This window comes from Allosphingosinicella sp. (assembly GCF_036387615.1).
Classification (GTDB): domain Bacteria; phylum Pseudomonadota; class Alphaproteobacteria; order Sphingomonadales; family Sphingomonadaceae; genus Allosphingosinicella.
In genome coordinates, this window is sequence record NZ_DASVTH010000028.1 from 1 (window position 1) to 53,814 (window position 53,814).

At 66.3% G+C, this 53,814-nt stretch carries 62 protein-coding genes and 1 tRNA gene (1 of these 63 only partly in view); 35 read left to right on the top strand and 28 right to left on the bottom strand.

Translation table 11 applies throughout. The annotated features are described in order from the left end of the window. Positions 1 to 153: 153 nt before the first annotated feature. From VF631_RS04380 to VF631_RS04395, 4 genes are all read left to right on the top strand, one after another. Positions 154 to 1,302, top strand: coding sequence for a zinc-dependent alcohol dehydrogenase (locus VF631_RS04380; protein WP_431849057.1), 1,149 nt, complete (start codon positions 154 to 156; stop codon positions 1,300 to 1,302). Between the two features lie 15 nt (positions 1,303 to 1,317). Next, on the top strand, positions 1,318 to 1,893 hold the full coding sequence (locus tag VF631_RS04385; RefSeq protein WP_431849058.1) for a hypothetical protein: 576 nt from the start codon (positions 1,318 to 1,320) through the stop codon (positions 1,891 to 1,893). A 32-nt stretch (positions 1,894 to 1,925) separates the two neighbouring features. Next, positions 1,926 to 2,678: a protein-L-isoaspartate(D-aspartate) O-methyltransferase gene (locus tag VF631_RS04390; protein WP_431849059.1), complete on the top strand. Its 753-nt coding sequence runs from the start codon at positions 1,926 to 1,928 to the stop codon at positions 2,676 to 2,678. Positions 2,679 to 2,793: 115 nt separating this feature from the next. Next, entirely contained in the window at positions 2,794 to 3,150 is a 357-nt protein-coding gene (locus VF631_RS04395) for a GreA/GreB family elongation factor (protein ID WP_431849060.1), read from the top strand. Positions 3,151 to 3,214: 64 nt separating this feature from the next. On the opposite strand, the gene VF631_RS04400 is transcribed toward VF631_RS04395, so the two are convergent. Then, positions 3,215 to 3,628 carry a holin family protein gene (locus VF631_RS04400; protein WP_431849061.1) on the bottom strand — a complete coding sequence of 138 codons (414 nt, stop codon included), beginning with the start codon at positions 3,626 to 3,628 and terminating at the stop codon, positions 3,215 to 3,217. 2 nt (positions 3,629 to 3,630) lie between these two features. Beyond that, complete coding sequence (locus tag VF631_RS04405; protein WP_431849062.1) at positions 3,631 to 4,215, bottom strand: glycoside hydrolase family 108 protein; 585 nt, start codon at positions 4,213 to 4,215, stop codon at positions 3,631 to 3,633. A gap of 118 nt (positions 4,216 to 4,333) precedes the next feature. Between VF631_RS04405 and VF631_RS04410 the strand changes: the two genes are divergently transcribed. Next, the gene (locus VF631_RS04410) at positions 4,334 to 6,013 is read left to right on the top strand and encodes a DUF2339 domain-containing protein (protein WP_431849063.1); all 1,680 of its coding nucleotides are present in this window, start codon (positions 4,334 to 4,336) and stop codon (positions 6,011 to 6,013) included. A 37-nt stretch (positions 6,014 to 6,050) separates the two neighbouring features. Here VF631_RS04410 and VF631_RS04415 read toward each other — a convergent pair. After that, positions 6,051 to 6,127: transfer RNA gene (locus VF631_RS04415), tRNA-Pro, on the bottom strand. Positions 6,128 to 6,257: 130 nt separating this feature from the next. Between VF631_RS04415 and VF631_RS04420 the strand changes: the two genes are divergently transcribed. The 5 genes from VF631_RS04420 (at position 6,258) to VF631_RS04440 (ending at position 10,115) form a co-directional block, all read left to right on the top strand. Continuing rightward, entirely contained in the window at positions 6,258 to 6,725 is a 468-nt protein-coding gene (locus tag VF631_RS04420) for a PaaI family thioesterase (protein ID WP_431849064.1), read from the top strand. A 96-nt stretch (positions 6,726 to 6,821) separates the two neighbouring features. Further along, complete coding sequence (yajC, locus tag VF631_RS04425; RefSeq protein ID WP_431849065.1) at positions 6,822 to 7,160, top strand: preprotein translocase subunit YajC; 339 nt, start codon at positions 6,822 to 6,824, stop codon at positions 7,158 to 7,160. Between the two features lie 4 nt (positions 7,161 to 7,164). After that, positions 7,165 to 8,760 (top strand): protein translocase subunit SecD, encoded by a 1,596-nt coding sequence (gene secD / locus VF631_RS04430; RefSeq protein WP_431849066.1) that lies wholly within the window; start codon positions 7,165 to 7,167, stop codon positions 8,758 to 8,760. Positions 8,761 to 8,772: 12 nt separating this feature from the next. Beyond that, a complete protein-coding gene (gene secF / locus VF631_RS04435; protein WP_431849067.1) occupies positions 8,773 to 9,738 on the top strand; it encodes a protein translocase subunit SecF in 966 nt (321 codons plus the stop codon). Next, on the top strand, positions 9,738 to 10,115 hold the full coding sequence (locus tag VF631_RS04440) for an Mth938-like domain-containing protein (protein ID WP_431849068.1): 378 nt from the start codon (positions 9,738 to 9,740) through the stop codon (positions 10,113 to 10,115). The genes secF and VF631_RS04440 overlap by 1 nt, the downstream gene beginning before the upstream one ends. On the opposite strand, the gene VF631_RS04445 is transcribed toward VF631_RS04440, so the two are convergent. Beyond that, positions 10,112 to 11,278 (bottom strand): glycosyltransferase, encoded by a 1,167-nt coding sequence (locus VF631_RS04445; RefSeq protein WP_431849069.1) that lies wholly within the window; start codon positions 11,276 to 11,278, stop codon positions 10,112 to 10,114. The genes VF631_RS04440 and VF631_RS04445 overlap by 4 nt on opposite strands. Positions 11,279 to 11,402: 124 nt before the next feature. Here VF631_RS04445 and VF631_RS04450 point away from each other — a divergent pair, with 124 nt between their 5' ends. The 7 genes from VF631_RS04450 to VF631_RS04480 all read left to right on the top strand — a co-directional run bounded on the left by VF631_RS04450 (position 11,403) and on the right by VF631_RS04480 (position 18,302). Continuing rightward, positions 11,403 to 12,227, top strand: a complete 825-nt coding sequence (locus VF631_RS04450; RefSeq protein WP_431849070.1) for an outer membrane protein assembly factor BamD — start codon at positions 11,403 to 11,405, stop codon at positions 12,225 to 12,227. 109 nt (positions 12,228 to 12,336) lie between these two features. Next, entirely contained in the window at positions 12,337 to 13,998 is a 1,662-nt protein-coding gene (recN, locus tag VF631_RS04455; protein ID WP_431849071.1) for a DNA repair protein RecN, read from the top strand. Positions 13,999 to 14,183: 185 nt separating this feature from the next. Beyond that, a complete protein-coding gene (locus tag VF631_RS04460) occupies positions 14,184 to 14,531 on the top strand; it encodes an endonuclease domain-containing protein (RefSeq protein ID WP_431849072.1) in 348 nt (115 codons plus the stop codon). Further along, positions 14,528 to 16,585: an NAD-dependent DNA ligase LigA gene (ligA, locus tag VF631_RS04465; protein ID WP_431849073.1), complete on the top strand. Its 2,058-nt coding sequence runs from the start codon at positions 14,528 to 14,530 to the stop codon at positions 16,583 to 16,585. The genes VF631_RS04460 and ligA overlap by 4 nt, the downstream gene beginning before the upstream one ends. A 205-nt stretch (positions 16,586 to 16,790) precedes the next feature. Beyond that, on the top strand, positions 16,791 to 17,387 hold the full coding sequence (locus VF631_RS04470; protein ID WP_431849074.1) for a phosphatase PAP2 family protein: 597 nt from the start codon (positions 16,791 to 16,793) through the stop codon (positions 17,385 to 17,387). Positions 17,388 to 17,426: 39 nt separating this feature from the next. Then, complete coding sequence (locus tag VF631_RS04475) at positions 17,427 to 17,954, top strand: DUF3833 family protein (protein ID WP_431849075.1); 528 nt, start codon at positions 17,427 to 17,429, stop codon at positions 17,952 to 17,954. A gap of 57 nt (positions 17,955 to 18,011) precedes the next feature. Further along, complete coding sequence (locus VF631_RS04480; RefSeq protein ID WP_431849076.1) at positions 18,012 to 18,302, top strand: hypothetical protein; 291 nt, start codon at positions 18,012 to 18,014, stop codon at positions 18,300 to 18,302. On the opposite strand, the gene VF631_RS04485 is transcribed toward VF631_RS04480, so the two are convergent. Then, entirely contained in the window at positions 18,299 to 18,703 is a 405-nt protein-coding gene (locus VF631_RS04485) for a hypothetical protein (protein ID WP_431849077.1), read from the bottom strand. The two genes, VF631_RS04480 and VF631_RS04485, sit on opposite strands and share 4 nt — an antisense overlap. A gap of 120 nt (positions 18,704 to 18,823) precedes the next feature. Here VF631_RS04485 and VF631_RS04490 point away from each other — a divergent pair, with 120 nt between their 5' ends. Then, entirely contained in the window at positions 18,824 to 19,297 is a 474-nt protein-coding gene (locus VF631_RS04490) for a hypothetical protein (RefSeq protein WP_431849078.1), read from the top strand. Positions 19,298 to 19,303: 6 nt separating this feature from the next. Here VF631_RS04490 and VF631_RS04495 read toward each other — a convergent pair whose 3' ends face one another. Continuing rightward, entirely contained in the window at positions 19,304 to 19,738 is a 435-nt protein-coding gene (locus tag VF631_RS04495) for an ExbD/TolR family protein (RefSeq protein ID WP_431849079.1), read from the bottom strand. A 144-nt stretch (positions 19,739 to 19,882) separates the two neighbouring features. Between VF631_RS04495 and VF631_RS04500 the strand changes: the two genes are divergently transcribed. Beyond that, on the top strand, positions 19,883 to 20,098 hold the full coding sequence (locus VF631_RS04500; protein WP_431849080.1) for a hypothetical protein: 216 nt from the start codon (positions 19,883 to 19,885) through the stop codon (positions 20,096 to 20,098). Positions 20,099 to 20,132: 34 nt separating this feature from the next. Here the strand turns inward: VF631_RS04500 and hslU are convergent, their stop codons facing one another. The 3 genes from hslU to hslV form a co-directional block, all read right to left on the bottom strand. Then, positions 20,133 to 21,434: an ATP-dependent protease ATPase subunit HslU gene (hslU, locus tag VF631_RS04505; protein WP_431849081.1), complete on the bottom strand. Its 1,302-nt coding sequence runs from the start codon at positions 21,432 to 21,434 to the stop codon at positions 20,133 to 20,135. A 62-nt stretch (positions 21,435 to 21,496) separates the two neighbouring features. Continuing rightward, complete coding sequence (locus VF631_RS04510) at positions 21,497 to 22,618, bottom strand: FAD-dependent oxidoreductase (RefSeq protein ID WP_431849082.1); 1,122 nt, start codon at positions 22,616 to 22,618, stop codon at positions 21,497 to 21,499. Positions 22,619 to 22,650: 32 nt separating this feature from the next. Continuing rightward, on the bottom strand, positions 22,651 to 23,193 hold the full coding sequence (gene hslV, locus VF631_RS04515; protein ID WP_431849083.1) for an ATP-dependent protease subunit HslV: 543 nt from the start codon (positions 23,191 to 23,193) through the stop codon (positions 22,651 to 22,653). 138 nt (positions 23,194 to 23,331) lie between these two features. Here hslV and VF631_RS04520 point away from each other — a divergent pair, with 138 nt between their 5' ends. The 3 genes from VF631_RS04520 (at position 23,332) to VF631_RS04530 (ending at position 24,937) form a co-directional block, all read left to right on the top strand. Beyond that, positions 23,332 to 24,186, top strand: coding sequence for an MlaA family lipoprotein (locus VF631_RS04520; protein ID WP_431849084.1), 855 nt, complete (start codon positions 23,332 to 23,334; stop codon positions 24,184 to 24,186). A 138-nt stretch (positions 24,187 to 24,324) separates the two neighbouring features. Next, a complete protein-coding gene (locus VF631_RS04525) occupies positions 24,325 to 24,630 on the top strand; it encodes a circumsporozoite protein (protein WP_431849085.1) in 306 nt (101 codons plus the stop codon). A 100-nt stretch (positions 24,631 to 24,730) separates the two neighbouring features. Next, positions 24,731 to 24,937, top strand: coding sequence for a hypothetical protein (locus tag VF631_RS04530; RefSeq protein WP_431849086.1), 207 nt, complete (start codon positions 24,731 to 24,733; stop codon positions 24,935 to 24,937). On the opposite strand, the gene VF631_RS04535 is transcribed toward VF631_RS04530, so the two are convergent. The 3 genes from VF631_RS04535 to groES all read right to left on the bottom strand — a co-directional run bounded on the left by VF631_RS04535 (position 24,938) and on the right by groES (position 28,864). Beyond that, a complete protein-coding gene (locus tag VF631_RS04535) occupies positions 24,938 to 26,641 on the bottom strand; it encodes a DUF1963 domain-containing protein (RefSeq protein ID WP_431849087.1) in 1,704 nt (567 codons plus the stop codon). It lies immediately after the preceding gene. A gap of 247 nt (positions 26,642 to 26,888) precedes the next feature. Beyond that, entirely contained in the window at positions 26,889 to 28,541 is a 1,653-nt protein-coding gene (gene groL, locus VF631_RS04540) for a chaperonin GroEL (RefSeq protein ID WP_431849088.1), read from the bottom strand. 35 nt (positions 28,542 to 28,576) lie between these two features. After that, positions 28,577 to 28,864: a co-chaperone GroES gene (gene groES, locus VF631_RS04545; protein WP_431849089.1), complete on the bottom strand. Its 288-nt coding sequence runs from the start codon at positions 28,862 to 28,864 to the stop codon at positions 28,577 to 28,579. A gap of 228 nt (positions 28,865 to 29,092) precedes the next feature. On the opposite strand from groES, the gene sppA reads away from it, so the two are divergent. Then, positions 29,093 to 30,967, top strand: a complete 1,875-nt coding sequence (gene sppA, locus VF631_RS04550; protein ID WP_431849090.1) for a signal peptide peptidase SppA — start codon at positions 29,093 to 29,095, stop codon at positions 30,965 to 30,967. A gap of 34 nt (positions 30,968 to 31,001) precedes the next feature. Here sppA and VF631_RS04555 read toward each other — a convergent pair whose 3' ends face one another. The 4 genes from VF631_RS04555 to VF631_RS04570 form a co-directional block, all read right to left on the bottom strand. After that, complete coding sequence (locus VF631_RS04555) at positions 31,002 to 31,787, bottom strand: TonB family protein (RefSeq protein ID WP_431849091.1); 786 nt, start codon at positions 31,785 to 31,787, stop codon at positions 31,002 to 31,004. Between the two features lie 47 nt (positions 31,788 to 31,834). After that, positions 31,835 to 31,987 (bottom strand): hypothetical protein, encoded by a 153-nt coding sequence (locus tag VF631_RS04560; protein WP_431849092.1) that lies wholly within the window; start codon positions 31,985 to 31,987, stop codon positions 31,835 to 31,837. An 84-nt stretch (positions 31,988 to 32,071) separates the two neighbouring features. Then, a complete protein-coding gene (locus tag VF631_RS04565) occupies positions 32,072 to 32,701 on the bottom strand; it encodes a trimeric intracellular cation channel family protein (protein ID WP_431849093.1) in 630 nt (209 codons plus the stop codon). A 64-nt stretch (positions 32,702 to 32,765) separates the two neighbouring features. Continuing rightward, positions 32,766 to 34,586: an ABCB family ABC transporter ATP-binding protein/permease gene (locus VF631_RS04570; protein WP_431849094.1), complete on the bottom strand. Its 1,821-nt coding sequence runs from the start codon at positions 34,584 to 34,586 to the stop codon at positions 32,766 to 32,768. A 112-nt stretch (positions 34,587 to 34,698) separates the two neighbouring features. Here VF631_RS04570 and VF631_RS04575 point away from each other — a divergent pair, with 112 nt between their 5' ends. Continuing rightward, positions 34,699 to 35,004 (top strand): hypothetical protein, encoded by a 306-nt coding sequence (locus VF631_RS04575; protein ID WP_431849095.1) that lies wholly within the window; start codon positions 34,699 to 34,701, stop codon positions 35,002 to 35,004. Positions 35,005 to 35,094: 90 nt separating this feature from the next. Here VF631_RS04575 and VF631_RS04580 read toward each other — a convergent pair whose 3' ends face one another. Beyond that, positions 35,095 to 37,155 (bottom strand): TonB-dependent receptor plug domain-containing protein, encoded by a 2,061-nt coding sequence (locus tag VF631_RS04580; protein WP_431849096.1) that lies wholly within the window; start codon positions 37,153 to 37,155, stop codon positions 35,095 to 35,097. A gap of 249 nt (positions 37,156 to 37,404) precedes the next feature. Here VF631_RS04580 and VF631_RS04585 point away from each other — a divergent pair, with 249 nt between their 5' ends. Both VF631_RS04585 and VF631_RS04590 read left to right on the top strand, forming a co-directional pair. Continuing rightward, positions 37,405 to 37,593: a hypothetical protein gene (locus VF631_RS04585; RefSeq protein WP_431849097.1), complete on the top strand. Its 189-nt coding sequence runs from the start codon at positions 37,405 to 37,407 to the stop codon at positions 37,591 to 37,593. A 119-nt stretch (positions 37,594 to 37,712) separates the two neighbouring features. Further along, positions 37,713 to 38,063 (top strand): Mpo1-like protein, encoded by a 351-nt coding sequence (locus tag VF631_RS04590; RefSeq protein ID WP_431849098.1) that lies wholly within the window; start codon positions 37,713 to 37,715, stop codon positions 38,061 to 38,063. Between the two features lie 98 nt (positions 38,064 to 38,161). Here VF631_RS04590 and VF631_RS04595 read toward each other — a convergent pair whose 3' ends face one another. The 3 genes from VF631_RS04595 to VF631_RS04605 all read right to left on the bottom strand — a co-directional run bounded on the left by VF631_RS04595 (position 38,162) and on the right by VF631_RS04605 (position 39,215). Further along, complete coding sequence (locus tag VF631_RS04595) at positions 38,162 to 38,599, bottom strand: DUF488 family protein (protein WP_431849099.1); 438 nt, start codon at positions 38,597 to 38,599, stop codon at positions 38,162 to 38,164. Then, positions 38,568 to 38,813, bottom strand: coding sequence for a hypothetical protein (locus tag VF631_RS04600; protein ID WP_431849100.1), 246 nt, complete (start codon positions 38,811 to 38,813; stop codon positions 38,568 to 38,570). Before VF631_RS04600 ends, VF631_RS04595 begins: the two co-directional genes overlap by 32 nt. Before the next feature lie 123 nt (positions 38,814 to 38,936). Continuing rightward, positions 38,937 to 39,215 carry a zf-TFIIB domain-containing protein gene (locus tag VF631_RS04605; RefSeq protein WP_431849139.1) on the bottom strand — a complete coding sequence of 93 codons (279 nt, stop codon included), beginning with the start codon at positions 39,213 to 39,215 and terminating at the stop codon, positions 38,937 to 38,939. Positions 39,216 to 39,360: 145 nt separating this feature from the next. On the opposite strand from VF631_RS04605, the gene VF631_RS04610 reads away from it, so the two are divergent. Further along, positions 39,361 to 39,747, top strand: a complete 387-nt coding sequence (locus VF631_RS04610) for a VOC family protein (RefSeq protein ID WP_431849101.1) — start codon at positions 39,361 to 39,363, stop codon at positions 39,745 to 39,747. Positions 39,748 to 40,128: 381 nt separating this feature from the next. Then, positions 40,129 to 40,329 carry a PspC domain-containing protein gene (locus tag VF631_RS04615; protein WP_431849102.1) on the top strand — a complete coding sequence of 67 codons (201 nt, stop codon included), beginning with the start codon at positions 40,129 to 40,131 and terminating at the stop codon, positions 40,327 to 40,329. Positions 40,330 to 40,402: 73 nt separating this feature from the next. Here the strand turns inward: VF631_RS04615 and VF631_RS04620 are convergent, their stop codons facing one another. Both VF631_RS04620 and VF631_RS04625 read right to left on the bottom strand, forming a co-directional pair. Further along, positions 40,403 to 40,873 (bottom strand): cytidine deaminase, encoded by a 471-nt coding sequence (locus VF631_RS04620; RefSeq protein WP_431849103.1) that lies wholly within the window; start codon positions 40,871 to 40,873, stop codon positions 40,403 to 40,405. A 32-nt stretch (positions 40,874 to 40,905) separates the two neighbouring features. Further along, a complete protein-coding gene (locus tag VF631_RS04625; RefSeq protein WP_431849104.1) occupies positions 40,906 to 41,034 on the bottom strand; it encodes a hypothetical protein in 129 nt (42 codons plus the stop codon). A 194-nt stretch (positions 41,035 to 41,228) separates the two neighbouring features. Here VF631_RS04625 and rpmI point away from each other — a divergent pair, with 194 nt between their 5' ends. The 3 genes from rpmI to VF631_RS04640 all read left to right on the top strand — a co-directional run bounded on the left by rpmI (position 41,229) and on the right by VF631_RS04640 (position 43,829). Beyond that, positions 41,229 to 41,432: a 50S ribosomal protein L35 gene (gene rpmI, locus VF631_RS04630; protein ID WP_431849105.1), complete on the top strand. Its 204-nt coding sequence runs from the start codon at positions 41,229 to 41,231 to the stop codon at positions 41,430 to 41,432. Positions 41,433 to 41,444: 12 nt separating this feature from the next. Further along, complete coding sequence (gene rplT / locus VF631_RS04635) at positions 41,445 to 41,825, top strand: 50S ribosomal protein L20 (RefSeq protein ID WP_431849106.1); 381 nt, start codon at positions 41,445 to 41,447, stop codon at positions 41,823 to 41,825. 189 nt (positions 41,826 to 42,014) lie between these two features. Then, complete coding sequence (locus VF631_RS04640; RefSeq protein ID WP_431849107.1) at positions 42,015 to 43,829, top strand: autotransporter domain-containing protein; 1,815 nt, start codon at positions 42,015 to 42,017, stop codon at positions 43,827 to 43,829. 48 nt (positions 43,830 to 43,877) lie between these two features. On the opposite strand, the gene VF631_RS04645 is transcribed toward VF631_RS04640, so the two are convergent. After that, on the bottom strand, positions 43,878 to 44,075 hold the full coding sequence (locus VF631_RS04645) for a DUF4170 domain-containing protein (protein WP_431849108.1): 198 nt from the start codon (positions 44,073 to 44,075) through the stop codon (positions 43,878 to 43,880). Between the two features lie 11 nt (positions 44,076 to 44,086). Beyond that, entirely contained in the window at positions 44,087 to 45,373 is a 1,287-nt protein-coding gene (aceA, locus tag VF631_RS04650; RefSeq protein ID WP_431849109.1) for an isocitrate lyase, read from the bottom strand. Positions 45,374 to 45,501: 128 nt separating this feature from the next. Here aceA and VF631_RS04655 point away from each other — a divergent pair, with 128 nt between their 5' ends. The 4 genes from VF631_RS04655 to pheT are packed head-to-tail and all read left to right on the top strand — an operon-like array spanning position 45,502 to position 51,015. Next, a complete protein-coding gene (locus VF631_RS04655) occupies positions 45,502 to 46,905 on the top strand; it encodes a helix-turn-helix domain-containing protein (protein WP_431849110.1) in 1,404 nt (467 codons plus the stop codon). 35 nt (positions 46,906 to 46,940) lie between these two features. After that, on the top strand, positions 46,941 to 47,534 hold the full coding sequence (locus VF631_RS04660) for a PilZ domain-containing protein (protein ID WP_431849111.1): 594 nt from the start codon (positions 46,941 to 46,943) through the stop codon (positions 47,532 to 47,534). Between the two features lie 38 nt (positions 47,535 to 47,572). Continuing rightward, a complete protein-coding gene (gene pheS, locus VF631_RS04665; protein WP_431849112.1) occupies positions 47,573 to 48,643 on the top strand; it encodes a phenylalanine--tRNA ligase subunit alpha in 1,071 nt (356 codons plus the stop codon). Continuing rightward, positions 48,640 to 51,015: a phenylalanine--tRNA ligase subunit beta gene (gene pheT / locus VF631_RS04670; RefSeq protein WP_431849113.1), complete on the top strand. Its 2,376-nt coding sequence runs from the start codon at positions 48,640 to 48,642 to the stop codon at positions 51,013 to 51,015. The genes pheS and pheT overlap by 4 nt, the downstream gene beginning before the upstream one ends. A gap of 4 nt (positions 51,016 to 51,019) precedes the next feature. On the opposite strand, the gene VF631_RS04675 is transcribed toward pheT, so the two are convergent. The 4 genes in view from VF631_RS04675 to VF631_RS04690 are tightly spaced (each overlapping or abutting the next) and all read right to left on the bottom strand, a layout consistent with a single transcriptional unit that may run on beyond the window. After that, complete coding sequence (locus VF631_RS04675) at positions 51,020 to 52,087, bottom strand: beta-N-acetylglucosaminidase domain-containing protein (RefSeq protein ID WP_431849114.1); 1,068 nt, start codon at positions 52,085 to 52,087, stop codon at positions 51,020 to 51,022. Further along, entirely contained in the window at positions 52,084 to 52,776 is a 693-nt protein-coding gene (locus VF631_RS04680; protein WP_431849115.1) for a lysophospholipid acyltransferase family protein, read from the bottom strand. Before VF631_RS04680 ends, VF631_RS04675 begins: the two co-directional genes overlap by 4 nt. Beyond that, positions 52,776 to 53,303 (bottom strand): YdcF family protein, encoded by a 528-nt coding sequence (locus tag VF631_RS04685; RefSeq protein WP_431849116.1) that lies wholly within the window; start codon positions 53,301 to 53,303, stop codon positions 52,776 to 52,778. Before VF631_RS04685 ends, VF631_RS04680 begins: the two co-directional genes overlap by 1 nt. Continuing rightward, on the bottom strand, positions 53,300 to 53,814 hold the 3' portion of the coding sequence (locus tag VF631_RS04690) for a cell division protein FtsX (RefSeq protein ID WP_431849140.1). The gene runs 304 nt beyond the window's last position; the window shows 515 of its 819 coding nt (coding positions 305-819); the start codon falls outside the window, past its right edge; its stop codon occupies positions 53,300 to 53,302. The genes VF631_RS04685 and VF631_RS04690 overlap by 4 nt, the downstream gene beginning before the upstream one ends.

Consider the following 53,814-nt stretch of genomic DNA (forward strand, 5'->3'; position numbering starts at 1 on the left):
AGGTTTCTCCCTCCCCCCCCCCCCGAACCTATGTTAGGCGAATTCCATTCCCCATACTGGTGGGCAACGCTCGTCAGGCACGCCCCGGCGGGCTCTGGAACCAAAGGCGGCTGCACCGGCTTCTAGCGGCACTGGACAAGCCGAGGGACGCCCATGCTCGCAATGAATTACCGCGGTCCGTACCGCGTCCGCGCCGAAGAAAAGCCGATGCCGGTGATCGAGCATCCACGCGATGCCGTGGTGCGGGTCACCCGCTCGTGCATCTGCGGCTCGGACCTCCACCTCTATCACGGGCTGGTGCCCGACACGCGGGTCGGAATGACCTTCGGCCACGAATTCTGCGGCACCGTCGAGGAAGTCGGCTCCGCGGTCGAGAACCTCAAGGCCGGCGATCATGTCCTGGTCCCGTTCAACATCGCCTGCGGCCAATGCCATTTCTGCAAGCAGGGCATGTTCGGCAATTGCCACGAGTCGAACCCGCAAGCGACCGCGGTCGGCGCGATCTACGGCTATTCGCACACCGCGGGCGGCTATGACGGCGGGCAGGCGCAATATGTGCGCGTCCCCTACGCCGATTTCGGCCCGACCATGATCCCCGACTGGATGGACCCGGACGATGCGGTGCTGCTGACCGACGTCGTGCCGACCGGCTACCAGGCCGCGGAGATGGGCGGCATCAAGCAAGGCGACACGGTAGTTGTGTTCGGCGCAGGCCCCGTCGGTATCATGGCCGCGCGCTGCTCATGGCTGTTCGGCGCCGGCCGGGTAATTGTCATCGACCATGTCGACTACCGGCTCGATTTCGTTCGCGATTACGGCCCGGCGGAAGTCTACAACTTCCGCGAAATCGACGACATGGCCGTGTTCATCAAGAAGCAGACCGACGGCCTTGGCGCCGACGTCTGCATCGACGCGGTCGGCGGCGACGCCGCGGGCAGCAAGCTCCACACCCTGTTCGGCGTCAAGTTGAAGCTGGAGGCAGGCTCGGCGATCCCGCTCCACTGGGCGATCAACTCCGTCAAGAAGGGCGGAATCGTCTCGATCGTCGGCGTCTACGGCCCCACCGGCAACATGGTGCCGATGGGCAATGTCCTGAACAAGGGCCTCACCATCCGCGCCAACCAGGCCTCGGTGAAGCGCCTGCTCCCGCGCCTGATCGAGCACGTCAAGGAAGGCCGCATCAATCCCAAGGCCTTGATCACCCACCGCGCGGGGATCGAGGACATCGCCGACGCCTATCACATCTTCTCGGCCAAGCTCGACGGCTGCATCAAGCCCGTGCTCGTCCCCAATGCAGCCTGAGCCGGAGAGTCGCTCATGAACCAGATCACCAAGCCCGCCGTCGACACCTCCAAAATCCTCGGCTGGGGCGTCGATGCCGATCCCGAGAACGATCCCACCTTCCCGATGCGCGACCGCTCGGAGGAGGATCGCACCGGCCCCGGCTGGCAAAGCCCGCCGCCGCAGCAGGTCGACGTCGAGATCCTGCAATCGGTCGAGTATGAGCGCCGCCCGGCCGTGGTCGGCACTTCGACGCCGCCGAGCGGCCTCAGCGGCGTGATCCGCCGCACCGCCTTCCGCTTCAGCGAGTCCGACTGGACGCACTGGCTGATGCTGATGGGCGCCGACCGCATCAACGTCGTCGAAGGAGTCCTCCAGGATCTCGGCCGCTTCAAGGTGCCCAATATCCCGGCGGAAATGGGCGTCCGCTCCGAACTCCGGCACAACAAGGAGGGCTTCGCCAAGAAGGTGGCCGTGGCGGCGGTGGCCGGCGCCTTGATCTATGGCCTCGTTCGCGCCCGCAAGCGCCCGAGCGGCGATCAAGCGGGCTCGGCCGATCAGGGCCGGGCGACGGAGCTGCCGGAACAGCCGAGCCTGCCCGACGCACCCTAGAGCTGATCGGATAGCCGAGGGGAAGATGAATCGTGAAACCGGTCCATGCTCTTCGTCTCCTGATCGCGCTGACGGCGACAGCGCTCGTGCCGCAGGCGCATGCCCAGCGCGCGGATGCGCCGGACGAGGAGCGGCGCTTCGCCAGGGCCCGCGCGCTCCTGGCCGAGTCCATCACCGACTATGCGCGGCCGATCGACGAACGAGCCGATCGCAAGGTGCTGGCGGCGATCCGCTCGGTGCCGCGGCATCTGTTCGTGCCGCCCGCCCAGCAGGCGGAAAGCTACGCCGATTATCCGCTCCCGATCGGCGAGGATCAGACCATCTCGCAGCCGAGCCTGGTCGCGCTCATGACCCATCTCCTGCGTCCCCGCCCGGGCGATGTCATTCTCGAGGTCGGCACCGGCTCGGGCTATCAGGCGGCCGTACTCTCGCCGCTGGTCGCCCGCGTCTATTCGATCGAGATCGTGGAGCCGCTCGCGCGACAGGCGGCGGAGCGCCTGCAGCGCCTCGGCTATGCCAATGTCGAGGTCCGGCATGGCGACGGCTATGCCGGCTGGCCCGAACAGGCCCCGTTCGACGGCATCATCGTCACCGCGGGAGCGCCGCATGTCCCGCGGCCCTTGCTCGACCAGCTCAAGCCCGGCGGGCGCATGGTCATCCCGGTCGGCCCCGCCGATGGCGGCCAGCGCCTGAAGCTCATCACCAAGAACGCAAAGGGCAGGACCAGCGAGCGCATGATCGTCCCGGTCCGCTTCGTCCCCTTGACGCGGAAGGTGAGGGGCTGATCGCGGACCGTTCTTTGCCGACGCGTTGCCAAGAGCAAGCTGCTATCCCAGGGCCCAGGAGCCATGCCGCCGAGGTAGAGGCATTTCACCGCCCCGGAGCGGCCAAGGAGAAGCAGTGAGCGTAGCGTTTCGGCGGGAGAGCGACGAGGAGCACAAGGAGCCCCGGTTCGAGATCCCGATCCCGGTCGGCCCCAATCTGGTGACGCCGGCCGGGCTCAAGCAGATCGAGGCGCGGGTGGCGGAACTTGAGGCGCTGGTGGCGGCCGAGGGCGAGGAGACGCGGCTGGCCGAGGCGAAGCGCGACCTTCGCTACTGGCGGACACGGCTCGCGACGGCGCAGCTCGCTTCGCCTCCGGCAGAGGGGCAGGCCGGGATCGGATCGCAGGTGCGTTTCCGCCGCAAGGGCAAGCTGAAGGAGATGCGGATCGTCGGCGACGACGAGGCCGATCCGGCGAACGGGAGCGTGTCCTAAGCTCGCCGAAGAGGCTCGCTAAGGCTGCGCAACCCTCTCCCGTCAAAGGGAGAGGGGAAGCAAGCTACCGCTCCACCCCCTTCGACTTACCCCAGGCCCGGGCCGCCGTGTAGCCGAGATACCCCGTCCCGAAGAGCGCATACAGTTCCTCCGGAATCCCGCTCAGATATGAGGTCATGCCCTTCGCGATCCCCTGCGCGATGCCCGGATTGACCGCCGCAATCAGGCCCATCGGGATCGACCACAGCAGCAAGGTATACATCACGTATAGGAAGCTCGGCCGCGCCCGGCTCGTCCACGGATCGGCGCTCCCTGCTTCCGCGACGATCGCCTTCATCTGCGTTTCGAGTGCCAGCATCTCCTGGCTGCCCTGCACCTTGATCAGCTCGAGCTTGGCCCGGTCGCGCGCTTCCGGGTCCGGGATGATCTTGTCGAGCAGTTTGGCGATCGGCCCGATCACCGCTTCAATCAGCGCCATGTTTACCTCCGAAGTTCATGAAGTCCACGGTGTCCGCGCAAGGCGCGATCAGCCGAGCCGGTTGGCCAGCCAGCCGTAAAGGAAGGCCTCGTTGCCGGGCCGCTGCTCGGCCAGGCGCATGTAGCGTTCGCCTGAAGCGCTTCGATCGCCTTCAGCAGCACCGTTTCGCCACGCTCGCCGCGGCGGGCGAGGAAGCCGCGCAGCGCCTCCAGCGTCCGCGGCCCGATCTTCCGGTCGACGGCGATATCTGGGTAATCCGTCGCGCCGCGATTAAGCGCATTCAGCGCGCGCTGCACAAAGCCGGCGGCAGTGTCAGGTCCCATGTTGACTCCGGTGTCGATTAATTCGGCTGCGATGCGGGGCGCATGCTCGGCCACGCGGTCTAACCCGGGCCGAATCCAGTAGATGCGCCGGTAGATCGCGACCGCCTCGTCGCGCGGGAACGATCGCATGTCGCCACGATAGCCGTGCGCCCGCGCGACCCTCTCCGTCACGCCCCAGCGGGTCGCCCCGCCGCGGTCTGCCGGGTGGTTGGAATAGCCGCCCTCGCGGCCGATTACTTCGTCGATGAGGTCGTCCACGTTCACGGCGCGCTCCTTCCAGGCTTCCCGAGTCGCCTCTGGATAACCATATCGGTTCGGTGTAGGACAGCGCCGATTGCGAGCGCGGGTGACATGACGAGCCTCCGCAGCTAGCCTTGCGGGCGTGGAATTCCTCGCATCCGTTCTGCTCCTCGGCCTGATCGGCCTGTTCGTCCTGGAACGGCGGCAGGCCGGCCGGTTGAACAGGCTGGAGCGAGAGCTGGCTTCGCTCCGGGCGTCTCTTTCCAGAGCTACCCCGCTCGATCCGGGAAGCTCCGCGTCCGAACCAGCTCAGCAACCCAGCTCGACGCTGCCGCAGGGCGGCCAGCCCATCCTGTCCACCTGGTTCGAACGCGTCGTCGCCGGACGCCTGCTGATCTGGACGGGCGGGGTCGCGCTTGCCGCCGGCGGCGTCTTCCTCATCCGCCACTCGATCGAGCTGGTCACGCCCGGCGCACGGATGATCGCGGCGGCTTTGCTCGGATTTCTGCTGATCGGCGCGGGCGAGGGCGCCCGGCGCGGCCGGCTCCTGTCCGGCGATCCGCGCACGGCCCAGGCGCTGGTCGGCGCCGGCATCGCCGTTCTTTACGCCACCGCCTACGGCAGCCACGCCCTGTTCGCGCTGATCGGAAGCGGCACGGCCGCGATGCTGATCGTGCTGGTCACCGCCGCCGCCCTGCTGCTGTCGCTCCGCCACGGCGCGCCGACCGCGGCTTTGGGCATCGTCGGCGGCTTCTCGGCGCCGTTGCTGGTCGGCGAACCGGAAGCCGGAGCCTTGCCGGTCCTGTTCTATGTGACCCTGCTCGACGCCGCGATCTTCTTCATCGCGTCCCGGCGGCGCTGGGGCTGGCTGGTCGCGGCGGCCGTGGCGGCGAGCTTCGCCTGGACCGGTTATTACATCCTGCTCGGACCGGAAGACGCATTGGCGGCCGGCTTCTTCGCGGCCCTGTTCGGAATCGCCGCGTCGCTGCCGCGCTCCGGGCCGAAGCCGCGACCCTGGTTGCTGGCGCCCGCCATCGTCGCCCTCGTCCAATTGGCGGTGCTGGTCGGCCGCGGCGATGCCGGCACCCCCGCCTGGCTGCTGTTCGCCGCGCTTGCAGCCGTTAGTCTGCCGCTGGCCGCCCTTCGGACCGAGCATCGCGCCCTGCCGGGGGCAGCCCTGCTGATCGCGCTGGCTCTGCTCGCCGTGAAGGCGGCGCTGAGGAACGACCCGCTGGTGCCCTGGGCAGCGGCGATCACGACCTTGCTGTTCTCGCTCGGCTCCGTGCCCGCAATTGCGAGCGGCCGGACCGCGGCGGCACTGACCGCCTGCGGCGCGCTTGCCGGACCGCTGCTGATCCTGCGACTGCTCCGCCCGGACTTGCTGACCCGTCCGGGGTACGGCCTCCTCGCGCTTTCACTCGCGATCGCCGCGCTGGCTCTGCTGTGGGCGATGCGGCCCCGCCCGCAGAATCCGGCGAGGTCCGGCGCCGGCGCATTCGAACTGGCCGGCACGGCCGCTTTGCTGGCGGCGATCGGCGCCTACGACATCGTCCCGCCGGATTTCGTCTCCGCCGCCTGGCTGCTTCTCTCGATCGCCCTGCTGCTCGCCGGAGTCCGTCTCGCTGAAAAGGCGCTGCGGGTGGCGGGGCTGGCGTTGCTCACGCTCACCGTTTTCAAAGCGTTCCTGATCGACGCCGCCGCGCTGCAAGGTGTGCTGCGGATCCTGTCATTCCTCGGGCTCGGCGTGGCCCTGATCGGAATCGGTGTGTTGTACGGAAAGCTGCTGGCCCCGGCGAACAAGAAGGAAACCGCCACCACCTGACAAGGGCCCCACGAAGTGCCGCTTCGTGGGGTTTGAGTGGTCGGGGCGACAGGATTCGAACCTGCGACCCCCACACCCCCAGTGTGATGCGCTACCAGGCTGCGCTACGCCCCGACCGATCGGCGCCGCCGGGCGGCTCCGAAGCCGCGCCGTTTAGGCCCGCACGCCCGCGAAGGCAAGGCTTGCCGCCTTGACATGGATGCACGCCACTTGTCTGGTTGCAGAACGAAACTGGAGGCCCCTGATGGAATACGGCGTCTGCACGGCTGAGGAGATCGCCGGGCTTTCCGGGCGCGACTTCCTCGACAAGATGATCGCGGGCGAGCTTCCCGCGCCTCCGATCGCCCGGACGCTCGGCTTCCGCCTGATTGAGGCCGGCGACGGCGTCGCCGTCTTTGAAGGGCGGCCGGGGCCGGACCTTCTCAACCCACTCGGCAGCGTACACGGCGGCTGGGCGCTGACCCTGATCGACAGCGCCGCGGGATGCGCGCTTCACACCCGGCTTCCGCCGGGCGCGGGTTACACCACGGTCGAGACCAAGGCCAACATGACCCGCGCGATCGGAGCCGAGGACGGCGCCGTCCGCTGCGAAGGCAGGGTCCTCTCGCACGGCAGGCAAATCGCGACCGCCGAGGCCCGGCTGACCAGCGCGGAAGGCAAGCTTCTCGCCCACGGCACGTCAACGCTGATCATCCTGCACCCGCGAGCCTGACCGCCCTTAACTTGCTTGGGGCGCGGCACCATGTTAGTCGCGCCCGCTTCTCGGGCAGGCTCACGCGCCGCCTATCTGCCAGGTCCATAGTCAAGCATGTTCGCATCACCCGCTTACGCTCAAGCAGCAGGCGCCGCGGCTCCGTCCGGGACTGCGAGCTTTCTCGTTTCGACTTTCCCGCTCGTCCTCATATTCGTCATCTTCTACTTCCTGCTCATCCGTCCGCAGCAGCGGCGCGCGAAGCAGCACCAGGCGATGATCGGCGCGGTCAAGAAGAACGATGTGGTAGTGACCGGCGGCGGGCTGGTCGGCAAGGTGACTCGCGTCGACGAAGCCGAGGTGGAAGTGGAGCTCGCTCCCAATGTGCGCGTGAAAGCCTTGAAGGGTACGCTGACCGACGTGCGTCCGCACGGCCAGAAGCCGGCGAACGACTGACATCATGCTCGATTTTCCGCGTTGGAAAGTGTGGGGCGTCACCCTGCTGTGCGTGCTCGGCATCTTGTTTGCCGTGCCGAGCTTCTTCCCGGCTTCGCAGGTGGCGAAATGGCCGGGCTTTCTTCCCTCAGCACGGATCGCGCTCGGCCTCGACCTCGCCGGCGGCAGCTACCTGCTGCTGGAAGGCGACACCCGCGACGTCGCGAACAAGCAGCTCGCGAGGATGGAAGAGATCATGGAAGCGGAGCTGCGCCGGGCCAGCCCCCGCATCGAACATGGCGAGATTTCGACCGCGGGCGGCCGCCTCAGCATCCCGATCGCCAACCCGGCGCAGGTCGAAGCGGCGAGGGCGATCGCTTCGCGCCAGAGCCAGCCAGTCGGCCTGGCCGGCAGCGGGAACTGGAACATCCAGATCGCCGACGGCAACCGAATCGTCATGCAGCCGACCGCCGCCGGGCTCGAGACGGAACTCGACAGCGCGATGGATACCGCCCGCGAGGTGATCTACAACCGCGTCGATCCGAGCGGCACCAAGGAAGTCACGGTGATCCGCCAGGGCGAGCGCCGTATCCTGGTCGAAGTGCCGGGCCTTGAGGATCCGGAAGGACTGAAAGCGCTGCTCGGCAAGACTGCGCGGCTGGAGTTCAAGCTGGTCGACGTCACCGCCGACCCGCAGGCGCAGCGCGCGCCGGCCGGGAGCCAGTTCCTTCCCTATCCGGACAATCCCGGTGGCATCCCCCGGATTGCGGTCAAGCGCCGCGCGATGGTCAACGGCGATCAGTTGGTTGACGCGCAGCAGACTTTCGATCCGACCACGAACGAGCCGGCCGTCAGCATCCGCTTCGACAGCGAGGGCAGCCGCCGGTTTGGACGCACAACGCGCGAGAACGTCAACAAGCCGTTCGCGATCATCCTCGACGATGTCGTTATCTCCGCGCCGAACATCAACGAGCCGATCCTCGGCGGTCAGGCGCAGATCGCCGGCAGCTTCACCGTTGAGACCGCGAACGACCTCGCCGTGCAATTGCGCTCCGGCGACCTTCCGGTCGAGATCCGCGTCATCGAGGAACGCACCGTCGGGCCGGGTCTCGGCGCGGATTCGATCCGGCTCGGCGCGATCGCCAGCATCGTCGCTGTCACGGCGGTGATCGTGTTCATGCTCCTCACCTATGGCCGCTTCGGCGTCTACGCGACGGTTGCGCTCGCCCTGAACGCGATCATGATCCTGGGCCTGCTGGCGGTGTTCGGTGCCGCGCTGACGCTGCCGGGAATTGCAGGCTTCGTGCTCACGATCGGCGCGGCCGTGGACGCGAACGTGCTGATCAACGAACGAATCCGGGAAGAGCAGCGACGAGGCCGCAAGGTGCTGGACGCGATCGAAACCGGATACCGCGAAGCGTCGACAGCGATCTTCGATGCCAACATCACAAACGTGATCGCGGCAGCCCTGATGCTCTATTTCGGCTCCGGCCCGATCCGCGGATTCGGCCAGGTGCTGCTGATCGGAATCATCACATCGGTGTTCACGGCCGTGAACGTCACCCGCATGCTGGTGGCATTGTGGGTCCGCAAGGCGCGGCCGCGCGAGCTGCACATCTAAGGAATCGCGACGATGCGCCTGCTGAAGCTCATTCCTGACGACACCAACATCGATTGGATGCGCTGGCGCAACCTCGCGGGGCTGATCTCCTTGTTGCTGGTGCTCGCCTCGACCGCGCTGGTGGCGACGCGCGGGCTGAATCTCGGCGTCGATTTCGTAGGGGGCCAGCAGATTCGCGCCAGCTTCGACCGTCCCGCCCCGATCGAGGACGTCCGCGCCCGCATCGCCGCGCTGAACCTCGGCGACGCCTCGATCAGCGAATTCGGAAACCCAAACACGCTGTCGATCCGGATGGCGGCTCCCGAGGGGGGCGCCGACGCGGCAAGCCTGGTGGTCAACCGCGTACGAACGACGATCAACCAAGCCTATCCGGGAACCGAGTTCGCGGTCGACAACGTCACCGGCAAAGTTTCCCAGGAACTGGCCTGGGATGGCGGCTTGGCGATCCTGCTGGCGATCCTTGGTATCGCCATCTACATCTGGTTTCGCTTCGAATGGCAGTTCGGCGTCGGCGCCCTCACGACACTGTTCCACGACGTCGTGATCGTGATGGGCTTCTTCTCGCTCACCCAGCTCGAGTTCAACCTGAACGTCGTCGCCGCGATCCTCACCATCGTTGGCTATTCGCTCAACGACACTGTGGTCATCTACGATCGCATTCGCGAGAACCTGCGCAAGTTCCGCAAGATGGAGATCGTGTCCCTGCTCAATGTCTCGCTCAACGAGACGTTGTCGCGCACCATCGTCACCAGCCTGTCGATCATGCTGGCGCTGTTGATGTTGCTGATCTTCGGGCCGCCCGTGATCTTCGGGCTCACCGCCGCCATTCTGTTCGGTACGGTGATCGGCACCTATTCGTCGATCTACGTCTCGGCGCCGATGCTGGTCTGGCTCAAGGTCGATTCAAACAGCTTCCTGCCCAAGAATGCGGGCCCGGGCTCGGCCGAACGGGTCGCGCCCAAGGAAGGCTATAGCTGATGCCGCGCTGGGACCGCGACGCACCCGCGTCCGGCCCGGTCGTGCAGGGCGTCGGCCCGCGCGGTTTCTCGGTCGATGGCGGCATCTACCCCGGCCTTCTGCTCAGCCCTGAACGGGCCGACGCCTGGGCCCCGCCCGCGCTGGCGGAACTCACCATTGCGGATGTCGAGCCGCTGCTGAGGCTACAACCCCAGCCCGAATTCCTGCTGCTGGGCACCGGCGCCAAGCTCTCCTTCCCCCCTCGGACTCTGGTGCGAGCTCTGGAGGAGCGCGGCATCGGCATCGAGCCGATGGACAGTCGCGCCGCCGCCCGCACCTGGGGCGTGCTCCGCGCCGAGGAGCGCTGGATCGTCGCGGCGCTGATGCCGCTCGGCTAGGCGGGGCCGGCAATTGCGCGCAGGTGCTCCCGCAGTTCGGCGGCGTTGCGTTCCCAGGTGAAGCGCTCGGCCGAGCGGCGCACTGCCCGCGGATCGGGCACCGCCGCCAGCAGATCGCGCACCGCCGCCGCAATCGCGTCCGGTTCACCCGCGACGATGCGCCCGGCGCTTTCATCACTCAGCACCTCCCCCGCGCCGCCAACGTCGCTGATCACGATCGGCGTCCCGCAGGCCAGCGCCTCGATCCAGACATTGGCAAGCCCTTCCGAACTCGACGGAAGCACCATTACATCCGCGGCTCCGAGCAGCTCCGGGAGTTCCGAATGCGGCCGGCTGCCGAGCAGGCGTACGCGGGTCTCCAGCCCCGCTGCTCGGATCTGCCGCTCCAACGCCGGCCGATCCGCGCCCTCCCCCACCAGGATCAACGTTGCCCCGGGCAACCGCTCGAGCGCGCGGATGGTGATCGCCTGGCCCTTGCGCGGGATAAGGGCGCCTGCACTTACCAGGAGCGGCCCCGCGACGCCGAGGCGTGACTTCGCCGCGGCCCGGTCGATCGGCCGGAAGCGGTCCAGTTCGACCCCGGTATGGTGGACGCGGATCGTGTCCGGCATGCCGAGCCCGATCATCACGCCTTTAAGAGCCTTGCTGACGGCGAGCAAGCCCGCGGCAGCCTCTCCGGCTGCCTGTATCTGAGCGGCTATGCCCCGGCGGTATCCCCAGTATTGAATATCGGCGCCCCGCGCCTTGACCGAGAAGGGCACGCCCAGCGCCCGCGACAGGTGCATCGCCGCGGGCCCGTCCGGCCAGAAGAACTCGGCGTCGATCACGTCGAACGGGAAGCTCTTGCGTAAATCGCGCAGCGCCGGCAGCAACGCACGGGCCATCAACCGGGCCGTTGCACCTTCCCCGATCCGGGGCAGCACGCGAAAGCGGGGGCGGTGGACGGTAACGCCTTTCCAAGGCTCTTTATTCGCCAGCCGGGCACGACCCGAATAATGTGGGTGCAGCGAAAGCGGCCACGGTGGCAGCCCGACCGGCGAGACCACCTGCACCTCCACATCCGGAAACGCCGCCAGCCCCAAGGTCTGCCGCTCCACGAACACACCCAGGGTCGGCTGCGCCGCGTTCGGGAACAAGGTCGACAAGGTCAGCACGCGCAGCATTCGCTTCGCCTAGCAGGCGCCGCTTGCCGGGCCATTAAAGCCCGGTTCAGGCGGGCTGCGATTGACAGGTGGCCTATCACCGTCGCGCTTGGCCTCAGCCCGCGCCTCAGCTAAGAAGCCCGCCATGTTCCAGAAATCGTCACGCTCCCTTTCCACGATCCTGATCCTGGCCGCCTGCACGGCGCTTGCCGGCTGCGGCACGCTCGGGATCGGCGGCCGCAACAAAACCGGCGCCGACACCTCCTATGTGGCGCGTGACGTAAACACGCTCTACGCTGCAGCCAAGGGGCGGCTGGACCAAGGCCAATATACCACGGCCGCGGCCCTGTTCGACGAGGTCGAGCGCCAGCACCCTTATTCGGTCTGGGCGCGCCGCGCGCAGCTGATGAGCGCGTTCAGCTACTATCTCGCCAAGGACCACACCAAGTCGGTCGATTCCGCGCGCCGCTTTCTCGCCATTCACCCCGGCAACAAGGATGCGCCCTACGCGCTCTATCTGGTGGCGCTGAACTATTACGAGCAGATCGAGGACGTGAACCGCGACCAATCGATTACTAAGCAGGCGCTGGATTCCCTCGGCGAAGTGGTGCGCCGCTATCCGGAGACGCGCTACGCGGCGGATTCGCGGCTCAAGGTCGATCTTGTCCGCGATCACCTCGCCGGCAAGGAGATGGAGATCGGCCGCTTCTACCAGCGCCGTAACCAGTGGCTCGCCTCGATCGTGCGCTTCCGCAACGTGATCGACGAATATCAGACCACCACGCACACGCCCGAAGCGCTGATGCGCCTCACCGAATCCTATCTCGCACTCGGCGTGCCCGAGGAGGCCCGCAAGTCGGCGGCGGTGCTCGGCGCCAATTATCCCGGCACCGAGTGGTACCAGCGCGCCTTCGAACTCGTGCAGCGCAACGCCCCCGCGCCCCAGCGGACGGCGGCCGTTTCAAGGTAAGGGCAGGCTTCGGCTCAGCCTGAACGGTGCTTGGCGGGAAGAATTTCACCCACTCCGTTCGGCCCGAGCTTGTCGAAGGCCGCTCCTTCTTCTCTATTGGTCGGCGAAGATGCTGACCGCCCTCTCAATCCGCGATGTCGTCCTGATCGAGACGCTGGATCTCGAATTCGGTCCGGGCCTTGGCGTGCTGACCGGCGAGACCGGCGCGGGCAAATCGATCCTCCTCGATGCACTTGGCCTTGCGCTCGGCGCGCGGGCGGACAGCGGCTTGGTGCGAGAGGGGCAGGCGCAGGCGGTGGTCAGCGTCAGCTTCGATCTTCCCGCCGTCCATCCCGCGCTGGCCCTGCTGCGCGAGAACGGCCTCGACAGCGAGCCCGGCGAGCCGCTGGTCATCCGCCGCATCGTCAAGGCGGACGGCGGCAGCCGCGCCCTGGTCAACGACCAGTCCGCCTCCGTGGCCCTGCTCCGCGAACTTGGCGCGTCGCTGGTGGAAATCCACGGCCAGCATGACGATCGCGGCCTGCTCAACCCGCGCGGCCACCGCGCATTGCTCGACGCCTATGGCCGGATCGACAGCGCGCCCGCAGCAACTGCGTGGCGCCGCCTCCGGGAGTCCAGTTCCGAGCTCCTGGCCGCGAGGATCGACCAGGAGGCGGCGGAGCGCGATCGCGAATGGCTGGAGCATGCGGTCGCCGAGTTGACGGCGCTCGCGCCGGAGCCAGGCGAGGAAGAAGCGCTCGCACAGCTTCGCGCCTCGATGCAGACTGGCGAGCGGCTCGCCAGCGAACTTGCCACGATCGGCGATCAGCTGGAAGGCTCGGACGGTGCGCTCGCGCTGCTGCGTCAGGCCGCCCGGCGCCTCGACCGCATCGCCTCCGAGCATGAGCGGCTGGCTGAAGCTCTGGCGGCGATTGACCGTGCGGTGATCGAGGCTGCGGAAGCGGAGGACAAGCTCTCGCGCGCGATCGAGGAGCTCTCGTTCGATCCGCGCCGGCTGGAGGAGGCCGAAGCGCGGCTGTTCGAGATCCGCGCCGCGGCTCGCAAGCACAAAGTCGCGCCAGACGACTTGGCCGGGCTTGCGGAGGAGCTTGCCGGCCGGCTGCAGGCCTTGCAGGCCGGAGGCGGCCGGGTTGCCGAGCTGGAGAGGGCCGTCAGGGCCGCGCGCGGCGAATATGAAGCTGCGGCAAGGGCGCTGAGCAAGGCACGCGCTGCGGCCGCCAAGCGGCTCGACGCCGCGGTTGCGGCCGAACTCAAGCCCTTGAAGCTGGACGCTGCGCGGTTCCGGACGGTGGCGACGCCGCTGGCGGAACCGCAATGGAGCCAGGCCGGCTGGGACCGGGTGGAATTCGAGATCTCCACCAATCCGGGCACGCCCTATGCGCCGCTGATCCGGATCGCGAGCGGTGGCGAGCTGTCCCGCTTCATCCTGGCGCTGAAGGTCGCGCTGGCGGAAGCCGGCGGGGCGACGACGATGATCTTCGACGAGATCGATCGTGGCGTCGGCGGCGCCGTCGCCTCCGCGATCGGCGAACGCCTGCACCGGCTCGCCGAGCAGGCCCAATTGCTGGTCGTCACCCACAGCCCGCAGGTCGCCGCGCGCGGCGCCCGCCACCTGCTGATCGAAAAGAGCCACGAGGGCCTCGTGACCCGCACCAGCGTCCAGAGCCTCGACGAGACCCGCCGCCGCGAGGAAATCGCCCGCATGTTGTCGGGCGCGCAAGTCACCGACGAGGCGCGCGCACAAGCCACGAGACTGCTGGAGGCGGCCTAGAGAGAAGAAGAAGACCCTCATCCCAGCCTTCTCTCGCGGGCGGGAGAAGGGGCAGGCCGGCGCGTTGCTCAGCCCTCTCCCGCTCGCGGGAGAGGGTTGGGTGAGGGTCTTCTTCTTGTTATCGCGCCCGCATGGGTGTCGTCCGAAGAACAATCAGTCCTCATGCCGCTCAACTCAGACGGAACATGACTGACGCCGAGCGTGCGCTCTGGTCGGAACTAAGGAACCGGCGGCTGGGCGGCCATAAGTTCAGGAGCCAGCGGACGATCTGGCCTCACGTTGCGGACTTCTGCTGTGTGGAATCCAAGCTGATCGTCGAGGTGGATGGTGGACAGCATAGCCAAGCGGCCGATGAGGGCCGAACTGCCGCTCTGAAACGGAAAGGGTTTCGCGTCATCCGGTTCTGGAACAACGATGTTCTTCAGAACATGGATGGCGTTCTCCAGGTGCTGTTGGACGCTCTGGGAGGGGAGAAGAAGGAAGAAGAAGACCCTCACCCTAACCCTCTCCCGCGGGCGGGAGAGGGGATGTGACCGAAAGCGATGCCGCCGCCGAACTGGAATATCTCGCCCGAGAGATTGCGCGGCACAATCGGCTGTACCACGGCGAGGACGCGCCGGAGATTTCGGACGCGGACTATGACGCGTTGGTGCGGCGCAATGCCGAACTCGAGGCGGCTTTCCCGCATTTGATGCGCGAGGACAGTCCGTCGCGGGTGGTGGGAGCGGCGCCGGCCGCGCATCTCGGCAAGGTGCGGCACGCCCAGGCCATGCTCAGCCTGGAAAATGCCTTCGCCGAAAGCGATGTGACCGAATTCATCGCGCGTGTTCGGCGTTTCTTGAGTTTGCCGCCGGGGGACGAGCTGGCGCTTACCGCCGAGCCGAAGATCGACGGCCTGTCCTGCTCACTTCGCTACGAGCGCGGTTGGCTGGTCCAGGCCGCCACGCGGGGCGATGGTACAACGGGCGAGAATGTCACGGAGAATGTCCGCACGATCGCGGACGTGCCGCAGCAGCTTCGAGGCGATGCGCCGACGGTCTTCGAGGTGCGCGGCGAGGTCTATATGTCCAAGGCCGATTTTGCGGCTTTGAACGAACGCCAGGCGGCCAGCGGTGGCAAGGTGTTCGCCAACCCACGCAACGCGGCGGCCGGCTCGCTTCGCCAGCTCGACCCGTCGATCACCGCGGCGCGACCGCTCCGGTTCCTGGCGCATGGCTGGGGTGAGGCTTCGGAGGTGCCGGCCGAGACGCAATTGGAGCTGATGCACTGCATCTCGGACTGGGGCCTGCCCATCTCAGCGGATTTCAACCGCTTCGCCGACCTCGAGACTTTGCTCGCCCATTACCAGGCGATCGAATCCCGCCGCGCCGACTTGCCGTTCGACATCGACGGCGTGGTATACAAGGTCGATCGGCTCGATTGGCAGCGGCGGCTGGGCCAGGTCGCCAAGGCGCCGCGCTGGGCGCTCGCGCACAAATTCCCCGCCCAGCGCGCCGAAACCACCCTCAACGCGATCGACATCCAGGTCGGCCGCACCGGCAAGCTGACTCCGGTCGCACGGCTGGAGCCGGTTACGGTTGGCGGCGTCGTCGTGACCAACGCCACCTTGCACAATGCCGACGAGATCGCGCGGCTCGACGTCCGTGTCGGTGACCGGGTCACGCTTCAGCGCGCCGGCGACGTCATTCCCCAGATCGTCGGCGTGGTGACGCCGCCGGAGGCGCATGCTGCGCTGCAGCCCTATGTCTACCCGGCCGAATGCCCCGCCTGCGGATCGGCAGCGGTCGCCGAGGATGGCGAAGTCGACATTCGCTGCACGGGCGGCCTGGTCTGCCCCGCCCAGCGGGTCGAACGCCTGCGCCACTTCGTTTCCCGCGCCGCGCTCGATATCGAAGGGCTCGGCGCGAAGACGGTCGAAGACTTCTTCGCCGACGGCCTGGTCCACTCCCCGGCCGATATCTACCGCCTGCACGCCAAGGCGGACCTGATCCGCGTACGCGAGGGCTGGGGCGAGACCTCGATCCGCAACCTGCTCGCAGCGATCGAGGCGAAGCGGCGCCCGCCGCTGGACCGGCTGCTGTTTGCGCTCGGCATGCGCCATGTCGGCGGGGTCACCGCCCGCGACCTCGCCAGCCGCTTCGGCAGCCTGCCCAAACTCCGCGACACCGCCGTCCAGGCGGCGAGCGATCCGGAGGCGCTGGCCGAGCTCGTCACGGTCGAGGGGATCGGCCCGAAGGTGGCGCAAGCGGTGGTCGATTTCTTCGCCGAGCCTCACAATCTCGAGGTGGTCGACGATCTCCTCACCGAAGTCTCGCCACCGCCCTTCGCCGTGGAAACGGTGCAATCGCGTGTTTCGGGCAAGACATTGGTCTTCACCGGCAGCCTCGAGACCATCTCGCGGGACGAAGCCAAGGCGCAGGCCGAGGCCCTCGGCGCGAAGGTTGCAGGCTCCGTGTCGGCCAAGACCGATCTGGTGATCGCCGGGCCGGGCGCCGGCTCCAAGCTCAAGAAAGCGCAGGATCTCGGCGTCGAGATCATCGGTGAGGCGGATTGGGCGGAGATCGTTGCGGCAGCTTCGACTCGTTGATCGCTCAGTCGGCTCGGTTCGCCGCCTGACTGGAAACCGATGGCAGGTGGGCGTGTTTACCATCACGCAAAGAGCGAAAGCATAGTCCTCCCTTCCCCAAAGGGCGTCCCGGTTTCCAAGCGGCCGGGGCGCCCTTTTCCCGTTTTGGTGAATGCTCCCGCACTTGATGCAGGCACCGGGGCAAGAGTTTGGCGTTGGGACTGGCATGACGAATGCAACCGAGAAGTTGAAGGATGGCGCCGCGGCCTTGCAGGAGGCGGACGCCGCCGTCACGCAGACGGTGCTGCCGGTTCAGCACAGCCGCTTTGTGCGTATCGCCGGCACGATCTCCGAAATAGCCGACCAGCCGCAAATGCGCTCGCTTTCCGCCGCGCTGATCGCGGTCGGCTTGCTCGGCCGACACCGGCGGCTCGCCCGTGCCGGCATCCGCATGCTCATTGCGCACGAGCTTGCAACCGCGACCAAGAATTTCGTCAAGAACCGCGTCGACCGCACCCGGCCGCGCTCGCTCGATGATGGCGAAGAGCCGCGCCTGCGCCCCGGCGACAATCACGACAAGGAAGAAACCAGCTTTCCCTCAGGCCACAGCGCGGGCGCCGCAGCGACCGCACGAGCCTTCGCGCGGGAATTCCCCGAATACCGAATCCCGGCCTATGCCGGCGCGGGCCTGGTCTCGATCGCCCAGGTCCCGCGCTGCGCGCACTACCCTACCGATGTCGGCGCCGGCCTGGCGGTCGGACTCGCGTCAGAAGCAGTGGTGGCGTGGCTGTTCCCGGGTCCTAGGGGCGAGCGGGACCAGTAAGCGAGCGGCACAAGCAGCGGTCTGGCTGGTTGAAGCGGGATGATCCACGCCGCACGTGCGCTGCTGCCGGCATCCTTGCTGCTGCTCGCCGGCTGCATGGCGCCAATGAAGCTGGCCGATTTTGCAGCCTCGCGGCCGGAATTGCGGCCCGAGCGCTTCTTCGCGGGCGAAACGCGCGGAAGCGGTGTCATCCAGACAAGCGGTGGGCGGCCGAGCCGCACCTTTGAGGTGTTGTCGATTGGATCTGCGCAGGGCGATGCCATCCGCGTCGATCAGACGATCCGCTATGGCGACGGCAAGGTCGAGCGCAGGACGTGGCAACTCCGCCGGGTCGGCCCGAACCGCTACGAAGGCGCGCTGTCCGACGCCGCCGGTCCGGTCCGCGCCGAAGCCCGGGGCAATGCGCTGCGGCTCCGTTACCTGCTGAAACGACCGGCGATCACGATGGAACAGTGGCTTTATCTCCAGCCGGACGGCCGCACGATCCTCAACGAAGGGACGGTGCGCGCGTTTGGGATTGTCGCGGCGCGGATCTCGGAACAGATCGTGCGATCGGAGCCGCGCTGAGGCGGGGTGTGAAAACAAGCCTTTTCAGCCTATATGGGGGCTTGAGGAGTATGAGGCATGAGGACGATACATTGGGGCTTCGCCGTGACGGCTCTGGTCGCGGCCGGTCTGGCGTGGAGCTTCGGCGGCTTCTCCCCTGCGTTCGCGCAAGGCAATAGCGGCAAGTCCGAAGTCAAAACTCCCGCCAACTTCTCTTACGAGTTGGTCAACGGCCGCCGCGTTCCCCGTGGCAAGCGCGTTACCAACAGCGACGGCTCGTGGCGCGAAGAAATTCGCGACGGCGACTGCGTCACGCTAAAGGAGCAGAGCGCCGCGGGCGAGTATCGCGAAACCAGGAAGTGCGACTAGCCGGCCGTGATCCGCGGGACGGGGTCGAGCGGGTCCGTCTTGCACGCGGGTAAGCCCAAGGTCTGGGCGTCTTTGCACCTTCGCACCTGCGCATCGCCGTTCGGCCCGATAAAGATCGCGTAGTCGCCCTCGGGCTCGCAGCGCGCGATCCACAGTTGCTGTCCCTTGTACGGAACCTGATAGGCCGACGCCGTGATCCGCGTGCAGGCCTGAGCTGAATCCTGTACCGCGCGCCGCAGCCCGAGCGAGCGGTTGAGCACGCTCAGCCCCAGCAGCTTGTCGTGATAAGGGTTGGCGATCCGCATCTTGGTCGGCTGAGCTGCGCCAGCTCCGCCGCCGCTGTCGCAGGCCGTCGTGCACAGGATCAAAGCAGCTGCACCCAGGCGGCTCAGTAGCTTCATTCTCCTCTCCTTCTGCAATTCAGCCGCGCAGCAGCCCAGGAAACGCTTCTTCCACTAGCGGAGGTAGCATGCCAAGGCCCTGTCATGCCGTTTCGCCGCCGCCCCGCTTCGGCCCGGACAATGCTCCGCGTATTCCAGCTGGTTCGCGGCCAGGCGCCGGATGCCGCCTTTCTTGCCGATCTGCAATTCGCCCAGCAGAAGGATCTGGATCTCTCGATCCGCATCGGCGCGCTGCTGGCGTTCGACGCGCTTCTGATCACGGCCGGGATCAACCCGCTGACCGCCTCGCCCGGCGCCCCGCTCAGCCTCGACGCGCCGGGCCAGCCGTGGGAATCGATCATGGTCGCGATCGGGATGATCCTACTTGCCGCCTCCAGTTTCCTTTGCGTGCGCGCGATCATGATCGGCGAGGAATTCTCGGATGAAGGTCTGCCTGAAGATCGCGACGCCCACGAACGCAGGCTGCTGGCGGCCTATATTGCCTCGATCGATGCGCAGACCCGGCTTATCCACGTCGCCGCACGGATCACGGTGATCGGCGGCCTGGTGACCGGCCTTGCTTGCCTGTGGATCCTTGTGGCGAAGATCGCCTGACAAGGATCAGCGGTCGAAGTTGGCGAAGCGCGCGTTGTCCACAAGCCCCAGCTTGGTGATGCCAGCGCCCTTCACTGCCGCCAGAACCCGGTCGAAATCCTCGTAACGGGTGGTCGCATCCGTGCGGAAGTGCAGCTCGGCGGCGGGATCCGCCTTCAGAGCCGCGAGACGGGCGGGGAGCTCCGCCTCGCTGATCGACCGGCCGTCAAAGGCGAGCCGACCGGCAGCGTCCTGGTTGAGCCGGTGGATGACCGGGGGCTTGCTCGGGATGCCGTCCGGCGCGGGCAGGTCCAGCGCAACCTTGTGCGTTGCTATCGGGACGGTGATGATGAACATGATCAGCAACACCAGCATCACGTCGATCAACGGGGTCGTATTCAGATCGACGATCGGCGCGTCGTTGGGGACGGAATAGTGATTCGGAACGGCTAGTCGGCGCATCGCATCCTCCTCAGGTCATGTCACAACATAACATGCGTCGAGCGGCGGCTGCAAGCGGCCGCGCGCGACGCGCGGTTGCTCTGCCGCGACGTGCGGGCCGAACATTGCGACTCATGCTTCGTTGTCCGGCCGAAGGAGAATGCGATGAGCAACAAGCACTTCCGACCCGACGAAACCCCCGTCGACCTGCCTGACGACCTGGAGCGCAATCCCGGCATCGGCTCCTCGAAAGGGCTGTTCGCAATGACCCGCAGCGACGACGCCGAGTTGATCGAAGGCGACAACACCTTCGAAGGCGATACCGACAATGATGGCGGGAACGCCGGCGGCGTCAGCACCAAAATGGGCCGAGATCACTGAGGCACTCCTCCCTCTCCCCTCGGGGAGAGGGAGATCAGAGAATGTATTTCGAAAGATCGGTGTTGCGCGCGATGCTCGCGAGCTGCTGCTCGACATAGGGAGCGTCGACCACCAGCCGCTCGCCGCGGCGCTCTTCCGCCTCGAAGCTGATCTCCTCCAGCAGCTTCTCCATCACCGTCTGAAGCCGCCGCGCGCCGATATTCTCGAGCTGGCCGTTCACCTCGGCGGCAATGCGGGCGAGGGCGCGGATGCCGTCCTCGGTGAAGCTCACATCGACCCCTTCGGTCCCGATCAGCGCCCGATATTGCTCGGTGAGGCTCGCCTGGGTCTCGGACAGGATGCGGACGAAGTCCTCCTCGGTGAGCGCCTTCAGTTCGACCCGGATCGGCAGACGGCCCTGTAGCTCCGGCAGCAGGTCACTCGGCTTGGCGATGTGAAAGGCGCCGGACGCGATGAACAGGATGTGGTCGGTCTTCATCGGCCCGTATTTCGTCGCGACGGTGGTGCCTTCGATCAGCGGCAGCAGGTCGCGCTGCACGCCCTCGCGGCTGACCGACCCGCCACGCACGTCGGACACCGCGATCTTGTCGATTTCGTCCAGGAACACGATGCCGTTCGCCTCCGCATCTGCAAGCGCGGTGCGGTTGACGTCATCATTGTCGAGGCGCTTGTCGGCTTCCTCCTCGACCAGCTTGGTCCAGGCCTCGCGCACCTTGAGGCGGCGGCGTTTCTTGGGCGGGCCGCCCATCGCCTTCGCCATCATGTCGCTCAAATTGATCATGCCGACCTGGCCGCCCATTCCGGGGATCTCGAACGGCGCGGCCGGGGCGTCGCTGACGTCGATCTCGACCTCGCTCCCGTCAAGATGGCCGTCATGGAAGCGGCGCTTGAAGCTTTCGCGGGTCGCCTCGCTGGCGCCCTTGCCGGTCAGGGCGTCGAGCAGCCGGTCCATCGCCGCCTCCTCGGCCGCGTCCTTGACCGCGACGCGGCGACGCTCCTTTTCCAGGCGCACGGCTTCCTCGACCAGGTCGCGCGCGATCTGCTCGACGTCGCGGCCGACATAGCCGACCTCGGTGAACTTGGTCGCCTCGACCTTCACGAACGGCGCGTCGGCCAGCTTGGCGAGTCGGCGGCTGATCTCCGTCTTGCCGCACCCGGTCGGCCCGATCATAAGGATGTTCTTGGGCGTGACCTCGTCGCGAAGCTCGTCCGGCAACCGCTGCCGCCGCCACCGGTTGCGCAGCGCGACAGCGACGGCGCGCTTGGCGTCCTTTTGGCCGATAATGTGAGCGTCAAGGGCGGCGACGACCGCCTTGGGTGTGAGTGCGTCGTTCATTTGTGAGGTGCTGTGCCCGAAATCGTTACTTCACATCCTAGATGGATGCTGGCGGGCAGCGATCAAGCTGTGCAGCGGAAGCCGGAGAAGAGCTGCTTGTGCGAAGCGAGGATTCGCTGGATCGCGGCCGGCTCCGGCTCTGTAGACCATTGATCGAGCTCGAAGGTGCCGCCGAGGATGATCCCGTCCGGCCGCGGGAACATGTAGCCGGCCTCGCCCGTGAAGGCGTAGCGGATCTCCGGCTGGGGCAGCAGGATGGCGAGCTGGCCACGGGCCGGGCGAAGCTCCTGATCGCCGAACAGCTGGCGTGAGCCGAGGCCCGTGCAGTTGAAGGCGAGCCGCTCGGGCAAGGCGGCGACCTCGGCCGGCGTTCCAAAGGATCGGATCACGACCTTGCCGCCGGCAAGCTGCAGGTCCTCGAGCAGCTGGCTGAGAAAGCGACCGGTCTCGACGTACATGGTGTCGTAGCGTGATATCCCGCTCATCCCGAACGGGTGCTCGGCTTCGGTCAGGTTGCGGCCAGCGGGATGGTAGCGGTCGAGCGGATTGGACGGGTCCGGCCCGCCATTTCCCTGCGTGTAAGTGGGGAGCCAGCGAACGCCATAATCCTCGCCGACCATGATCTGGAAACGCCGCCAGCTATAATCGAGCGCTGCCGCAAACTGCCGGCGCCATTCGGGCGTGACCAGGCTGTCGCGGTAATGGCCGAACGGGCTCCACTGCCCACCAGCGATGTTGGAGGTCGTCTCCGGCGGGAGCGCGGCGGCATAGATGGTGACGGCGAAGCCGGCTTCCTGCACCAGCCTGGCGGTAGTCAGCCCCATGATCCCGGCCCCGATCACCGCCACCGGGCCCCGATGACCGGGCAGGCCGAGCTGCGTCGCCAGCCGCGACGTGCCCCAGCTCAGGGTGATCCCGGCGCCGCCATGGCCGTAATTGTGAACCAGCCTGGTCCCGCCGATCTGCTCGGCCCGCACCACGAATCCGGGCGCGCGGTAGGGGCGCAGCCCGGCGACGGTGCGGATGACGCGCCTCTCGTCGACCTGGACCGGGGCCAGGCATCCCGTCGCGCGCGGGCCCGTCGCCGCCTGGGTCGTCGTGCAGCCAGGAAGGGCGAGCCCACCGACGACGAGCGTCGCGGAGCCGATCAGTTGCCGGCGGCTAATCGTTGGAAGCGGCGTCACCCGCTCAGCTTAAGCGGCCCCAGCGTCAGCGGCTAGGCCGCCGCGTCCAGCTTCTCCAGCGTCAAATTCTCGTTGGTGTAGACGCAGACCTGAGCGGCGATGCGCATCGACTTTCGCGCCAGCGTCTCGGCATCCGGCTCGTATTCTTGGAGCGCGGTCGCCGCGGCGAGCGCGAAATTGCCGCCGGAGCCGATCGCGGCGACGCCGTCCGCCGGCTCAAGCACGTCGCCGTTTCCGGTCAGGATCAGGGTCACGTCCTTGTCGGCGACGATCATCATCGCTTCCAGGTTGCGCAGATATTTGTCGGTACGCCAATCCTTGGCGAGCTCGACGGCTGCGCGCATCAATGCTCCATGATGCTGCTCGAGCTTGCGCTCCAGCCGCTCGAACAGAGTGAAGGCATCGGCCGTCGCGCCCGCGAAACCGCCGATCACCGAGCCGTCGCCGAGTCGGCGCACCTTGCGCGCATTGGGCTTGATGATCGTCTGGCCGAGCGAAACCTGGCCGTCCCCCGCCACGACGACCTGCCCATTCTTCCGCACCGCCAGGATTGTCGTCCCGTGCCAGCTTTCCATATGCTCTCGATTGCTCCGCTCGATTGTCGTCCTGATGTGGGAAGGACGGGGAGCCCCTGCAACCGAGCTGTTCCCGCATGCTTGTGGCTGCCCCGGCCCTGTGGCACGGATCCCGCTTTCTCAGGCGGAGTCGGCCCATTGAAGAAGCTGCTCACCCTTCTCGTCGCGCTCCCGCTCGCCGGCTGCGCGACCACTCGGGCCGGCGGCGAGATGGCGCAACGTGACCCATATGAACGCTTCAATCGAGGTGTCTGGGCGCTCAACGACGCGGTCGACACCGCTGCCATCAAACCGGCGACGACGGTGTACCGCACCGTGACGCCGGTCCCGGCCCGGCGCGGGATCAGCCGGGTTTTCTCGAACCTCGGCGAGCCGTTCAACTTCGTGAACAACCTGCTGCAGGGCAAACCCAAGCGCGCCGTGAACTCGCTAGGCCGGTTCGTGGTGAATTCAACGATCGGCGTTGGCGGCCTTGCCGACCACGCGACCGACCTGGGCCTCAAGGCTACGCCCGAGGATTTCGGGCAGACCTTGGCCCGGCATGGCGCCAGGAACAGTCCTTATCTCGTTCTTCCGCTGCTCGGGCCCTCCACGGTGCGCGACGGGATCGGCACTGCCGTCCAGTTCGCGCTCGACCCCACTCAAGCCGGGCTCAAGCAAGCGGGCGTAAGCCAGACGGGTCGCTACGTCGTCACGGGCACGCGCATCATCGACACACGCTCGCAGCTGATCGAGGGCGGCGTGGATGCCCTGCTGGAAAGCTCGGCCGATCCTTATGCGACTGCGCGGTCTGCATACTTCCAGCGCCGCAGCGCCCAGATCGACGACCGGGAGAATCGAGGTGCGGAGCCCGGCTTCGATGAGCTTTCAGCGGCGCTTGACGAGGCCGCGGAGGTGAACGGCAGCGGCGCTGGCTCAGGCTACAAGCCGGGAAATGATGGTGGTGGCCTCGATGAAAAACCCCGACGCCGCGCGAAAAAAGCACGCCGTTAGAGAGCGATAAGATTCCCTACCAAAAGGGTAGACATACTGCTCGGGCGCGTGTAGATGCTCGTTCCGCTGGAAGCCCCCACCCGGATCGGGGAGGCGCCTCGCCCAGCGACAACGAACACCCTATGGAGGGAAGTGCCCGTGAAGAAGATTGCTCTCAGCCTGATTGCTGCCGCCTCGCTCGGCCTGACCGCTTGCGGCGGCGGTGGTGAAGCCAACAATGCGGCAACCGCCGACACCAACACCGAAATGACCGCCAATGAGGCGACCACCGACACCGGCGCCGCCGCCAACGAGACCGGCAACGCGCTCGACGCAGCCGGCAGCGCGCTGGAGAATGCTGGAAACGCGGTTGTGAACGGCGCGGAAGCGACCGGCAACGCGATCAGCAACGGCACCGACGCGGCTGGCAACAGCGTCACGAACAGCACGACCAACGCTCAGTAAGAGCGCGGACGCGTGAAGATCGGGGTCGCGGGCATCAGCTCGCGGCCCCTTTTCTTTGCGCGCGATCCGGCTAGGCTCGCGACAAACAACGGAGATTGAGATGAGGGCAGGTCTGGTTGGCTTGGCGGCGCTGGCGCTGCTCACGGCTTGCGGCGGAGGTGGCCAGGAGGGCGGCCTCACGGCCGATGAAAATGCCGAGTTGAACAATGCAGCGAACATGCTCGATTCGGCGCCCGAGGCGCTGAACGGGGCGGACGAGACCGGCCTCGACACGGGCCAGGCGAACGGAACGCCGGCGAAGCAGTGATCAGTGATTTTCAAAGCTTGCGTCTATTTTGCTGAAGTCGGCGCTCGCCAGCCGGTCCGTGCCGATGAACGCGTAATACGCGCCGGTGTCGCCCCAGACCCAGTGCATCGCGTCGTCCGTGGCGATCTGAAACAGGAGGACGTCACTCCTTGGGCCGGGTCTGGGGTCTGACTGGATGGCGTCGTGGATGCCTCCCATCCGGTGCGGCCGATTGTTGTAAAGCTGCCGCCATTGCGGCTCCAGCGAAACGATCAACGCTGGCGGGATCAGCGCGCGGAGCTCCGGCGACCGGGTGTGATAATCAGCGGCTATCTGTACCAAGGCGGCCTGCAGCCCGCTCTCCCCCAGTTGCAGCAGCGAGGTTGCGGTCGGTATCGGCGACATACTTTCGATGTCATGGTGATTGCCGAGAAACCAATATTCCTGCCGACCCGCGGTCAGGATATCGCGCAAGCGGGCCCAATCCGCTTCGGGTAGACGCGAGTCGAGATCGTGCGCGAGCACTTCTTGGCGCAGCGCCCAAACTCTTTCTATAGCGGCCGAGCGCCAAGCCAGATAGTCCTCGATCGAGCTCTCGAGAAACGACCAGAGCGCATCCGGCCGGTCGACCCGAACCAGCAACGCTCGGACTTTCGCGATCCGGTCCAGTCGCTTCTGGATAGCCGCACGGCGCTCGAGCCGCTTGGCCTCGGCCTCAACATCGTCCGGAACCGCCTCGTTCGCGATACGCCAGCCCGGGCTCTCCAGCCACTTGGCCGCTGCACCGTCCAGCGCGGCAATCGTAGTCTCGAACCAGCCGGCGGCCTCGATCTTCTCGCGGTCGCCGCTTCTCAGTGACAGCTTCGGCAGTGAGCGTGTGATCGACAGTGAGCGGATGATGCTGTCAATGACATAGAGCGCACCGCGCCAGCTAAAAGGCGGCTGCGGCGGCGCGCTGACCCGCTGATCGGGCGAAACCGGAGCGCCGTCGTAGAGCGTCGAGGCGAAATCATCGGGGATGACCGTCAAGCGGGCGTCGTCGTTCTCAATCGGCCGATTCGGGATGGTGATCAGATCGACGGGCCAATGTCGCCATTCGCCCGGCACGTCGTCTTGGCTCCGAACGAATTTGTAATCGGGGCCTGTGTAGAGCTCGTTGTGGACGGGTCCGATGTTCGGCGGCGGCTCCTGTTCCGGGCCGAGTTCCGCGATGTGTAGGACCTGCAACGCTTCCTTGTTGCTCATCACGTCCCAGTCTTCGCCGCTCAGGAACAGGAGCAACCACCCGGTGCGTGGCCCGAGCCCGCCCCAAAGCTCAGTCGGCAAGTCGGCGCAGGCGATCTGCGCGACGAAATGGAGGGGGCAGCGGCCGCGCTCCGGGTACTCGGAGTTGAGCGCGATCGGCCAGACGACATCGTCAGGCATCATCGGACGGCCGCCGATCCAGGAGCGTGGCGGCTCTTCGAAGCGAACCGGGACCTGCCGGCGCAGCACGACGGAGACTTTCTCCGCAACGGGCGGAGGCGACCCGGCCCGGCGGAAACCGCCCCCGGATCGTTGCGAGCCGAGATCGCGCCGACCAAAGCTGCGGGCATCTGATGTTTCAGCGCTCTGCCTGGCCTTGGCGTCGGCGGCAGCCCGAGTGAGTTCTTCCGCAGCGGCCTGGAGAAGCTTCTCTCCGGCGCCTTGTAGGATTTTTCCGAATAGGCTCGTCCGAAAGCTCATCAACCATTCCTCCCGCCCGAACAAATCCGGGCGCATTGAAGGGTTAGCAGGGTCGTCTTTCGGGAAGCTTACTCGGACGGAGGACATGAGAAAGGCCGGAGACGTAGATCTCCGGCCTTTCGTTTCTTTGCGCAGGCAGCAGGCGGGCGAAGCCCGCCTGTGACGTCGGACGGGTCGACCCGAAGGCCGACCCGCCGGCCGTTCTGATTTCGTGTCGGGAGCAGCTTTTCGCTGCTCCCGTCCGAAATCAGAAGTCCATGCCGCCCATGCCGCCCATGCCGCCGCCGGGCATGCCGCCGCCGCCGCCGGAGGACTTGTCCTCGGGAGCTTCGGAAACGGCCGCTTCGGTCGTGATCAGCAGGCCGGCAACCGACGCCGCGTCCTGAAGCGCGGTGCGGACGACCTTGGTCGGATCGATTACGCCGGCCTGGACCAGGTTCTCGTAGACCTCGGTTTGCGCGTTGAAGCCGATCGTCTGGTCTTCACCGTCGATCAGCTTGCCCGCGACGACAGCACCGTCATGACCGGCATTCTCGGCGATCTGGCGAATCGGCGACTGCAGCGCGCGGCGGACTATGTCGATGCCGCGGGTCTGGTCGTCATTGACGCCCTTCATGCCCTCAAGCGCCTTGGTGGCGTAGAGGAGAGCCGTACCGCCGCCGGGGACGATACCTTCTTCGACGGCGGCGCGGGTCGCATGAAGCGCGTCGTCGACGCGGTCCTTGCGCTCCTTGACCTCGATCTCGGACGAACCGCCGACCTTGATCACGGCAACGCCGCCGGCGAGCTTGGCGAGACGCTCCTGCAGCTTCTCACGGTCATAGTCGCTGGTGGTGTTCTCGATCTGCTGGCGGATCGCTTCGACGCGGCCCTTGATGTTCTCGCCCTGGCCTGCGCCGTCGACGATGGTCGTGTTGTCCTTGTCAATGGTGACGCGCTTGGCCTGGCCGAGCATGTTGACCGTGACGGTCTCCAGCTTGATGCCCAGATCTTCGCTGATCATCTCGCCGCCCGACAGGATCGCGATGTCCTCGAGCATCGCCTTGCGACGATCGCCGAAACCCGGAGCCTTGACCGCCGCGACCTTGAGGCCGCCGCGCAGCTTGTTGACGACGAGCGTGGCCAGAGCCTCGCCCTCGATGTCCTCGGCGATGATCAGGAGCGGACGGCCCGACTGGACAACCGCTTCCAGGATCGGGAGCATCGCCTGCAGGTTCGACAGCTTCTTCTCGTGGATCAGGATGTACGGATCGTTGAGCTCGACCTGCATCTTCTCCGGATTGGTGATGAAGTAAGGCGACAGATAGCCGCGGTCGAACTGCATGCCCTCGACGACGTCGAGCTCGAACTCGAGGCCCTTGGCTTCCTCGACGGTGATCACGCCTTCCTTGCCGACTTTGTCCATCGCCTCGGCAATCTTCTCGCCGACGACGGTGTCGCCGTTGGCCGAGATGATGCCGACCTGGGCGATCTCGTTCGAACCGCTGACCGGCTTGGAACGCGCCTTGAGGTCCTCGACGACCTTGACGACGGCGAGATCGATGCCGCGCTTCAGATCCATCGGGTTCATGCCGGCCGCGACCGACTTCATGCCTTCGCGAACGATCGACTGAGCCAGAACGGTGGCGGTGGTGGTGCCGTCCCCGGCGAGGTCGTTCGTCTTCGAAGCCACTTCGCGCAGCATCTGCGCGCCCATGTTCTCAAACTTGTCCTTGAGCTCGATCTCCTTGGCGACGGTGACGCCGTCCTTGGTGATGCGAGGGGAGCCGAAGCTTTTGTCGAGGACGACGTTGCGGCCCTTAGGGCCGAGGGTGACCTTCACCGCATCGGCGAGGATGTCGACGCCGCGCATGATGCGCTCACGAGCGTCGCGCGAGAAACGTACGTCTTTCGCTGCCATGTTTTGAATTCCCTATATTGAGTTGCAGTTAAGGTTCAGCCGACGATCCCGAGGATGTCGCTTTCCTTCATGATGAGCAGGTCTTCGCCGTCGAGCTTGACCTCGGTGCCGGACCACTTTCCGAACAGGATCTTGTCCCCGGCCTTGACGTCGAGCGGCGTCACGTTGCCGTCTTCGCCGCGCGTGCCGGTGCCGACCGAGACGACTTCGCCTTCCTGCGGCTTTTCCTTGGCCGTGTCGGGAATGATGATCCCGCCGGCGGTCTTTTCCTCGGCTTCGACACGGCGCACAAGCACCCGGTCATGGAGCGGACGAAAGTTCATGCTTTCACTTCCTCTTACTTACGGGCAGCCGCCTCGCCCCGTTTTGGCGCGTGATCAGTTGCCTGGTTGAACCCCGATTAGCACTCATCCTTGGAGAGTGCTAACGACCTTGCATGTAGGCGCTGTTCATGTTCCGTCAAGCCCGTTGCGCTCGGCTTCCGATCGGCACTCACACTCCAAAGCGGAAGCGCCTAGATAGGCCCGCAAAGGCGAGAAGGGCGGTAGCGGATGCGATTCGTGGGTAAAGTCTGGCGGCTTCTGGTCGGCATCAAGGACGGCATGGTGCTGCTGTTCATGCTGCTCTTCTTCGGGCTGCTCTATGCTGCCCTGTCCGCGAGCCCCAAAGTGGGTGTGGGGGACGCAGGCGCGTTGGTGATCGACCTCAAGGGCACGGTCGTCGAGCAGCCTGCCGAGGCCGATCCGTTCAGCCTGCTCAGCGGCAGCTTGCCGGCCACGCGCGAATATCGGCTGCGCGATGTGATCCGCGCGCTGGACGCGGCGGCCACCGATGCTCGCGTCAAAGCGGTTGCGCTCGATCTCGACAGCTTCCTTGGCGGCGGCCAGGCTGCATTGTCTGATGTCGGCGAGGCACTCGACCGCGTGCGCCGCGCCGGCAAACCGGTCGTCGCTTATGCCACGGGCTATACGGACGACGGCTATCTGCTGGCGGCGCATGCAAGCGAGGTCTGGCTTAATCCGCTCGGCGCGGTGCTGGTGACGGGCCCCGGCGGCGCCAACCTTTACTACAAGGGCCTTCTCGACAAACTGGGCGTGACCGCGAACGTCTATCGCGCCGGCGCATTCAAAGCTGCGGTCGAGCCTTACACCCGCACCGACATGTCGCCCGAAGCGCGGCAGGCCAATCAGGCGCTGGCCGCGGCTTTGTGGGAGAACTGGGTGGGCGAGGTTCGGGCGGCCCGGCCCAAAGCGCAGATCCTGCCCTATGTGGCGGCGCCGGCGGAACGGATCGCACAGGCCGGCGGCGACATGGCCCAGGCGGCGCTCCGGTCCGGTCTCGTCGACCGGCTCGGCGACCGCACCGAGTACGGCAAGCGCCTGGCGGCTCTTGGCGGCGTTCTCCACGAAGACGTGCCCGGCAGCTTCAAGGCGATCGGGTTCGACAATTGGGTTTCCGCGAACCCGGCGCCGCGCGGCGGGCAGATCGGCGTCGTCACGGTCGCCGGGAACATCGTCGACGGAACCGCTGGCCCCGGCACCGCCGCCGGCGATACGATCGCTCAGCATATCGAGAAGGGCTTGCGCGACAGCGACCTTGCGGCGCTGGTGGTGCGGGTTGATTCACCCGGCGGTTCGACCACGGCGTCCGAGCGCATCCGCCGGGCCGTGCTCGACGCCAAGAGCACCGGGCTGCCGGTCGTGATCTCGATGGGCTCGGTCGCCGCGAGCGGCGGCTACTGGATCGCGACGGCGGGGGACACCATCCTGGCCGAGCCGGAAACGATCACCGGCTCGATCGGCGTGTTCGGCATTCTGCCGAGCTTCGAGGGGGCATTGGCGAAGCTCGGCGTCGGTGTCGACGGCATCAAGACGACCCCGCTCTCCGGCGAGCCCGATCTGCTGCGCGGCCCCTCGCCGGAAGCCGACCGGCTGATCCAGACCGGTATCGAAAGCACCTATCGCCGCTTCCTGTCGCTCGTTTCCGCGGCCCGCAAGCTGCCGGTCGAGCGTGTCAACGAGATCGGCCAGGGTCGGGTGTGGGATGGCGGCGCCGCACGTCAGCTCGGCCTGGTGGACCGCTTCGGCTCGCTCGACGACGCGATTGCCGAAGCCGCCCGCCGGGCCAAGCTGGACCCGGCCAACGCAACGGCCGTATACCTCGAGAAGGAGCCATCCTTCCTGGACCGGCTGCTGCAAAGCATGGGCGGCCCCGACGAACAAGCCGGCGCTCCCGACGCGTTCAGCCGGTTGGCAATCCGCCCGCAGCTCCTGCTCGCCCGCGCGCTCGCCGATGCCCAGACGATCCTGGCCGGCCCAGCAATCCAGGCCCGTTGCCTGGAATGCCCAGCCGCCTCGGCCGCTCCTCCGAGCTTGCGCGAGCGGAGGATGCTGCCGACCTGGCTAGCCGCTTTCCTGACCCGCTAAGCGGCCCCTCCCCGGCTTCAGCCGCAACACCGATCTAAGATGCCGGCAGCAACCAGGTAATCCGGACGATGATCGAGCTTGCCGCCGGTGCCCCCTTGAGATCTAGAGCGGGCTCGAAACGCGCTCGCTCAGACAGGACTTTGCAGGTGCGCTGATCGAGCGCTGGATGGCCGCCGCTGGCCACTGCCGCGCAGCCAGTCACGGCCCCGCAGACGTCGATGTCAAGCCGGGCTGTCACCTGGCCTCCCTTGCCGTCGGCCAAGGCTTCCGATGGATAATCGGAGTCCGAAACAAGCGCGCCGAGGTTCGCCTTGGCAACCGCAGGACGCGACAGCGCGAGGCTCGCATCTACGCCCCATTCGCGTAGCTTCGTTTGTTCGCAGTTCCTGAGCGAAGCAACGGCCTTAGCAGTGCCCGATAACCGCGCTTCGAAGAGCACTTTGCCGCTCCGGCTGAACGAGACAGCCTCCGCTCCGGCGAGCTGGTCCAGGAACTCCGGGGGCGAATGGGCGATCAGGGCGCGTCCGTCGTCCAGCCGTCGAAGCAGCGTCGGCAGTTCACGGCGGACATTCCCCGGCTGAAGCAAGAGACTGATCGGCTGCCCGGGTGCGAAGAACGGCGCCCGTCCGGTATCGGTGAGCCACAGCTCGAGACCGGCGCCCGGCACCTTGCGGACGAGCAAGCTCGAATAGTCGCCGCGATCAGCCCGACGGATCAGCGAGCAATATTCCACCCCTTTGTTGATGCCCCACCGGGCGGAGCCGCTCTCCTGAGGTGCAACGAGCGCGGCAAGAAGAAGCGCGGTAAAGGAGAGGGCCATGGGGAGAGTGTGGCGTAGAGAAGAGCACCAAGGCAATGCTCTCGGCATCAGTCTTCAAAGGTGGCGTCGCTTTCGCTTGCCGCCAGTTCGAGCAGGAGGGGTGACAAGCGGACGATCGCGAAGCCGATCACGACCGGGTTGTTCGTGTCCTCCCGCGTGGTCGGGTCCATGATGTGGAGGAATGAGAGCCTGAGCTTCATCGTGCGATCGAAGACCGATGCGCCAGCCGCGTCAAGCTCGCGCGCCCCAGCTCAGATAGTGTCAGTATCGCCCGGCTAGGCACATCAACGGCGGTAGGCGGGCAGCTTCCAGCCGCGTGCGATCGCGCCTGCGCGAAGCGCGAAACCGGCCATGGCGGCGATGCCTCCGGCCAGCGGCGGTGCGGCCCCAAGCAGCAGAAGCCCCACTACCATGGCCGCCGAGAGCGCCGCTGCAGTGACGTAAAGCTCGGCCCTCATCAAGATGGACGGCTCACCGGCGAGCACGTCGCGGATGATGCCGCCCAGGCACGCCGTCAGCACGCCCATCGCGATCGCCGGCAAGGGCGCCACCCCGAAGGCGAGGCCCTTGGCGGCTCCGAAGGCCGAGTAAGTGGCGAGCCCGGCGGCGTCGAACCAGAGCAAAGCTCGCCCACGCCAGAGACGCCGGGGCGACAGCCATACAATCAGCGCCGCCGCCAGGCAGACGAGCAGGATGCGGTTCTCGCCCATCCAGAAGACTGGTGCGCCGATCAGCAGGTCGCGCGCGGTGCCGCCGCCGACGCCGGTCACCACCGCGAAGAAGATGAAGGTGACGAGCGTCTGTCGGCGCGCCGCCGCCAGCAGCGCGCCGGAGATCGCGAAGACGGCGACTCCGGCCAGGTCCAGCAGCTCGAGCAGCGGCGCCGCGGTTTCGGTGATTGGGACCGTGGTCATGGCCCGCCCTATCGGCCGCAACCCGGCCCGGCCAGTGCGGCTCGGCCAGGCTTTCCTAGCATGGTCACTCTGCCGCTTGGGCCTGCTCCTCGCCTTCGCTCTGCTGGCGGGTCCACATCTCGGCGTAGAGACCCCCGCGCCGCAGCAGCTGCGCATGCGAACCCCGTTCGACGACGCGCCCCTGGTCGAGCACGAGGATCTGGTCGGCGTCGACCACGGTCGACAGGCGGTGTGCGATGACGATGCTGGTCCGGCCGTGCTCAACCTTCCGCAGCGTCTCCTGGATCGCCGCCTCCGTGCGACTGTCGAGCGCGCTTGTCGCTTCGTCGAGGATCAGGATCGGTGGATCCTTGAGCAGCGTGCGAGCGATCGCCACCCGCTGCTTCTCGCCGCCCGAAAGCTTGAGTCCGCGCTCGCCGACCATCGCCTGGTAGCCGTCCGGCAGGCTGGCGATGAAGTCGTGGATGGCGGCGCCGCGGGCGGCCTCCTCGATCTGGAACTGGCTCGCACCTTCACGGCCGTAACCGATATTGTAGCCGATCGTGTCGTTGAACAGCACGGTATCCTGCGGGACGATTCCGATCGCGCGCCGCAGGCTCGCCTGTGTGACCTCCCTGATATCCTGACCGTCGATGGCGATCCGGCCGCCCGTCACATCGTAGAATCGGAACAGCAGGCGCGAGAGGGTCGACTTGCCCGCACCTGACGGGCCGACCACGGCGAGGGTCGAGCCGGGCGCGATCGTGAAGTTCACATTGTGGAGGATCGGCCGCTCGGGATCGTAAGCGAACGACACATTCTCGAATCGAACCTCGCCCGCGCCAACCTTGAGGTCCGGCGCGCCCGGCGCGTCGTTCACTTCGGCGGGCGTATCGACCAGATCGAACATGGCTTCCATGTCGATCAGGCCCTGCCGGATCGTGCGGTAGACCATGCCGAGCATGTCGAGCGGCCGGAAAAGCTGGGCGAGCAATGTGTTCACCACCACCACGTCGCCGGGCGAGAAGCGACCTGCCGACCAGCCCCAGACGGTGAAGGCCATTGCGCCCGCCATCATCAGGTTGGTGATCAGCGATTGGCCGACATTCAACCAGGCGAGCGAGGTCTCGTTCTTGATCGCCGCTTCCTGGTAGCGAAGCGTTGCCTGGCCGTAGCGGCGCGCTTCCCAATCCTCGGCGTTGAAATATTTCACCGTTTCGAAGTTCAGGAGCGAGTCCACCGCCCGGGCGACGGCGCCCGTGTCGAGATCGTTCATCTCGGCGCGCAGCCGTGTCCGCCAGTCGGTGATGATCCGAGTGTAGGTGATGTACGCCGCGACCATCACCAAAGTCGCCGCGACGAGGCCAAAGCCGAACTTGACCCAGAACAGGCCCAGCACCAGCAGCAGCTGCACGATTGTCGGCGCGATGTTGAACAGCAGGAAATAGAGCATCATGTCGATACTCTTGGTGCCGCGCTCGATCACCTTGGTGACCGCGCCCGTGCGCCGCTCGAGATGGAAACGCAGCGACAGGTCGTGCAGGTGGCGAAAGGTGGACTCCGCAAGCCGCCGGGTTGCATCCTGGCCGACCCGCTCGAACACGGCGTTGCGTGAATTGTCCAGCAACACGCCGCCGAACCGCGCGGCGGCATAAGCGACCACCAGCGCAACCGCGATCGCGACTCCGGCCTCGGCTCCCGCCGTCATCCGATTGACCGCTTCGCCAAAGGCGAGCGGCATCACGAGCGTGGTGATCGCGATCGAGACCAGCACCAGCGCAAACGAGATCACCACCCGCGCGCGCAGGCCCGGCGCGTCGGCCGGCCAGAGATAAGGGAGGAAGCGCCGCAGGGTACCCCAGCCCGCCTCGGTGCCGGTCTGCATGTTCGTCGCTGGGGGAGACATGTCCGTCTATGTAGGCGTGCGCCGCCGGCATCCCAAGTTACGGACGTGAATCAATTGGAACGGTCTGATTCGCAAAGAGTTTGCAGATTCAGTACCGAGTGGGGGAAGCGTGATGGGTCCGGCATATTTCGTCCTTGCGATCCTAGGCTGCGGCGAAGGCGAAGCCGCCTGCCAGCAAGTTGCCATCGTAGACACACGCTTCACCAGCGTCGAAGCTTGCCAGTCGGCGTCAGAAGACACGCTGATGCGGCACTCGGACGCGGATTACCCAGTTGTCGTCGCGCAATGCCGCCAGGCCGGCCAGAAGGCCTCGCTGGAGGTCTGGTCCAACGACGTCGCGCTACCGGAAGGCGGACCGATGCCGGTTCAGCAGCCGGAGCGGGCCAGCTTCAAGCGCCAGCAGCTCGCGCGACGTTAGATAGCCCGTGTCCTGCGAAGGCAGGAGCCCAGCCTCTCATGTTTCAGTCTCCTGCTTCCTCAGGAGCACTGCCGTTCGTCGCCACGCGCCCTAAAACGATCCACTCACTGCGAAGGAGAAGATCGGACCAATCTTGCGGCGTCGTTCCTCGACGAAACTGACCGGCCCGTTTCGGCGTCCGACATAGTTGATCCTGTCCAGTATCGAGTTGGCGTCCAGGAGGTTCCCGACCGTGGCGCGGACCGTCAGCCCGAACACGTCCTTGTTCTCGACATAGGCATTGAGGAAAACCGGTCCCTCGTTCGAGAAGACGAGCTGACGCAAGCGGAAGTTTTTCGAAGGTCTGAAGTGCGATGCGGAGCTGCCTACCGCCCAATCCGTCTCCGGTATGTCGTAGCGTAGGATCGCTTCGGCGAAGCGGACGAGCTCGCCGCTGATGGGCCGTGGTTCGCCGGTCAGCGGATCGTCGAGCCGGGTGCGCTGAAGCTGCAGACGCGTGTCGAGCTTGGCGCCTCTGAGCCCAAGCGGCTCCATCTGGAAGGTGCTTCGCCAGTCCAGCCCAAGTACCGTAGCGCGTTCGATGTTGCCCGGGGCTTCCCCTAATTCGCCAATCGGAACCTGGTCGATGATGTCGTCGATCAGCTGCCCGTAAATCTTGAGAGTCGTGTTGCCATAGCGGCCGAGATTTTGCCTGAGTTCGACTTCGGCGTCCCAGCTCTGCGGCGGCACGAGATCGGGATTGGACTCGTTTTGGCTACCACCGCCGAGGTTCACTGAAGCGAGGAAGTCGAAGAAGTTGAGCTGCCCGACCGAGCGTTCGAGCTTCCCGTTCACATCCAGCGTGGAGTTCGGCTTCCAGGCGGCGGAGACGAAGCCCTTGGGACGGAAAAAGGCGCGGCTTTTGCCGAACTCCCCGGTCTGCTCTAGTTTCGAATATTCGCCACCGAGCGAGGCCTGGATCGACAGCTTGGGGGATAGCGTCCGGCCGTAGGTGGCGGCGATCTCGTAACGTTGCTCGGTCACCTTGGCGGTGCCGCCGGGCAGCGGCACTTCCTCGAACTCGCCATCGGGATCGAGGACGAACAGCCCCGATACATTGTCGAGGCTGTTGAATGCGGCTTCGCCCGAGAATTGCCAATCGCTCCTGCCGCTCTTCAATCGGTATTCGATGCGGCCGACCGTCTCGGTCTCATCGCCTGTCTGGGTGAAGCGGCTGCCGGTCGAAGCCGAGGCATCGGCGAACGAAATGACCGACGTGGTGACGCTCGGGCTGTGCTCGAAGCGGTGCAGCCCGATCAGCTTCAGCCGCCCGGGCCCCAACGCCCATTCATAGTCGCCCCCCACCTCGTAATTATGCTCGTTCTCGGTCTGGATGAAGCGCCGCGTGCGATCGACCTGGCCGGGGCCGGACCGGCGCGAAACCTCGATGAAATCTAGCAGGAAGAGCTGGAACGACCCGTTGAGATTGCCGACCTGGCTCCCCGGCCCGTCATATTTGATGCTGCCGCTGAGCTTCGGCTGATCGAAGAATTGCGAGAAATACTCATCGCGAAAGTCGATCGGGCTGCCGTCCGGGCCAAATATGGTGGTTCGCCCGTCGGCGCCGCCCGCGTTCGCATCGTTGCGCAGCCCGACTGTATAGCCGATCGGGCCCGTTTCACCGCTGAGGGATACGGCCCCCCGGGTCAGCACCGGATCGGTGTTGCGGGCGCGGAACTCGGGTCGGTACTCGAACTGCCCCTTGGCCCCGCCCGCCTTGACGATCACGTTCGCGACTTCGCCGGCCAACCCCGCGATGTTCAGCGTCGCGCCGTCCACGATGTCGATGCGCACGACGCTATCGGCCGAGATGCGGCCGAGTTCGGTGACGGCATCGTTGGACTTGCCGGAAATGCGCTGGCCGTTGATCAGCACGTTGCCGCTGGCCTGCCCGAGACCGCGCTCCTGGCTGACGCCCTCGATCGAGAAGCCCGGCACCTGGCGCAGCATGTCGAGCGCGGTGCGCGGCGCAAATCGGGCGAAGTCGGCGGGGGTGTAGCTTCTGGATCCTTCGACACTCGCCGGCTGGGTGGGCGTCGGCGGCGGCGCGTCCCCGGTCTCCTGCGCGTGCGCGACGCCCGACATGGCTGCCGAGGCAAGCAGCGTCGTCACCAGAGCACCGCCCGCAAGCCGCCGCGAAACTCCCATCACGTTCCCCTGTCTTTCTTTTTATCCGGTGTGCCGGTGATCTAGTGCAGCAAGCCTGCCACGAACGTAGCATGCTGGCAAGCCGATGGTGCGACGAGTTGCGGGACGGCCGCGCCCGCCTGCCTTCCCAACGGAACCGGCTTCGCGTCCGGGCGCTTCTTGGTGCAACCAAAGGAGCAAGTCATGCCGAAAAACCAGCACAACCCCGATTCCATGCAAAACACCGAAAACCAGAATAACGAGATGTCCGACGATCCGGGCGATGGCAGCCGCAACTCCGACGTGCTCGGCCAGGCCAGCGCCCAGACGCCGGTGGAGAAAGCGCCCGCCCATGACGCGCAGGACCAGTCCACGATCGAAGCCTTCGGGGAGGAAGGCGCGGGCGTCGCCGCCAAGGAGTAGAGGCGCATGAGCGGGATTGCGCTCCTGGAGGCGGAGCGGGCGTGGCCGCCTCAACGAGCCGGTCGGGCCGTCCCGCCCGAAGGTTCCAACGTCGGCAGCTGACGGGGAGGTTAAGGGCCATGCGAACCTGTGCGAACTTTTCGGAATTCTGGCCCTTCTACCTTCGCGAGCATGCCAAGCCGCGGACGCGCGCACTTCATTATGTCGGAACCAGCCTGGTCGTGCTGATCGCCGCCGCGGCGGTCGCGACCGGCACCTGGTGGCTGCTGATCGCGATGCCGCTCGCCGGCTACGGCTTTGCCTGGGCGAGCCACGCCGTGGTCGAGCGCAACCGGCCCGCGACCTTCACCTATCCGCGCTGGTCGCTCGCGGCCGACTTCAAGATGTGGTGGCTGTGGCTCACCGGCCGGCTCGGCCCGGAACTGGCCAAGGCCGGCGTGCGCGCGGATGGAACGCTGGAGGCGCGCTGACCCGCCTTCAGTCATGCTGAACTACTTCAGCATCCATCTTGGACGCGAACCTAGGGTGAGTAGCTGGAGCCTGAGACAAGTTCGGGATGAGGGTTCCTCTAGAGGTTCCGCACCTCGAACCCACTCTGCGCTTCCAGTCGCTCCGCCACGATCGCGCGGTGACAACTGCCCGCATCTCGCTCGAAGCAGAGCAGCGCCGTCCGCCGATCGAGAGCTGCCGCTTCCGCTTGTTGCAAGGCCAGCTGCGCCTCGGGTGTGGCAAGCTGGTCTTCGTAGATCCGCCGCATCTCATCGATTCGGCCTCTGCGGGCCGCATCCCGCCCCGCTTTCGGCGTTCCGAGCGGCCGCAGGTGGACATAGTCGATCCCGACCTCCCGAAGCGAACCCGCCAGCGCCGTCTTTGAGAAACCGGGGCGGCGGGATGCCGCGACCGCACGGATATCGATCAGCAGCTCGGCGCCGGCGCCGCTCAGCGCGTCGAGGAACTCTTGGAGCGTGCGACCTTCATAGCCGATCGTGAACAGGGGCCGATCCATCTCCCGGCTCCATAGCAGGATCGCTGAGCCGGTGCATCGGCAACGCCCACCGGATCTGCTGGCGCAAATCGGCCTCGAGCTTGTCCAGCCCGGCCGCCTTGGCTTCGGCACGCTTGACCAGGAGCCGGGCGAGCACCTGCTCGCGATTTTCCGGCCTCCAGCGGATCGAGCGGCTGTCAGTCAGTGCTTTGGCAAGACGGGCGGCGAGGCGCATGGCGGATTCCTGGGCAAACAAGCGGCCCGCCGAGCGCCGGTCCGCCCCTTTGCCCGGCGCCAAGTGGGAACGCCCTTCGTCTATGCCCGCGCGATTGCCAAAGCGTAAAGGAACCGCCTGCGGTTAATCGAAGATATCTTCCAGAAACGACTTGCGGCGCTTGTGGTGCGGGTGGTGGTAGCCCTGCTGGTAGCCGCCGCCGAAACCAGGCTGGGGCGCGTAGCCGGTTGCGGCCGGGTCGGCCGCGCGAGTGGCGCCCGCATTGTGCGCGTTGCTCCGTTCGATGATCTTGTCGAGTTCGCCCCGATCGAGCCAGACGCCCCGGCAGGTCGGGCAGTAGTCGATCTCCACGCCCTGACGATCGCTCATCACCAGAGTGGCGCCGTCAACGGGGCAAAGCATCGGTCCTTGGTGGTGGGACAAGGCTGGTCTCCTCTGGCTGTTGGCTCCTAAGCTATGCCTCCGCAGGGCGGGCGACAAGCTCTGGACGCATGGGCCCTTCAAGGAATAAGCAGGTTCGTTACGGGAGTGCAGGGGGAGACGCGGCATGCCGGTGCTCGGAATGGGAGGACTGTTCTTCCGCTCGCGCGATCCCGACGCGTTGAACGCATGGTACAAGCAGCATCTCGGCATCGGCGCGGGCTGCAACGCGACCGGGGACGGCGAGCCGGACGAATGGTCGTGGAAAACCGTTGGCGGCCCGACGGTGTTCGCGCCCTTCAAGAATGACACCGATTATTTCGCGCCGGACAAGGCCTTCATGATCAACCTGCGCGTCAGCGAGATCGACGCGCTGCTCGACACGCTTCGGGCTGCCGGCATCGAGATCATCACCAAGCCTGAATGGGACGACCCAAGCGTGGGGCGCTTTGCGCGCATTCACGATCCCGAAGGCAATGCGATCGAGCTTTGGGAGCCTCCAGCGGCGGCCTGATCTGTCCGGAAACGGACAGGGCGAACGCGAACTTCGTTCGCTCGCCGCGCAACTTCCCAAGTCTCGGCGCGAAATCCCAACATCTGGACATGCGTCAGAGTAGAATTCGGCTCCACTATACGCTTAAGGGCCGGATTTCCGCCACTGCAACTTGGCACGCTCCCTGCAAAGCTGTTGGCATGCCGCGGGATCAACCAGCGGCAGGTTTAGGGAGACAGACAATGACCTTCAATTTCGGTTCCGCTCAGCAGCTTTTCGCCTCGGTGGTCGGTGCGGCTCTCGCCAGCACTCTCTTCCTCTCCGCCGCGATCGGTCCGGTCTCTCAGTTCATCTGAGAGGCCGGCCGCCTCTTCCAACTTGTTGCTTACCGGAGCTCACGACATGAACGGCCCATTCACTCTCGACAAAGAAAACGGCAAGTTGATGGGCGTCTGCGCCGGCTTCGCGCGCTGGGCCGATGTCGATCCCCTGCTGGTCAGGCTCGGCCTGATTGCGACCGCCATCTACCTCTTCCCGGTCATGATCCTCGCCTATCTTCTGACAGGATGGCTGGCGGTGGATAGCCAGGGGGAAGGCGCATGACCCGCCGCCTGCTCCACGCCGCCGTCGTGCGGTTGCAGATGCTGATCGCAAGCCGGCCGGTCCCGACGCGCCGCTAGCCGCCCGCATCGACCCGATCGGCGTCCGACAGGTTCGCCGGGCCGAAGCCGAACGGGATCAACTCGGAAATCCGCATCAACCGCAGCTCGCTGCCATCGCCGTTTGCGGACACGACCTCGATGTCCCGGCCGGCCACATGAGCCGCCTCCAAGATAGCCTGCCGGCATCCGCCGCAAGGCGTCACCAGCATGTGCCCCGTCAGCCGGCCATCTTCCCGAAGATGCCCTCCGCTGACGGCGATCCGGACAATCTGGCCGAGCCCAAAGGCCTGCGCCGCCGCGGTCAGCGCCGAGATTTCGGCGCAGACACCGAGGCGGTAGCAGGCATTTTCCATGTTCGCGCCGACCGCGATGTCCCCTGACGAGGACTCAACGGCGCAACCGACGCTGAAGCCGGAATAAGGCGCGTAAGCGCGAAGTGCGGCCGCGCGGGCGCGGTCCACGAGGGCTCGGGCGGTTTCGGACATCCAGTCGCGCTAGCCCCGCCCAGCCCGCCGGGTCAAATCGGAAGGAATAGGCCGAGGATCGCGACCGCCAGCGCGACGCAGGCGATAATCAGCGCCGCCCGCGCAAGCGCCGCGGCGCGGCGTGCCTCTGCGCCGGTTTCTTCGTCGGGAGGATCGTTCACTTACCCTATGCTCCTTCAACCGCTCCGCCGTGACGGGCGATGGCACGGCAGAACGGAGCAGTGCTTGCACCTCGCGGGCCGCACCGTTATAGGCCCCGGCTTTCCAACTTAGGAAACAACCGAACCGCCCGGCCATCTAGGGCTGCCGTGGCTGTTCCCAATCGTCCGCCCCCGTGGTGGCAAAGGAGACGAAAATGCCCAAGCTCAAGACCAAGAGCGGCGTCAAGAAACGCTTCAAGCTCACTGCCACCGGCAAGGTCAAGCATGGCGTCGCTGGCAAGCGGCACCGCCTGATCAGCCATAATGCCAAGTATATTCGCACCAACCGCGGGACCACAGTGCTTGCCGACGCCGATACGGCGCGGGTGAAGCTGTGGGCACCCTACGGTCTCAAGTAGGAGGGCTGACACATGGCACGCGTGAAACGCGGGACCACGACCAAGGCCCGCCACAAGAGACTATTGGATCAGGCGAAGGGCTATTACGGCCGTCGCAAGAACACGATCCGCATCGCCCGCCAGGCCGTCGAGAAGGCCGGCCAGTATGCCTATCGCGACCGCAAGGTGAAGAAGCGGAGCTTCCGGGCTCTGTGGATTCAGCGCATCAATGCCGCGGTTCGGGCAGAGGGCCTCACCTACGGCCAGTTCATGCACGGCCTGAAGCTTGCCGGGGTCGACCTCGATCGCAAGGTGCTTGCCGACATTGCAATGCACGAAGGCGACGCCTTCCGCGCCATCGTCGCGCAGGCGCAATCTGCGCTTCCGGCGGAGCCGTCACAAGCTCAGGCCTGAACCAGCCAAGCCAGTTTTGAGGGCGCGAAGGGGCAACTCTTCGCGCCCTTTCGTTTGAAGCGAATGGGCGCAGCCGAGGCATTTACGCGCTTGTCAGTAGAGACAAGCGCTGTATTCCTTCTGTTATAATCGGTTGACGGGCGTCGGCCGAACAGGGGGGGGTTTATGTTGCTTTCTCGCGCAAGCTTGATGTGTGCTGCCGCGTTTGCGGCTCTTTTGGCGCCGGCGGCGGCTGAAGCGCAGCGGGTCAACCGGATCATCGCGCTTGGCGACTCCTATATCGACGACGGCAATGTCTTCGAACTGACCGGCACGCCGCGCCCGGCCATTTATCCCAACGGCCGTTTCTCCAACGGCACCAATCTCGTCGACACGATGGCGCGGGAGCTGAACGTGCCGGTGCTTAACTTCGGCATCGGTGGCGCGGTGGCCCGGGCGCAAAATACGACTTTGCCGCAGGTGCAGGCCTTCGATCTTCAGGTGCAGTCTTTTCTCGCCGGCGGCGGCCCTGCGGCCTTTCCGCGCTCGGACCGGACGTTCGCGCCGGACGATCTTCTCGTCCTGAACATCGGCGCGAACGATGCGCGCGCCTATGAGCGCAACCTGGGGCTGAACCCCACGGCGGCGCAGATCACGACGCTGCAGGCGGGCGTGCCGGGCCAGGCGCAGCTCGCCGCCGGCGACGCGATCCGCAACTTGAACCTGCTGGTCGGGGCCGGTGTCCAGAACATGACCGTGCTCGGCGGGGACGTTGGGCGCTTGCCCGAAGTGCGCGGGCTTCCGGTCGCGGCGGTCGGCTCCGCTTACTCCAACGCCTATAACGGCCTCATTCAACAGGCGGTGGCCGGCTATGCTGCGCAAGGGGTCACGGTAAATTACCTGGACATCAACCGGATCGGCGATGTTGTCGAAGCCAATCTCGCCGCCTTTGGCCTGCAGAGCGCGGGCGCCTGTCCCACGGCGTGCGTGACCACCAACCCTGAGTTGCTCGACCGCTTTCTCTTCTATGTCGATCAGGTGCATCTCACCTCGCGCGGTTTCGAGATCGTGGGGCTATATGCCGTGAGCCAGCTCGAAGCGCCGCTGAGCTTCGAGGCGCAGAGCGATGTTGGCCTTTCCAACGCTTCGGCCTTTGGACAGCTGATGAGTGGCCGGCTGGATCTGGCGGAAAGCGGAGCGGAGAACCCCCTCTCAGTCTACCTGGTCGCGCTCACTTCCAGCCACGATGTCGCGGGCGGCCAGTCGAGCTTTGCTTATGATTATGACAGCTTCGGCGCTGCGGCGGGCGCTGAATATGCGTTCGGCCCCGGCGTGCTCGGCGCCGTCATTGCCTATTCCCGCCCGGAAGCGGACTTCATCCGGGGCGGGAGAGTCCGCGCGGATGCCTGGCAGCTCGGCGCTTACGGGAAGTTCGATGCCGGAGGCGCGTCCGCGGAAGTCTATGTGGGCTATGGCTGGCTCGACTACGACATCCGCCGCCCTGCCGTGATCGACGAGATTTCAGCGCAAACCGACGGCAAGAGCTTCGTCGCGGGCGGCGAGGCTGGTTATCTGTTTGACCTGGCAGGCGCGAAAGCCGGACCGGTCATCGGCGTTCAATATGCGCGGGCCACGCTGGACGGCTTTACGGAAAGTGGCGACCCGGTGCTGACCCTGGACGTCGGTCGGCAGCGGGTGAGCGAGCTGATCGGCTTTGCCGGGATCGAAGCCGAAGCGGAGACCGAGCTGGGCGGGCTTTCGATCACGCCACACGCCAAGCTGCTCGCCGAGAAGGAGCTGGACAGCAGCGGGCGCCCAATCCTCTATTCAAACACGGCCTCGCCGCTCATCGTCAACAGCTTCGAACCGGAACACGCTCAGGACGATGTTTACGGCAGGATCGAGGGCGGCGTATCGTTCGAACTCGGCCAGGCCGTGGCCCTCCAGATTCAGGCCAGCGCCACCTTCGAACATCCCGAGCATGATGAAGTGTCGGGTTTCGTGGGCTTCAAGATCGGCTTCTGATCGAACTCCTCGCCAACCAGACCGGTTCGCTCTAATTGCAACTGGCCCTCAATGCACCGTCTCGGCCGCGATCGAGTAACGGGTGGTGGCGGTGGCGCGCTCGGGGCAGCAGGTGAGCCGGGTCCATTCGGTGCGTGCTTTGCGCTCGTCTTCGAAGGGTCCGGACATTTTCTCCGTGCCCGGGATCAGCGCCCGGAAGTCAGGATCCTGATACTCCCCTCCGATTACCCAGTAGCGTTTGGTCATATCGAGTCTCCTTATTCCGCCGCGACGGCGGTGATGAACTGTTCGGCTTCGGTGGATTCGGCGAGCGCGGTGGTGGACGCCTGGCCGCCTGAGACGGTCTGCGCGACCAGATCGAAATAGCCGGTGCCGACCTCGCGCTGGTGGCGGGTGGCGGTGTAGCCGTCTGGCTCGCTGGCGAACTCCGCCTGCTGGAGCTCGGAATAAGCGGCCATGCCGCGATCCCGGTAGCCGCGGGCGAGTTCGAACATGCCGTGGTTGAGCTGGTGAAAGCCGGCCAGGGTGACGAACTGGAACTTGTAGCCCATCGCCCCGAGCTCGCGCTGGAACCTCGCGATCGTGTCCTTGTCGAGCTTCGCTTCCCAGTTGAACGATGGCGAGCAATTATACGCCATCATCTTGCCGGGATGGGCCTTCTGCACGGCTTCGGCGAAACGCCTGGCGTCCGCCAGGTTGGGATGGCTGGTCTCCCACCAAAGCAGGTCGGCATGCTCGGCAAAGGCCATGCCGCGCTTGATGCAGTGATCCACACCGGTTTCCTCCTTCAGGCGGAAGAAGCCTTCGGGGGTTCGCTCGTCCGTCAGGAACTCGTGATCGCGTTCGTCGATGTCGGACGTGATGAGCTTGGCGCTTTCGGCGTCGGTGCGGGCGATGAGGACGGTCGGCACACCGCACACATCGGCCGCAAGACGTGCCGCATCGAGATTGCGGATATGCGCCTGGGTCGGGATCAAAACCTTGCCCCCAAGGTGGCCGCATTTCTTCTCGGACGCGAGTTGGTCCTCGAAGTGCACGCCTGCGGCGCCGGCCTCGATATAGGCCTTCATGATCTCGAAGCAGTTGAGCGGCCCGCCGAAGCCCGCCTCCGCGTCGGCCACGATCGGCACGAACCAGTCGCGCTGCGCGCCGCCCTCGGCATGCTCGATCTGATCGGCGCGCTGCAAGGTCTTGTTGATGCGCTTGCACAGCTCCGGGCCGGCATTGGCCGGGTAGAGCGACTGATCCGGATACATGGCGCCGGCCGTGTTCGCATCGGCCGCGACCTGCCATCCCGAAAGGTAGATCGCCTTCAGCCCTGCGCGGACCATCTGCATCGCCTGGTTGCCGGACAGCGCGCCCAGCGCGTTGACGTAATCCTCGCTGTTGAGCAGCTCCCACAACCGGCTGGCGCCGCGCCTGGCGAGCGTATGTTCGATCGGGACCGAGCCTCGCAACCGCTCCACCTCGGCAACATCGTAGGGCCGCTTGATCCCCTTGAAGCGGTTTGCCGGAGCCGGAACCACGCTGCTGAAGTCTGACATACTAGGCACCCCGTTGTTTCTGGTTCTCCGGAGTGAACGTGAGTTTCGCGGGTTTGGCAGCAGCAGAAAGGGTCGGAGTGTCACGTTGTGACTTGCGACTCCTGTCATTAGTTGACAGTCTGACCAGAGTGGCTGCGGAACGTAAACTGTACCTAGGCGGGCGCCTGCGCCGGCTGCGACGTGAGTTCGGGCTCAACCAGAACGCGATGGCGGGCGGGTTGGGCGTGTCGCCCAGCTATCTCAACCATCTTGAGCGCAATCAACGGCCGCTCACTGCCCAGGTGCTGCTCCGCCTGGCCCAAGCGTACGACGTCGATCTCAAGAGCTTCACCGCTGAAGGCGAGGGTACAGGGGCCGACGATCTGGCCGAGATTTTTGCCGATCCGTTGTTCAGCGACCTCGGCGTTCCCCGCTACGAGTTGGTCGAGGTGGCTGACAACGCTCCGGCTGTGGCTGATGCGATATCCCGCCTGTACACCGCCCTGCTCGACCGCCGGAACGCTCCGCAAGGTGCGGCTGAGGGTGGGGATGCTCTGGTCACGCCCGAAACTTGGGTGCGGGACTATATCCAGTCCCAGCGCAATCATTTCACCTACCTCGAAGAAGCCGCCGAGACGCTCGCGGGCGCGCTGGGCGATCGGCTCGCCATATTCGGGAGCCTGCGCAAGCGGCTCAAGGAGGGTTTCGGGGTCGAGACGCGCATCCTGCCGCCGGAAACGCTCGAGTTCGCCTCCCAGCATTATGATTACCATCGCAAGCGGCTGATGCTGTCCGAGCTGCTGCGCCCCGAGAGCCGTACGTTCGCGCTCGCCTACCAGGTCGCGCTGTTCGAGTTTCGCGCCATGCTGACTCGTATGCTGGACAGCGCCGCCCCACCGGACGGACCCAGCCGGCGCATGCTTCACATGAGTCTGGCCAATTACGCGGCCGGCGCGATCGTGATGCCTTACGCAGGCTTCCTCGCCGCGGCCGAGCGGCACCGCTATGACATCGATCGGCTCTGCGCCGAGTTCGGCGTCAGCGTCGAACAGGTTGCGCATCGGCTGACCACGCTCGCTCGCGCCGGCGCTCGCGGAATCCCCTTTTTCATGCTGCGGGTCGATTCGGCCGGCAACATTTCCAAGCGTTTCGCGGGCGAGAGCTTTCCCTTCTCACGCTTCGGCGGGACCTGCCCGCGCTGGAACCTCCATGCTACCTTCCAGACCCCCGGCCGGGTCGCCACCCAGATCGTGGAAACGCCGGACGGCCAGCGTTTCTTCACGATCGGCCGCACCGTTGATCGCGCTGTCCGCCTGGATCCCCGAGAAAGCAGCCAGCTCGCCGTCGGCCTCGGATGTGACGTCAAGCATGCACCCCGCATCGTCTATGCGGACGGTCTTGACCTGTCGGACCCCTATGTCACCCCGATTGGCCCCGCCTGCGCCCTTTGTCCGCGCCAGCGTTGTCCGCAACGCGCCGCTGCCCCTGTTGGCCGGACTTTAGCCCTCAGCGAGCTCCAGAAAACGATCTCCCCATATCCGTTCCTCGGCTGATTAATTCGCCGCCGCAGTAAGATATTGGCAAGGGCGTGGCCCTAAAGCGGATCGCTCAAGCTTCAGGCGAGGGCGGCATGGGTGGCGTGGTGACGGAGGCTCCGGCCGGGCGGAGCGGCTTCAAGTTCGATCTGTCGGCGCGCGGCTATCAGGTGCTGTTTCGTCCCAACGAGGCGAACCACTGCCCTGGCTGCGGGCGGGCGCAATGGTATGTCGGGCGGATCACCGCCGAGTGCGTCTTCTGCCACACCGCGCTTCCGCTCGCCGACGCCCATTGGGGGGATAGCGGCGGACGCGAGCGCAAATATGTGCCGGTCGCTGGAAGCCGCAGCTTCAGCGGTTCGGTAGACTGGGCCGAACGGCGCCGCGACGAGCGCCAGCCGGGCGAGGGTCGGATCGTGCGCCTCCTGATCAACGGCTCGCCGCAAGCCTTCGCGGTTCACAACATCTCCAGCGGCGGCGTGATGGTCGACGCACCTTCCGGGCTGGTGGCCGCCCGATCGGTCGAGATTCTGTCGGCGGACGGTGAGATCGTGCCCGCCTCCGTGCGCTGGACCAGCGGCGGTCTGACCGGGCTGCAATTCGATCGCCCGGTGGTCATCGAGGTCGCGGAGCTGGCCGCCAAGTAGGGTGACGCGCGGCAGCGGACGCCTTAGAGGGCGCCCGCATGGCGATTGACACCGAAGACCTTTTAACCCGCATTCATGCGGCGCCGGACCTGCCGGCGCTGGAAGCCGAGCGTGTGTCCGCGCTCGGGAAGCAGGGGCTGATCACGGCGCTGCTGAAGAGCTTGGGCAAGATGACGGCCGAGGAGCGGCAGGCGGAAGGGCCCCGCATCCACCAGCTGCGCGAGCAGGTGACGGACGCGATCGCCGGCCGCAAGGCCACGCTGGAAGCGGCCGAGCTCGACCGTAAGCTCGCGACCGAGACGCTCGACATGACGCTGCCTGCCGCGCCCGGGTCACAGGGCGGCGTCCACCCGGTCAGCCAGGTCATGGACGAACTCGCCGAGATCTTCGCCGACCTCGGTTTCTCGGTCGCGACCGGCCCCGAGATCGAGGACGACTGGCACAATTTCACCGCGCTCAACATCCCCGAGGATCACCCCGCCCGGGCGATGCACGACACCTTCTATTTTGACCAGACGGACGGGGAGGGTCGACGCATGCTGCTGCGCACCCACACCTCTCCGGTGCAGATCCGCACGATGATGTCGCAGAAGCCCCCGATCCGGATCATTGCGCCGGGCCGGACATATCGCTCGGATTCGGACGCGACCCACACGCCGATGTTCCACCAGGTCGAAGGCCTGGTGATCGATCGCGGCATCCATCTCGGCCATCTCAAATGGACGCTGGAGACTTTCCTCAAAGCCTATTTCGAGCGCGACGATATCGTGCTTCGGCTGCGCCCCAGCTTCTTCCCATTTACCGAGCCTTCGGCCGAAGTGGACGTCGGCTACACAGTCCAGAACGGCCGGCGCGTGCTCGGCGGCTCGGACAGGTGGATGGAGCTGCTCGGCTCCGGCATGGTTCACCCAAAGGTGCTGGAAGCCTGCGGGCTCGATCCGGACGAATGGCAGGGCTTCGCATTCGGCTGCGGCATCGATCGGCTCGCCATGCTCAAATACGGCATGGATGACCTGCGCGCCTTTTTCGACGGCGACCTTCGCTGGCTGCGCCACTACGGTTTCTCGGCGCTCGATGTGCCGACGCTGAGCGGGGGAGTGGGCGCGTGAAGTTCACTCTGTCTTGGCTCAAGGAGCATCTCGACACGCAGGCGTCGCTGGACGAGATCGTCGAGACTCTCACCCGGATCGGCCTGGAGGTCGAGGGCGTCGAGAACCCTGCCGAAAAGCTCGCGCCGTTCAAGGTTGCCCGGGTTCTCACCGCCGAGCGACACCCGCAGGCGGACAAGCTCCAGGTGCTGACGGTCGACGCCGGCGACGGCGAGCCGATCCAGGTCGTCTGCGGCGCACCAAATGCGCGGGCCAGCCTGCTCGGGGTGTTCGGTCCGCCGGGCGCCTATGTGCCGGGCAGCGACCTCACCCTCAAGGTGGCCGCGATCCGGGGCGTCGAGAGCCGCGGAATGATGTGCTCGGTGCGCGAACTCGAGCTTGGCGACGAGCATGACGGCATCATCGAGCTCGCCCAGGACGCGCCCGTCGGCGCCGACTTCGCACGCTATGCCGGGCTCGACGACCCGGTGATCGACGTCGCGATCACGCCCAACCGCCAGGACGCGATGGGCGTGCACGGCATCGCCCGCGATTTGGCCGCGGCGGGCGTCGGCACCTTGAAGCCGATCGAGATCGCGGAGGCGCAAGGCGCTTTCCCGTGCCCGGTCGATATCCGCACCGAGGACCCTGAAGGCTGCCCCGCCTTTTTCGGCCGGGTCATCCGCGGCGTGAGGAACGGACCCTCGCCCGCTTGGCTTCAGCAAAGGCTGAAAGCGGTCGGCCAGCGCCCGATCAGCGCGCTCGTCGACATGACGAACTACATCATGCTGAGCTACGGACGGCCCTTGCACGTCTATGACGTGGCGAAGCTCCAGGGCGCGCTTCTCGCCCGCAAGGCGCGATCGGGAGAAGAACTCGTCGCGCTAAACGGCAAGAGCTACGCGCTCGACCCCAGCATGACCGTGATTGCCGACCACACCCACGTCCACGATATCGGCGGCATCATGGGCGGCGAGGAATCGGGCGTGCAGGACGGCACGACCGACATCCTGATCGAATGCGCCTATTTCGATCCGGGCACGATCGCCCGCACGGGCCAGAAGCTCGGCCTAACCTCCGACGCCCGCACCCGGTTCGAGCGCGGCGTCGACCCGACCTTCCTCGATGCCGGCCTGGCCCTCGCCACGCGCATGGCGCTGGAGCTTGCCGGCGGCGAGCCTTCCGACATCGTGCGGGCGGGCACACCCCCGCAGCTGGATCGCGGCATCGCCTACCGGCCGGAGCGGACGCTCCAGCTTGCCGGCGTCGAGATACAGGAAGCTCGACAGCGCGAGATTCTCGGCCGCCTCGGCTTCGGCGTTGAGGGCAAAGCAGACTGGACGATCCGCGTCCCATCCTGGCGTCGTGACGTCAGCGGCCCGGCCGATATCGTCGAGGAAGTGGTCCGGATCCACGGCATCGACCATGTGCCATCGAGCCCGCTTCCCCGATTTGCAGGCGTCGCGTCAGCCACCGCAACCCCTCAGCAACTGGTTGAGCGGCGCGTTCGCCGGACCGCGGCGGCCCGCGGTCTCAGCGAAGCCATCACCTGGAGCTTCGTCTCGCAAGCCGAAGCGGCGTCGTTCGGTGGCGGCCAGTGGGTGCTCGCCAATCCGATCAGCGAGGAGCTGAAGGTGATGCGGCCTTCGCTTCTTCCCGGCCTGCTCGCCGCCGCCCGGCGCAACCTCGCGCGAGGCGCCGACGCCGTCCGCCTGTTCGAACTCGGCCGCCGTTATCTCCCCGACTCTGAGCGGCCGACGGTCGGCCTGCTGCTCGCCGGCGAGCGCACTCCGCGCCACTGGCGCAGCGGCCGCGCCCAGCCCTTCGATAGCTTCGACGCCAAGGCCGAGGCTTTGGCCCTGTTAGCGGCCACGGGCGCTAGGGTGGAGAATTTGCAGACGCTTGGGCCGGCCTCACAGGTCTACCATCCGGGCCGTTCTGCCAGGCTCTGCCTCGGCCCCAAGAACGTGCTGGCAGAGTTCGGCGAACTGCATCCGTCGACGCTCAGGGCATTCGACCTTGCCGGCCCGGTGATGGCGGCGGAGATCTTCCTCGACGCCGTTCCGGCCAAGCGCGGCACGGGTCACATGCGCGACGCTTATGCACCGCCGCCGCTGCAGGCCGTGAAGCGCGACTTCGCCTTCCTGGTGCCCGCGGCGACCGCGGCCGACGCGCTGCTGCGTGCCGTACGCGGCGCCGACAAGGCGGCGATCACGGCGGTGAGCCTGTTCGACCTGTTCACCGGCGCGGGCGTGCCCGAAGGCCGGAAGTCGCTTGCCCTGGAGGTCACCTTGCAACCGGTCGAGAGGAGCTTCAGCCACGAGGAGCTGGAGGCGATCTCGGCCAAGATCGTCGCCGCCGCCGCCAAGCTCGGCGCGACGCTGAGAGCCTGAGCGCCTACTGCGTCTGAACCATCTCGTCGCTGACATCGTAAGCACCGGCGAGCCACGCAATCACCTCGCGCGCCGCAGGATGGTCGAAGGCGGAGTAAATGTCCCGCAGCTCCGCCTTGCGATTGGGGCCGATCCGATCGAGACCTCTGTCGTGAAAGGTCAGGAGATCGGCCCGGAGCCGCCGGGCAAGCTCGTCGCCGAACAGCGACCAGGCCGCTTCGTCCCAGGCAGCGCCATAGCTGTAGGCGTCGCCTGCCCTGTAGCTCATCGAAAGCGTCACCGCGGGCGGCAGGCTGAGCCAGGGCTGCAGGGCCGGATTGACGCCATGCGCCGCGATGTGCGGACCGATCCGCGCCGGCCTTCCGGTGACGCCGCGCAGGTGCAGATGCTGCGACATGCGCGGGCCGTCGTTCACCGGGTAATTGTCCCACAGGAACGGCCTGCGCCCGATCTGCTCTGCGACCTTGGCCAGATGCCCGATCGAGATTTCGCGCGAGCAGACCTCCTCGCCCGTCCACATGATCTCGATCGTCGGATCGAGCAGCCGGCCGAGGTCCTCCAGATACAGGTGCGGTCGCTGGCCAAACGCGCGGTCCAGCACTGGATCGTCCGAATAATAGCTGGGGCAGCACAGGATGCGCGAAGCGACGCCCTGCCCTGCCGCAACGTCGACGATAGCTGCGTGGCGTTGCGCAAGATCCGGGATGTCGCCCCGCATGTCGTCGAACAGGATGGCGAGATCATCGATGCCGATCGGCGCCAGGGTCTCGAGCTTGGCGCGGATGAGATGCCGCAACTTGCCGCCGGGCTCGAGGTGAAGCTCAAACGGGGTGAGGCCAACGCCGAAGCGGACGCCGGCCTGCCGACAGAAAGCCGCGAAGGTGGCGATCTCGGCCAGTTCTGCGTCCGGGTGCGGCTCCTGCCACCGCCTGCGCAGAAAGGCATCTGCCTTGGGCGCATAAAGGTAGAAACGGTAACCATGGGGCTGCAGCGCGGCCACGACCGTGCGCCGCTCTTCCCAGCTCCAGGGGGGGCCGAAAAACCCTTCGATGATGCCCAGTTCGGGGATCACCCGCCGGTCTCGAGCGCGTTGATCGCGGCGTGGACGCGCGCCTCCACTTCCTTTCGGGGCAGGCCGGGCGGGATCGGCTCCCCGAACCGCACCGTCACCACTCCGGACTTCTTGATCACGCTGCCGCGCGGCCACAGGCGGCCACTGTCGAGCGCGATCGGAACGACGGGGATGCCAAAGGCGCGGTAGAGCCCGGCGAAGCCCGATTGGAGCGGCGGGCGCTGCCCAGGGGCGATGCGCGTTCCTTCCGGGAAGATGGCGAGCGGTCGCCCTTCCGCGACCGCCGCCTGGCCCGCTTTCAGCATCCGCCTCAGCGCGCTCGCGCCACCGTCGCGGTCGACCGGTATGACGCCATAGCGCCGTGCCACCCAACCCCAGCCGGGAATGTCGGCGAGCTCGCGCTTGAGCACCACGGCTGGCTCGCGAACGTAGAGCAGCAGCTCCACTGTCTCGAAGTTGGATTGATGCTTGGCCGCGATCAGCACCGGCCCTTGCGGTACCTCCCCCTCGATACGAGAGCGCACCCCCAGCAGCCAGCGCGCGCACCAGCGGTGCCATCGCGCCCATCCGATCACCACGCCGATCACTGCCCTGCGGCCGATCAATGCGGCGGGGTAGCCGAGCAGCACCGCCACCACGGTTCCAGGGTAGAAGATCAGCGTGAACAGCAGATTGCGCAGCAGCGCCATCAGATACCGACCAGGATCGCGGCCTGCCGCAGCACGAACTTGTTATACTCCGTGAACAGCGTCCGGAACCTCGGGCTGCTCTCGATCGCGTCCGTGACGATCGCGAGCCCGTCGGACTTTCGGGAAAGCTCCAGGCGCGCGCGGGGCATGTGCCAGTCCGTCGTCACCAGCCGGACCGACTTGAACTTGTGCCGCTCCAGCCAGTTCGCCGTCTCCTCCGCGTTGGATCGCGTATCTACTGCCTCGCGGCCCAGGTCGATGCAGCAATCGAACAGGCGCTGCTCGGCCTTGTATCGCGCGGCAAGCTCGGACGGGCGCACCGCGCGATCCACTCCGGAGATCAGCATCCGCTCCGCGCGACCGCGCTGGAGCAGGTCGATTCCGCGCTCCAGCCGCTTGGCCCCGCCGGTCAGCACCACGATCGCGTCGGTCCGGCGATCGTCGCCCGCCCCTGGCAGCAGCACCGCGAACAGGGCGTAACCCAGGATGTAGAACAGCAGCAGAAACGCCGCGATGCGGGCGATCACAGGAGCTTCCCCAGCGCCCGCAAGATGGTGGTTCGCGCCACCAGCGTCGCCAGTCCGACGCTGCCGACCGGGAGCGCGATCAGCACCATCCAACTCGCCAGCGGCAGGCCCGCCGATCCGACCAGCTCGGAGCCGAGCGCGCCGACGCGGTTGCCGATCAGCAACAGCACGGCCGAGGCGGCAACCAGACCGATCGTACCGCCAAACGCCGCGTCCAGGGCGATGCGGCGCTGGAACAGCCGCGCGACCTGCACGTCCGTGGCTCCCATCAGATGCAGCACCTCGATCGTGCTCCGATGCGTGTCGAGTGACGCGCGCGCGGCAAGTACCACCGTCGCTGTCGTCGCGCCGACCATGAGGGCGACCAGCCCCGCGGCGAGCCAGCGCAGTGATGCGATCAGCCTGGCGACCGGATCCAGCCACTGTGAGCTGTCATCAACTCGGGCCGCGGGCGCCGCCCGGGTCAGCGCGGTGCGAATCGCGTCGAGACTGGCGGTCTGGTTCACATCGA

What these genes read in the sequence shown, in the direction of transcription:
- VF631_RS04380 (WP_431849057.1), top strand. Translation starts at nt 154, where the DNA reads ATGCTCGCAATGAATTACCGCGGTCCGTACCGCGTCCGCGCCGAAGAA.
- VF631_RS04385 (WP_431849058.1), top strand. Translation starts at nt 1,318, where the DNA reads ATGAACCAGATCACCAAGCCCGCCGTCGACACCTCCAAAATCCTCGGC.
- VF631_RS04400 (WP_431849061.1), bottom strand. Translation starts at nt 3,628, where the DNA reads ATGGCGCTGATTGAAGCGGTGATCGGGCCGATCGCCAAACTGCTCGAC.
- VF631_RS04420 (WP_431849064.1), top strand. Translation starts at nt 6,258, where the DNA reads ATGGAATACGGCGTCTGCACGGCTGAGGAGATCGCCGGGCTTTCCGGG.
- yajC (WP_431849065.1), top strand. Translation starts at nt 6,822, where the DNA reads ATGTTCGCATCACCCGCTTACGCTCAAGCAGCAGGCGCCGCGGCTCCG.
- secD (WP_431849066.1), top strand. Translation starts at nt 7,165, where the DNA reads ATGCTCGATTTTCCGCGTTGGAAAGTGTGGGGCGTCACCCTGCTGTGC.
- secF (WP_431849067.1), top strand. Translation starts at nt 8,773, where the DNA reads ATGCGCCTGCTGAAGCTCATTCCTGACGACACCAACATCGATTGGATG.
- VF631_RS04440 (WP_431849068.1), top strand. Translation starts at nt 9,738, where the DNA reads ATGCCGCGCTGGGACCGCGACGCACCCGCGTCCGGCCCGGTCGTGCAG.
- VF631_RS04445 (WP_431849069.1), bottom strand. Translation starts at nt 11,278, where the DNA reads ATGCTGCGCGTGCTGACCTTGTCGACCTTGTTCCCGAACGCGGCGCAG.
- VF631_RS04450 (WP_431849070.1), top strand. Translation starts at nt 11,403, where the DNA reads ATGTTCCAGAAATCGTCACGCTCCCTTTCCACGATCCTGATCCTGGCC.
- recN (WP_431849071.1), top strand. Translation starts at nt 12,337, where the DNA reads ATGCTGACCGCCCTCTCAATCCGCGATGTCGTCCTGATCGAGACGCTG.
- VF631_RS04460 (WP_431849072.1), top strand. Translation starts at nt 14,184, where the DNA reads ATGACTGACGCCGAGCGTGCGCTCTGGTCGGAACTAAGGAACCGGCGG.
- VF631_RS04470 (WP_431849074.1), top strand. Translation starts at nt 16,791, where the DNA reads ATGACGAATGCAACCGAGAAGTTGAAGGATGGCGCCGCGGCCTTGCAG.
- VF631_RS04475 (WP_431849075.1), top strand. Translation starts at nt 17,427, where the DNA reads ATGATCCACGCCGCACGTGCGCTGCTGCCGGCATCCTTGCTGCTGCTC.
- VF631_RS04480 (WP_431849076.1), top strand. Translation starts at nt 18,012, where the DNA reads ATGAGGACGATACATTGGGGCTTCGCCGTGACGGCTCTGGTCGCGGCC.
- VF631_RS04485 (WP_431849077.1), bottom strand. Translation starts at nt 18,703, where the DNA reads ATGAAGCTACTGAGCCGCCTGGGTGCAGCTGCTTTGATCCTGTGCACG.
- VF631_RS04490 (WP_431849078.1), top strand. Translation starts at nt 18,824, where the DNA reads ATGCTCCGCGTATTCCAGCTGGTTCGCGGCCAGGCGCCGGATGCCGCC.
- VF631_RS04495 (WP_431849079.1), bottom strand. Translation starts at nt 19,738, where the DNA reads ATGCGCCGACTAGCCGTTCCGAATCACTATTCCGTCCCCAACGACGCG.
- VF631_RS04500 (WP_431849080.1), top strand. Translation starts at nt 19,883, where the DNA reads ATGAGCAACAAGCACTTCCGACCCGACGAAACCCCCGTCGACCTGCCT.
- hslU (WP_431849081.1), bottom strand. Translation starts at nt 21,434, where the DNA reads ATGAACGACGCACTCACACCCAAGGCGGTCGTCGCCGCCCTTGACGCT.
- hslV (WP_431849083.1), bottom strand. Translation starts at nt 23,193, where the DNA reads ATGGAAAGCTGGCACGGGACGACAATCCTGGCGGTGCGGAAGAATGGG.
- VF631_RS04530 (WP_431849086.1), top strand. Translation starts at nt 24,731, where the DNA reads ATGAGGGCAGGTCTGGTTGGCTTGGCGGCGCTGGCGCTGCTCACGGCT.
- VF631_RS04535 (WP_431849087.1), bottom strand. Translation starts at nt 26,641, where the DNA reads ATGAGCTTTCGGACGAGCCTATTCGGAAAAATCCTACAAGGCGCCGGA.
- groL (WP_431849088.1), bottom strand. Translation starts at nt 28,541, where the DNA reads ATGGCAGCGAAAGACGTACGTTTCTCGCGCGACGCTCGTGAGCGCATC.
- groES (WP_431849089.1), bottom strand. Translation starts at nt 28,864, where the DNA reads ATGAACTTTCGTCCGCTCCATGACCGGGTGCTTGTGCGCCGTGTCGAA.
- sppA (WP_431849090.1), top strand. Translation starts at nt 29,093, where the DNA reads ATGCGATTCGTGGGTAAAGTCTGGCGGCTTCTGGTCGGCATCAAGGAC.
- VF631_RS04555 (WP_431849091.1), bottom strand. Translation starts at nt 31,787, where the DNA reads ATGGCCCTCTCCTTTACCGCGCTTCTTCTTGCCGCGCTCGTTGCACCT.
- VF631_RS04560 (WP_431849092.1), bottom strand. Translation starts at nt 31,987, where the DNA reads ATGAAGCTCAGGCTCTCATTCCTCCACATCATGGACCCGACCACGCGG.
- VF631_RS04565 (WP_431849093.1), bottom strand. Translation starts at nt 32,701, where the DNA reads ATGACCACGGTCCCAATCACCGAAACCGCGGCGCCGCTGCTCGAGCTG.
- VF631_RS04570 (WP_431849094.1), bottom strand. Translation starts at nt 34,586, where the DNA reads ATGTCTCCCCCAGCGACGAACATGCAGACCGGCACCGAGGCGGGCTGG.
- VF631_RS04575 (WP_431849095.1), top strand. Translation starts at nt 34,699, where the DNA reads ATGGGTCCGGCATATTTCGTCCTTGCGATCCTAGGCTGCGGCGAAGGC.
- VF631_RS04585 (WP_431849097.1), top strand. Translation starts at nt 37,405, where the DNA reads ATGCAAAACACCGAAAACCAGAATAACGAGATGTCCGACGATCCGGGC.
- VF631_RS04590 (WP_431849098.1), top strand. Translation starts at nt 37,713, where the DNA reads ATGCGAACCTGTGCGAACTTTTCGGAATTCTGGCCCTTCTACCTTCGC.
- VF631_RS04595 (WP_431849099.1), bottom strand. Translation starts at nt 38,599, where the DNA reads ATGGATCGGCCCCTGTTCACGATCGGCTATGAAGGTCGCACGCTCCAA.
- VF631_RS04600 (WP_431849100.1), bottom strand. Translation starts at nt 38,813, where the DNA reads ATGCGCCTCGCCGCCCGTCTTGCCAAAGCACTGACTGACAGCCGCTCG.
- VF631_RS04605 (WP_431849139.1), bottom strand. Translation starts at nt 39,215, where the DNA reads ATGCTTTGCCCCGTTGACGGCGCCACTCTGGTGATGAGCGATCGTCAG.
- VF631_RS04610 (WP_431849101.1), top strand. Translation starts at nt 39,361, where the DNA reads ATGCCGGTGCTCGGAATGGGAGGACTGTTCTTCCGCTCGCGCGATCCC.
- VF631_RS04615 (WP_431849102.1), top strand. Translation starts at nt 40,129, where the DNA reads ATGAACGGCCCATTCACTCTCGACAAAGAAAACGGCAAGTTGATGGGC.
- VF631_RS04620 (WP_431849103.1), bottom strand. Translation starts at nt 40,873, where the DNA reads ATGTCCGAAACCGCCCGAGCCCTCGTGGACCGCGCCCGCGCGGCCGCA.
- rpmI (WP_431849105.1), top strand. Translation starts at nt 41,229, where the DNA reads ATGCCCAAGCTCAAGACCAAGAGCGGCGTCAAGAAACGCTTCAAGCTC.
- rplT (WP_431849106.1), top strand. Translation starts at nt 41,445, where the DNA reads ATGGCACGCGTGAAACGCGGGACCACGACCAAGGCCCGCCACAAGAGA.
- VF631_RS04640 (WP_431849107.1), top strand. Translation starts at nt 42,015, where the DNA reads ATGTGTGCTGCCGCGTTTGCGGCTCTTTTGGCGCCGGCGGCGGCTGAA.
- VF631_RS04645 (WP_431849108.1), bottom strand. Translation starts at nt 44,075, where the DNA reads ATGACCAAACGCTACTGGGTAATCGGAGGGGAGTATCAGGATCCTGAC.
- aceA (WP_431849109.1), bottom strand. Translation starts at nt 45,373, where the DNA reads ATGTCAGACTTCAGCAGCGTGGTTCCGGCTCCGGCAAACCGCTTCAAG.
- pheS (WP_431849112.1), top strand. Translation starts at nt 47,573, where the DNA reads ATGGCGATTGACACCGAAGACCTTTTAACCCGCATTCATGCGGCGCCG.
- VF631_RS04680 (WP_431849115.1), bottom strand. Translation starts at nt 52,776, where the DNA reads ATGGCGCTGCTGCGCAATCTGCTGTTCACGCTGATCTTCTACCCTGGA.